The organism is Tistrella sp., assembly GCF_002684955.1.
Classification (GTDB): Bacteria; Pseudomonadota; Alphaproteobacteria; order Tistrellales; family Tistrellaceae; genus Tistrella; species Tistrella mobilis.
In genome coordinates, this window is the sequence record NZ_NYWI01000054.1 from 1 (window position 1) to 54515 (window position 54515).

The 54515-nt window shown below is 69.0% G+C and carries 59 protein-coding genes, 2 tRNA genes, 1 other RNA gene and 1 riboswitch (1 of these 63 running past the window's edge); of the genes, 40 read left to right on the forward strand and 22 right to left on the reverse strand.

The features are described from left to right. The first annotated feature begins 526 nt into the window (after positions 1–526). Complete coding sequence (locus CMO28_RS17525) at positions 527–961, forward strand: CBS domain-containing protein (RefSeq protein ID WP_062762513.1); 435 nt, start codon at positions 527–529, stop codon at positions 959–961. A gap of 27 nt (positions 962–988) precedes the next feature. Here the strand turns inward: CMO28_RS17525 and CMO28_RS17530 are convergent, their stop codons facing one another. Together CMO28_RS17530 and CMO28_RS17535 are read right to left on the reverse strand one after the other, a co-directional pair. Then, positions 989–1495 (reverse strand): GNAT family N-acetyltransferase, encoded by a 507-nt coding sequence (locus tag CMO28_RS17530; RefSeq protein ID WP_296715600.1) that lies wholly within the window; start codon positions 1493–1495, stop codon positions 989–991. After that, the gene (locus tag CMO28_RS17535; RefSeq protein WP_296715601.1) at positions 1492–2700 is read right to left on the reverse strand and encodes a diaminopropionate ammonia-lyase; all 1209 of its coding nucleotides are present in this window, start codon (positions 2698–2700) and stop codon (positions 1492–1494) included. The genes CMO28_RS17530 and CMO28_RS17535 overlap by 4 nt, the downstream gene beginning before the upstream one ends. Before the next feature lie 111 nt (positions 2701–2811). On the opposite strand from CMO28_RS17535, the gene CMO28_RS17540 reads away from it, so the two are divergent. Further along, the gene (locus CMO28_RS17540; protein ID WP_296715602.1) at positions 2812–3318 is read left to right on the forward strand and encodes an Lrp/AsnC family transcriptional regulator; all 507 of its coding nucleotides are present in this window, start codon (positions 2812–2814) and stop codon (positions 3316–3318) included. 21 nt (positions 3319–3339) lie between these two features. Here the strand turns inward: CMO28_RS17540 and CMO28_RS17545 are convergent, their stop codons facing one another. The 3 genes from CMO28_RS17545 to thyX all read right to left on the reverse strand — a co-directional run bounded on the left by CMO28_RS17545 (position 3340) and on the right by thyX (position 5943). After that, on the reverse strand, positions 3340–4644 hold the full coding sequence (locus CMO28_RS17545) for a hypothetical protein (protein ID WP_296715603.1): 1305 nt from the start codon (positions 4642–4644) through the stop codon (positions 3340–3342). Continuing rightward, a complete protein-coding gene (locus CMO28_RS17550; protein WP_062762504.1) occupies positions 4644–4931 on the reverse strand; it encodes a YciI family protein in 288 nt (95 codons plus the stop codon). The genes CMO28_RS17545 and CMO28_RS17550 overlap by 1 nt, the downstream gene beginning before the upstream one ends. A 73-nt stretch (positions 4932–5004) precedes the next feature. Continuing rightward, on the reverse strand, positions 5005–5943 hold the full coding sequence (thyX, locus tag CMO28_RS17555) for an FAD-dependent thymidylate synthase (RefSeq protein ID WP_296715604.1): 939 nt from the start codon (positions 5941–5943) through the stop codon (positions 5005–5007). Between the two features lie 103 nt (positions 5944–6046). Between thyX and ssrA the strand changes: the two genes are divergently transcribed. The 10 genes from ssrA to CMO28_RS17605 all read left to right on the forward strand — a co-directional run bounded on the left by ssrA (position 6047) and on the right by CMO28_RS17605 (position 11526). Further along, positions 6047–6370, forward strand: a transfer-messenger RNA (tmRNA) gene (gene ssrA / locus CMO28_RS17560). 130 nt (positions 6371–6500) lie between these two features. Then, entirely contained in the window at positions 6501–7016 is a 516-nt protein-coding gene (locus CMO28_RS17565) for an SspB family protein (RefSeq protein WP_062762500.1), read from the forward strand. Between the two features lie 6 nt (positions 7017–7022). Further along, on the forward strand, positions 7023–7541 hold the full coding sequence (locus CMO28_RS17570) for a YbaK/EbsC family protein (protein ID WP_062762498.1): 519 nt from the start codon (positions 7023–7025) through the stop codon (positions 7539–7541). Positions 7542–7551: 10 nt separating this feature from the next. Further along, positions 7552–7908 carry a ribbon-helix-helix domain-containing protein gene (locus CMO28_RS17575; RefSeq protein ID WP_296715605.1) on the forward strand — a complete coding sequence of 119 codons (357 nt, stop codon included), beginning with the start codon at positions 7552–7554 and terminating at the stop codon, positions 7906–7908. A 97-nt stretch (positions 7909–8005) separates the two neighbouring features. Beyond that, positions 8006–8082 (forward strand) — tRNA-Pro (locus tag CMO28_RS17580). Positions 8083–8210: 128 nt separating this feature from the next. Beyond that, complete coding sequence (locus tag CMO28_RS17585) at positions 8211–8504, forward strand: ETC complex I subunit (RefSeq protein WP_296715606.1); 294 nt, start codon at positions 8211–8213, stop codon at positions 8502–8504. A 20-nt stretch (positions 8505–8524) separates the two neighbouring features. Next, positions 8525–8601: transfer RNA gene (locus CMO28_RS17590), tRNA-Arg, on the forward strand. A 300-nt stretch (positions 8602–8901) separates the two neighbouring features. After that, positions 8902–9903: a hypothetical protein gene (locus CMO28_RS17595; RefSeq protein WP_296715607.1), complete on the forward strand. Its 1002-nt coding sequence runs from the start codon at positions 8902–8904 to the stop codon at positions 9901–9903. Positions 9904–9916: 13 nt separating this feature from the next. Then, a complete protein-coding gene (locus CMO28_RS17600) occupies positions 9917–10504 on the forward strand; it encodes a hypothetical protein (RefSeq protein ID WP_296715608.1) in 588 nt (195 codons plus the stop codon). Between the two features lie 413 nt (positions 10505–10917). Further along, positions 10918–11526 carry a DUF4893 domain-containing protein gene (locus CMO28_RS17605; RefSeq protein WP_296715609.1) on the forward strand — a complete coding sequence of 203 codons (609 nt, stop codon included), beginning with the start codon at positions 10918–10920 and terminating at the stop codon, positions 11524–11526. 7 nt (positions 11527–11533) lie between these two features. On the opposite strand, the gene ubiM is transcribed toward CMO28_RS17605, so the two are convergent. Then, on the reverse strand, positions 11534–12727 hold the full coding sequence (gene ubiM, locus CMO28_RS17610) for a 5-demethoxyubiquinol-8 5-hydroxylase UbiM (protein ID WP_296715610.1): 1194 nt from the start codon (positions 12725–12727) through the stop codon (positions 11534–11536). Between the two features lie 80 nt (positions 12728–12807). Next, the gene (locus CMO28_RS17615) at positions 12808–13839 is read right to left on the reverse strand and encodes a bile acid:sodium symporter family protein (protein ID WP_156503068.1); all 1032 of its coding nucleotides are present in this window, start codon (positions 13837–13839) and stop codon (positions 12808–12810) included. Between the two features lie 107 nt (positions 13840–13946). Between CMO28_RS17615 and CMO28_RS17620 the strand changes: the two genes are divergently transcribed. Next, the gene (locus CMO28_RS17620; protein ID WP_296715611.1) at positions 13947–14819 is read left to right on the forward strand and encodes a LysR substrate-binding domain-containing protein; all 873 of its coding nucleotides are present in this window, start codon (positions 13947–13949) and stop codon (positions 14817–14819) included. Positions 14820–14822: 3 nt separating this feature from the next. Here CMO28_RS17620 and CMO28_RS17625 read toward each other — a convergent pair whose 3' ends face one another. The 3 genes from CMO28_RS17625 to CMO28_RS17635 form a co-directional block, all read right to left on the reverse strand. Then, positions 14823–15245 (reverse strand): type II toxin-antitoxin system VapC family toxin, encoded by a 423-nt coding sequence (locus tag CMO28_RS17625; protein WP_296715612.1) that lies wholly within the window; start codon positions 15243–15245, stop codon positions 14823–14825. Continuing rightward, positions 15246–15533 (reverse strand): type II toxin-antitoxin system Phd/YefM family antitoxin, encoded by a 288-nt coding sequence (locus CMO28_RS17630; protein WP_296715613.1) that lies wholly within the window; start codon positions 15531–15533, stop codon positions 15246–15248. It lies immediately after the preceding gene. Positions 15534–15651: 118 nt separating this feature from the next. Beyond that, positions 15652–16596 carry a LysR family transcriptional regulator gene (locus CMO28_RS17635; protein ID WP_296715662.1) on the reverse strand — a complete coding sequence of 315 codons (945 nt, stop codon included), beginning with the start codon at positions 16594–16596 and terminating at the stop codon, positions 15652–15654. Positions 16597–16741: 145 nt separating this feature from the next. On the opposite strand from CMO28_RS17635, the gene CMO28_RS17640 reads away from it, so the two are divergent. After that, positions 16742–18217 (forward strand): MFS transporter, encoded by a 1476-nt coding sequence (locus tag CMO28_RS17640; protein ID WP_296715614.1) that lies wholly within the window; start codon positions 16742–16744, stop codon positions 18215–18217. Here CMO28_RS17640 and CMO28_RS17645 read toward each other — a convergent pair. Both CMO28_RS17645 and CMO28_RS17650 read right to left on the reverse strand, forming a co-directional pair. Then, the gene (locus tag CMO28_RS17645) at positions 18192–19091 is read right to left on the reverse strand and encodes a cation diffusion facilitator family transporter (protein WP_296715615.1); all 900 of its coding nucleotides are present in this window, start codon (positions 19089–19091) and stop codon (positions 18192–18194) included. The genes CMO28_RS17640 and CMO28_RS17645 overlap by 26 nt on opposite strands. Further along, positions 19088–20035, reverse strand: coding sequence for a LysR family transcriptional regulator (locus CMO28_RS17650; protein WP_296715616.1), 948 nt, complete (start codon positions 20033–20035; stop codon positions 19088–19090). The genes CMO28_RS17645 and CMO28_RS17650 overlap by 4 nt, the downstream gene beginning before the upstream one ends. 117 nt (positions 20036–20152) lie before the next feature. On the opposite strand from CMO28_RS17650, the gene CMO28_RS17655 reads away from it, so the two are divergent. After that, on the forward strand, positions 20153–21181 hold the full coding sequence (locus tag CMO28_RS17655; protein WP_296715617.1) for an aldo/keto reductase: 1029 nt from the start codon (positions 20153–20155) through the stop codon (positions 21179–21181). Here CMO28_RS17655 and CMO28_RS17660 read toward each other — a convergent pair. After that, positions 21178–21705 (reverse strand): DUF488 family protein, encoded by a 528-nt coding sequence (locus CMO28_RS17660; RefSeq protein ID WP_296715618.1) that lies wholly within the window; start codon positions 21703–21705, stop codon positions 21178–21180. The two genes, CMO28_RS17655 and CMO28_RS17660, sit on opposite strands and share 4 nt — an antisense overlap. Positions 21706–21837: 132 nt before the next feature. Here CMO28_RS17660 and CMO28_RS17665 point away from each other — a divergent pair, with 132 nt between their 5' ends. The 3 genes from CMO28_RS17665 to CMO28_RS17675 are packed head-to-tail and all read left to right on the forward strand — an operon-like array spanning position 21838 to position 24350. Beyond that, complete coding sequence (locus CMO28_RS17665; RefSeq protein WP_296715619.1) at positions 21838–22764, forward strand: SMP-30/gluconolactonase/LRE family protein; 927 nt, start codon at positions 21838–21840, stop codon at positions 22762–22764. 57 nt (positions 22765–22821) lie between these two features. Next, the gene (locus tag CMO28_RS17670; RefSeq protein ID WP_296715620.1) at positions 22822–23424 is read left to right on the forward strand and encodes a GNAT family N-acetyltransferase; all 603 of its coding nucleotides are present in this window, start codon (positions 22822–22824) and stop codon (positions 23422–23424) included. After that, positions 23421–24350 carry a carbon-nitrogen hydrolase family protein gene (locus CMO28_RS17675; RefSeq protein ID WP_296715621.1) on the forward strand — a complete coding sequence of 310 codons (930 nt, stop codon included), beginning with the start codon at positions 23421–23423 and terminating at the stop codon, positions 24348–24350. The genes CMO28_RS17670 and CMO28_RS17675 overlap by 4 nt, the downstream gene beginning before the upstream one ends. Position 24351: 1 nt before the next feature. Here CMO28_RS17675 and CMO28_RS17680 read toward each other — a convergent pair whose 3' ends face one another. The 3 genes from CMO28_RS17680 to CMO28_RS17690 all read right to left on the reverse strand — a co-directional run bounded on the left by CMO28_RS17680 (position 24352) and on the right by CMO28_RS17690 (position 25710). Beyond that, a complete protein-coding gene (locus CMO28_RS17680) occupies positions 24352–24633 on the reverse strand; it encodes a hypothetical protein (RefSeq protein ID WP_014745983.1) in 282 nt (93 codons plus the stop codon). A 159-nt stretch (positions 24634–24792) separates the two neighbouring features. Next, positions 24793–25119 carry an Hpt domain-containing protein gene (locus CMO28_RS17685; RefSeq protein WP_296715622.1) on the reverse strand — a complete coding sequence of 109 codons (327 nt, stop codon included), beginning with the start codon at positions 25117–25119 and terminating at the stop codon, positions 24793–24795. A gap of 39 nt (positions 25120–25158) precedes the next feature. After that, complete coding sequence (locus tag CMO28_RS17690; protein ID WP_296715623.1) at positions 25159–25710, reverse strand: DUF192 domain-containing protein; 552 nt, start codon at positions 25708–25710, stop codon at positions 25159–25161. 326 nt (positions 25711–26036) lie between these two features. Beyond that, positions 26037–26145, forward strand: a riboswitch (TPP riboswitch). Between CMO28_RS17690 and CMO28_RS17695 the strand changes: the two genes are divergently transcribed. From CMO28_RS17695 to CMO28_RS17765, 15 genes are all read left to right on the forward strand, one after another. Beyond that, positions 26143–26931, forward strand: coding sequence for an ABC transporter ATP-binding protein (locus CMO28_RS17695; protein WP_296715624.1), 789 nt, complete (start codon positions 26143–26145; stop codon positions 26929–26931). Its footprint overlaps the riboswitch before it by 3 nt. Next, positions 26928–27707 carry an ABC transporter permease gene (locus CMO28_RS17700; protein WP_062762474.1) on the forward strand — a complete coding sequence of 260 codons (780 nt, stop codon included), beginning with the start codon at positions 26928–26930 and terminating at the stop codon, positions 27705–27707. The genes CMO28_RS17695 and CMO28_RS17700 overlap by 4 nt, the downstream gene beginning before the upstream one ends. A 40-nt stretch (positions 27708–27747) precedes the next feature. Continuing rightward, positions 27748–28719, forward strand: a complete 972-nt coding sequence (locus CMO28_RS17705; RefSeq protein ID WP_197465078.1) for an ABC transporter substrate-binding protein — start codon at positions 27748–27750, stop codon at positions 28717–28719. Positions 28720–29038: 319 nt separating this feature from the next. Further along, positions 29039–29512, forward strand: a complete 474-nt coding sequence (locus tag CMO28_RS17710) for a Na+/H+ antiporter subunit E (RefSeq protein WP_296715625.1) — start codon at positions 29039–29041, stop codon at positions 29510–29512. Then, positions 29512–29835: a monovalent cation/H+ antiporter complex subunit F gene (locus CMO28_RS17715; protein ID WP_062762472.1), complete on the forward strand. Its 324-nt coding sequence runs from the start codon at positions 29512–29514 to the stop codon at positions 29833–29835. Before CMO28_RS17710 ends, CMO28_RS17715 begins: the two co-directional genes overlap by 1 nt. Then, entirely contained in the window at positions 29832–30188 is a 357-nt protein-coding gene (mnhG, locus tag CMO28_RS17720; protein WP_062762470.1) for a monovalent cation/H(+) antiporter subunit G, read from the forward strand. Before CMO28_RS17715 ends, mnhG begins: the two co-directional genes overlap by 4 nt. Then, positions 30185–30793: a DUF4040 domain-containing protein gene (locus tag CMO28_RS17725; protein WP_296715626.1), complete on the forward strand. Its 609-nt coding sequence runs from the start codon at positions 30185–30187 to the stop codon at positions 30791–30793. The genes mnhG and CMO28_RS17725 overlap by 4 nt, the downstream gene beginning before the upstream one ends. Further along, positions 30783–31208, forward strand: a complete 426-nt coding sequence (locus tag CMO28_RS17730; RefSeq protein ID WP_014745993.1) for a Na(+)/H(+) antiporter subunit B — start codon at positions 30783–30785, stop codon at positions 31206–31208. The genes CMO28_RS17725 and CMO28_RS17730 overlap by 11 nt, the downstream gene beginning before the upstream one ends. A 7-nt stretch (positions 31209–31215) precedes the next feature. Then, positions 31216–31779 (forward strand): cation:proton antiporter subunit C, encoded by a 564-nt coding sequence (locus CMO28_RS17735; RefSeq protein WP_228382222.1) that lies wholly within the window; start codon positions 31216–31218, stop codon positions 31777–31779. After that, a complete protein-coding gene (locus CMO28_RS17740) occupies positions 31776–33263 on the forward strand; it encodes a monovalent cation/H+ antiporter subunit D family protein (protein WP_296715627.1) in 1488 nt (495 codons plus the stop codon). The genes CMO28_RS17735 and CMO28_RS17740 overlap by 4 nt, the downstream gene beginning before the upstream one ends. A 4-nt stretch (positions 33264–33267) precedes the next feature. After that, positions 33268–34785 (forward strand): proton-conducting transporter membrane subunit, encoded by a 1518-nt coding sequence (locus CMO28_RS17745; RefSeq protein ID WP_296715628.1) that lies wholly within the window; start codon positions 33268–33270, stop codon positions 34783–34785. After that, entirely contained in the window at positions 34782–35021 is a 240-nt protein-coding gene (locus CMO28_RS17750; RefSeq protein WP_296715629.1) for a hypothetical protein, read from the forward strand. Before CMO28_RS17745 ends, CMO28_RS17750 begins: the two co-directional genes overlap by 4 nt. Next, entirely contained in the window at positions 35011–36735 is a 1725-nt protein-coding gene (locus CMO28_RS17755; RefSeq protein WP_296715630.1) for a proton-conducting transporter membrane subunit, read from the forward strand. Before CMO28_RS17750 ends, CMO28_RS17755 begins: the two co-directional genes overlap by 11 nt. A 197-nt stretch (positions 36736–36932) precedes the next feature. Then, positions 36933–37487 carry a GNAT family N-acetyltransferase gene (locus CMO28_RS17760; protein ID WP_296715631.1) on the forward strand — a complete coding sequence of 185 codons (555 nt, stop codon included), beginning with the start codon at positions 36933–36935 and terminating at the stop codon, positions 37485–37487. A 68-nt stretch (positions 37488–37555) separates the two neighbouring features. Next, complete coding sequence (locus tag CMO28_RS17765) at positions 37556–38929, forward strand: hypothetical protein (protein WP_296715632.1); 1374 nt, start codon at positions 37556–37558, stop codon at positions 38927–38929. Positions 38930–38956: 27 nt separating this feature from the next. Here the strand turns inward: CMO28_RS17765 and CMO28_RS17770 are convergent, their stop codons facing one another. Then, positions 38957–39325 (reverse strand): DUF4870 family protein, encoded by a 369-nt coding sequence (locus CMO28_RS17770; RefSeq protein ID WP_062761445.1) that lies wholly within the window; start codon positions 39323–39325, stop codon positions 38957–38959. Between the two features lie 155 nt (positions 39326–39480). Here CMO28_RS17770 and CMO28_RS17775 point away from each other — a divergent pair, with 155 nt between their 5' ends. After that, positions 39481–40404, forward strand: coding sequence for a ChaN family lipoprotein (locus tag CMO28_RS17775; RefSeq protein ID WP_296715633.1), 924 nt, complete (start codon positions 39481–39483; stop codon positions 40402–40404). Positions 40405–40408: 4 nt separating this feature from the next. Here CMO28_RS17775 and CMO28_RS17780 read toward each other — a convergent pair whose 3' ends face one another. From CMO28_RS17780 to CMO28_RS17790, 3 genes are all read right to left on the reverse strand, one after another. Continuing rightward, entirely contained in the window at positions 40409–41128 is a 720-nt protein-coding gene (locus tag CMO28_RS17780; protein WP_296715634.1) for a QsdR family transcriptional regulator, read from the reverse strand. A gap of 111 nt (positions 41129–41239) precedes the next feature. Next, positions 41240–41683 carry an alternative ribosome rescue aminoacyl-tRNA hydrolase ArfB gene (arfB, locus tag CMO28_RS17785; protein ID WP_014746008.1) on the reverse strand — a complete coding sequence of 148 codons (444 nt, stop codon included), beginning with the start codon at positions 41681–41683 and terminating at the stop codon, positions 41240–41242. A 79-nt stretch (positions 41684–41762) separates the two neighbouring features. Further along, positions 41763–43955 (reverse strand): methyl-accepting chemotaxis protein, encoded by a 2193-nt coding sequence (locus tag CMO28_RS17790; protein ID WP_296715635.1) that lies wholly within the window; start codon positions 43953–43955, stop codon positions 41763–41765. 311 nt (positions 43956–44266) lie between these two features. Here CMO28_RS17790 and CMO28_RS17795 point away from each other — a divergent pair, with 311 nt between their 5' ends. Then, the gene (locus tag CMO28_RS17795) at positions 44267–45931 is read left to right on the forward strand and encodes a methyl-accepting chemotaxis protein (protein ID WP_296715636.1); all 1665 of its coding nucleotides are present in this window, start codon (positions 44267–44269) and stop codon (positions 45929–45931) included. Here CMO28_RS17795 and CMO28_RS17800 read toward each other — a convergent pair. Both CMO28_RS17800 and CMO28_RS17805 read right to left on the reverse strand, forming a co-directional pair. After that, a complete protein-coding gene (locus CMO28_RS17800) occupies positions 45897–46760 on the reverse strand; it encodes a zinc metalloprotease HtpX (RefSeq protein WP_296715637.1) in 864 nt (287 codons plus the stop codon). The genes CMO28_RS17795 and CMO28_RS17800 overlap by 35 nt on opposite strands. Positions 46761–46838: 78 nt before the next feature. Beyond that, a complete protein-coding gene (locus tag CMO28_RS17805; protein ID WP_296715638.1) occupies positions 46839–47909 on the reverse strand; it encodes a hypothetical protein in 1071 nt (356 codons plus the stop codon). 317 nt (positions 47910–48226) lie between these two features. Here CMO28_RS17805 and CMO28_RS17810 point away from each other — a divergent pair, with 317 nt between their 5' ends. The 5 genes from CMO28_RS17810 to CMO28_RS17830 all read left to right on the forward strand — a co-directional run. Further along, positions 48227–48766, forward strand: a complete 540-nt coding sequence (locus CMO28_RS17810; RefSeq protein ID WP_014746013.1) for a peroxiredoxin — start codon at positions 48227–48229, stop codon at positions 48764–48766. Between the two features lie 273 nt (positions 48767–49039). Then, positions 49040–49573 (forward strand): carboxymuconolactone decarboxylase family protein, encoded by a 534-nt coding sequence (locus CMO28_RS17815; protein ID WP_014746014.1) that lies wholly within the window; start codon positions 49040–49042, stop codon positions 49571–49573. A 532-nt stretch (positions 49574–50105) separates the two neighbouring features. After that, a complete protein-coding gene (locus CMO28_RS17820; protein ID WP_296715663.1) occupies positions 50106–51917 on the forward strand; it encodes an N-acetylglutaminylglutamine amidotransferase in 1812 nt (603 codons plus the stop codon). Between the two features lie 82 nt (positions 51918–51999). Beyond that, positions 52000–53784: an N-acetylglutaminylglutamine synthetase gene (gene ngg / locus CMO28_RS17825; protein ID WP_323755109.1), complete on the forward strand. Its 1785-nt coding sequence runs from the start codon at positions 52000–52002 to the stop codon at positions 53782–53784. Next, positions 53781–54515, forward strand: partial view of an osmoprotectant NAGGN system M42 family peptidase gene (locus CMO28_RS17830; RefSeq protein WP_296715639.1) — the 5' portion only. 489 nt of this gene lie beyond the right edge of the window; 735 of the gene's 1224 nt are visible here — the first part of the coding sequence; it begins with the start codon at positions 53781–53783; its stop codon lies off the right edge, out of view. Before ngg ends, CMO28_RS17830 begins: the two co-directional genes overlap by 4 nt.

Here is a 54515-nt window from a genome sequence, read left to right on the forward strand (position 1 = left end):
AGCCCCGCCCGGCGCCGCGTCGTCCGCGGTGCCCGTCGGTGTGGGGCGGTTTATAAGGGCCACAGCCCACCCTGGCAACACCTTTTTTGACGGTTTTTTCGGACATCCGTCCGGCGACCGCACAACCCATTGGGACTCCGTGAAGAATCGCCTCCGGATTTTTTCGCGACGCAAAGACCGTTCCGGTCCGGGCAGCCATCACGCCCCCGTACCGGCCCGTCCACCTGCTTCGGCGGATCCCCGGTCACGGCATCTTGTACCGGCGCCCGGCTATGCCCATCCTACATGGTTAAGGAAATGCTGCGATCAAGCCCCCGCCCCACCCGCGGAGGCGGATCGTGGCGGCGACGCGGAGCCCATTCGCGCGCCATCCCGCCGCTTACGCGCGGGGACACCGATGCCGGGACCGGGGCCGGACCCCGTCTCCAGGCATCGCAGGAGGAACGTCACGGCCGGCGGGTCCGTTCAACGGACAGACCGTCCCCCTTTCTGCCCGGGGGCGGCCAGCTTGGAGGAGATCGGGCGCATGCTCGTCGAACACATCCTGCGGCGGAAAGGCCGCCGCATCGCCATCGTCGATCCGGAAGCCACCATTTCCCGCGCCCTCGAGATCCTGGCCCAGGACAATATCGGCGCCCTGCCGGTGGTCCGCGACGGCCGCATCGTCGGCATGCTGTCGGAGCGCGACGTCGCCCGCGGCCTGGTCGACCGGGGCGCCGCCCTGCTCGACACCCCGGTCACCGAGCTGATGACCACCCGGCTGACCACCTGCCGGCCCGAGACCACGATCGAAGAACTGATGACCATGATGACCATGCGCCGCATCCGCCATGTGCCGGTGCTGGGCGAGGATGGCGGCCTGACCGGCATGATCAGCATCGGCGACGTGGTGAAATGCCGCCTGGACGAGCTGGAGACCGAAGCCCAGGCGCTGCGCGACTACGTGGCCGGCGTTCAATGACCGGCTCTCCCCGGCCCTGACCGGCCGTCAGCCGGCCTCTGCGGCCAGCCGATCCAGCGCCACGCCGTCGATCATCTGCAACATCCCGCCCGTCGCCTCGAAGCCCATCCGGGCATAGAAGCGGCGGGCGCGATCGTTGTCGGCCTGGACATGCAGCTCCAGCCGGTCGGCGCCGAGCGCAGTCGCATGGCCTGCGACATGGGCAATCAGCCGCCGGGCGACCGCCCCGCCGCGGGCGGCCGGCACGACGTAGAGATTGTCGAGCAGCAGATAGTCCCGCGCCCGAAAGCTGGAATAGACCGGGAACCAGCTGGCGAAGCCCAGCGCCCGGCCGGCCGCATCTTCGGCCAGCGCCGCCTGAAAGCGCGGTGCCGGACCGAAACCGTGTGCGGCCACCAGCGCCTCGGTCGCGCGGAACCGGGCGCCGGCGCCGTCCTCCACCGCAAGATCGCGCAGCAGCGCCCAGAGCCGCCCGGCATCCGCCGCCACGGCCGCACGGATCACGATCCCGGCGCCATTACCAGATCCGGTCATCCTGCCCTCTTCAAGGCTCCCGCCCTCTTTACATCTTCGGGCACCAGCCCGGTCGACAGCGACCAGGCATCGACATCATTGGCGCCTTCGGTCGCGATCACCAGCACCCGCGCCGCAGGCCCGAGCCCGAGCGCGGCCTGAAGCCCCGGATCCGCCACCGCCTGGAGCAGACCCGCGAGCCCCGCGGCACCGCTTTCGCCCACCACAAGGGCAGGATCACCCGCAACCGGCCGGGCCAACCGGTTCACCGCCGCCCGTGCGGCCGTATCGGGCACCGCCATGAAATCGCGGGCGAGGCGCGAGAGGATACGCCAGCCGGTCGCCGAAGGCTCGCGGCATTCAAGCAGTGCCATCACGGTCGGCGCATGGCCGGCAAGCTGCAGGCGCTGCCCGGCCCGCACACTTTCCAGCAGGCAGGCGGCCCCATCCGGTTCCACCACCACCAGCCGGATGCCCAGGCCCGCCAGCGCCAGATGTGCCGCGACCGCGGCCGCCATGCCGCCGACACCGGCCTGCAGGAACAGATGGGTCGGCGGCCGGTCGCCGCATTGACGCAGGATCTCGGCCGCCATCACGGTATAGCCCTGCATCACCAGGGTCGGGATCCGTTCCTGCCCCGGCAGGGCCATGTCCGAGACGTTGATCCAGCCTTCGGCTGCGCAGCTCCGGGCGACCGCGGCCAGGCTGTCGTCGTAATCGCCCGCCACCCGCACGATCCGGGCCCCCTCGGCCCGGATGGCATCGGCGCGCACTTCGCGCACGCCCTGATGCAGGAAGACCACGGCCCGCGCGCCCACCAGCCGCGCCCCGGCGGCGACCGACCGGCCGTGATTGCCGTCGGTGGCGCAGGCCATGGTGAGGGTGCGGGTAACCGCGAGAAGGGCAGGCGTGCCGAGATCTTCCGGCCCGAAGCGGCGCCCCGTCCGCCGGCCGGCCTCGTCCAGCGCCAGACGGATCGCGGCATGGGCGCCGCCGAGCGCCTTGAAGCTGCCGAGCCCGTGGCGCCCGCTTTCATCCTTCACCAGCAGCGCCCCAAGGCCCGAGGCCGCGGCAAGCCCCGGCAGTTCGACCAGCGGTGTCGGCCCCTCGCCATGGGTGACGGCGAACAGAGCCTCCGCCGCGGCAGCGGCCCCGGCGCCGAAGGCGGCCGCATCGGCAGGATCGAGCGCGCCGCCGGCATCGGCGAGCATGTTGGGCAGATACATGGTCCATCCCCTGGCTGCTGTGAGAGGATGGAAGAATATTGCGTGTCGCCAGAGAAAGGCGCTTTGATCCCGGGGCGTCGACGCAAGTTTTTCTCGTCCGGAGGCCGCCAGATGACGATCGGATCCAACCGCGCCGAACTCGACGGCTTCGATCTGGCGATCCTGGCCCTGCTTCAGCAGGATGCGCGCCTGCCGCAGCGGCGGATCGCCGAGGCGGTGGCGCTGTCGACACCGGCGGTGCAGCGGCGGATCCGGCGGCTGGAAGAGATCGGCGTGATCCTGGCCAATGCCGCGATCGTCGATCCGGCCCGGCTCGGCCGACCGATCACCATCCTGGTGCTGGTGGAGGTGGAAAGCGAACAGGCGGCCCCGCTGGACGCGACCCGCGCCGCCTTTGCCGCCGCCCCCGAGGTCCAGCAATGCTATTACGTCACCGGCGAGGCCGATTTCGTGCTGGTGGTGACGGTGCCCGACATGGGGGCCTATCAGGCGCTGACCCGCCGGCTGTTCCTGGACGACCCCAATGTCCGGCGCTTCCGCACCTTCGTCGCCATGGAACGGGTGAAGGTCGGGCTGGCGGTGCCGGTCGATGCCGCGGCCGTCAACGGCTGGTCATGAGGTCCCGAGGCGGTCGTAAACTCAAGACGCCGTCGTGAAGGGATTGGCGCCGGTCGCGGCCAGCACCGCCCAGGCGGTGGCGCCCAGATGCGGCCAGCGGTGGTAGCGGAAATCATCGATCACGCTGTCGGGGCCGATGGCGAGGCCGGTGGTGATCGATGGCCGGCGCGTCGCCCAGAGCCAGCCCCCGGGCGAGACCTCGCCCAGCACCAGATCGAGCAGGCGCTGCGCCTCGCCCGTCTGGCCCAGATGGCCGGCAACCAGGGCCGCCTGGGCGGTGCCCTCGATCCAGATCCCGTCGCGGTCGTCGTTGAAATCGAAGCCGCCATCGATGCCATGGGCATCCCCTGCCCAGGCCCAGGCACTCCGCCAGGCCACGGGCGCCCCCTGCAACAGCAGAGGCCAGAGCTGGGCATCCAGCCCCGAGGTCCTGGTGTTGAGCGTGGCCCCGTCGGGCAGGGTGCCGGTCGGGAAGTGATCGCTGCCGGCCTGCCACATCCGGTCGAGGAACCGGCGCGCCCGATCTGCCGCAACGCCCCAGCCGGCCGTGCCGGGATCGGCGGCCGTCAGGCGCGTGAACAGCGCCACCAGATCGGCATGATGCTCGGTCGATTTCCAGCCGATCCGGCGCAGCCCCGCCCCGGCCCCGTCCACCCCGCCGGTATAGCCGCCGGGGCCGGCCTCGTCGGCGGTCTGGTCGATCACCCAGCCCCCGATCCGGCGGGCGGCATCGAGGGCCTGTCGGCGCAGATCGGTCGGGAAAGCCGGATCCTCGGGGCGTTCTACCACCGCAAGCAGGGCAAGGCCCACCCAGGCCGCATTGCCGGTGGCGGTGCCGGTCTGATAGGGATCCTCCACCCAGCGGCCTGCGGCGGCATCCCACCAGCCATTGGGGGGCGGCGGGCTTTCGGTCTGGGCACCGGCGCGATAGGCATTGCGCACGCGGCCGCGATCGGCACCCGCCTGGCGCGGATCTTCCGACAGCACGGCATCGGCGAAGGCGGTGGCGATCCTGGCTGCGGCATCGCTGCGGCCGCAGGCGATCAGCGCGCGGAGGGCCAGGGCATTGTCATAGGCGAAGGCGGCGCCGGCAAGCGCCGGGTCCGGATGCGGGCCCGACCCCGCCGGGGCATCCCAGCTGCGCAGGAAGACCGGACCGGCACCCCCGATCGCATCCACCCGCCCGGCCATGGCCTGACAGAGCGGCACCGCCCCCTCGGGCAGGATCGGCGCCGCGGCCGGGGCCCGCATGATGCCGAGCGCGGTGAGCGCCGCCACCAGGACAGGAAGGGTCGGGCGTCGAAGATGGGCCGGGCGTCGCGACATCAGAGATCGGCGACCCGGAACGGCCGGATCTCGAAACTCTGCCATACGCCCTGAACGGTATAGGGGTCGGCGGCCAGGGCGGCATCCAGCGCCGCCCGGTCGGGATATTCGGCCAGCATGGACGAACCGATCATGGTGCCGGCCTCGTCCAGCATCGCGCCGCCGATGATCAGATGGCCGTCGGCCTTCATCCTGCGCGCGTTCTCCAGATGGGCCGGGCGCGCCGCCGCACGGCGGGCCGGCGCTTCGGCATCGGTACCGTCGCGGGCGATGACCAGGAACTGCATGGGCGTCTCCTTGATACCTCGTCTCGGCCGGTCTGCCGCCGGCCCGGCGTGTCGCGTCTCTGTCGGGGCCGGATCAGGCGTCGCGGCCGAGCAGGGCCATCAGCTCGCGCCATTCGCGCGGGCTCATGCCGGTCTCCTCGCGCGTCGGCATCTCGCCGGCCAGCATGCGCCGGACGACATGCAGGGCGCTGCGCGACAGGTGTGCGCCGCCCAGCCGGTATTCCTCGAAGGCGGCGGCGACCAGCGGCACCCAGCGATGGGTGATGTCCATCATGGTCTCGGCATAGGCGCGGATTTCGTACTGGGCATGGGGATCGGCACGCAGCGACAGAAAATGCAGCAGGTTGTGCAGATCGGTCTTCCAATACCACTGCGTATAGTAGTTCAGGGTCAGGTTCATCCGCGCCAGCTCGCGCGCCAGGCGGTCGCGGGTCGGATCCTCGGCCTCGCCCTCGTCGGTCTCGTTCAGCATCCAGCGGTAGTTGTCGTACACCCGCCGGGCATCGTCGCGCAGGATGTCCATCACCCGGCCGGCCTGATCGGCCGGCAGCAGCGCCTCACGGCCCTGGCGGTTGCTGGTCGACTGCGCCGCCACCTGATCGGCCGCCGGCACGTAGAACTCCCGATCCAGGATCGAATAGCGCGCCGAGTATTCATTGACGTTGGCGGTGCGGTGGCGGATCCACTGCCGGGCCACGAAGATCGGCAGCTTCACATGCAGCTTGATCTCGCACATCTCGAACGGCGTGGTGTGCCGGTGGCGCATCAGATAATTGATCAGCCCGCGGTCCTCGTTGACCTTGCGGGTGCCGCGGCCATACGAGACCCGCGCCGCCTGAACCACCGCCGCATCGTCGCCCATATAGTCGACCACGCGCACGAAACCGTGGTCGAGCACCGGAAAGGCGGTGTGCAGCACGCTTTCCATGCCGGTCGAGACCGTGCGCAGGGTGGGCACCGCCTCGGCGCGCAGGGCGTCGATTTCGGCCTGCTGCTCGGGGGTTACGGTCATCGCGTCGGTCTCCTTCCGGCGTGGATCTGGTCGCCCCTGGATACAGGGGCCGCCCCCCGCAGGCAAGGGCGCGGCGTGCCCCTGCATCGCATGGCCGCAGCTTGGGCTTTGCATGTCACGGCCGAGGGCCTATATATGGGGTGCCGGTCGCAAGGCCGGCTATGGCGATACAGGGCCTCACGGAATAATCGTATCGGACCCGGGGGCAGTGCCCGGCGCCTCCACCAGTTCAGATCACCGGCCTTCGGGCCGGTGCTCCATGGGGGCGAGCCAGGATCGACGTGCGTGGTAAAGGTTTGGTCTTCGCCCGGCATGATACCGCCGTTATCGGGTCACTCAAACAGGTGCGAACGACAACCGTGTCGCCCTCGCTGCCTAACTAGGCAAGCGCGGTTCGGGGGGCACCGGGCAACAGAAGCCCCCCACTCTATCACCGGCCGCAGCCGGTCCGGATGCCGTGTCGCGGGATGCGGGGTCCGCCGTTGCAGCCGGGCCTCGGCCCTTCTTGACCAGCCGACGATCATCTTCAACCGACGATCATCGAGACCGGACGCCGCATGCCGCAGATCGCCTACGACCAGCTCATCGACACCGCTCTGCGTGGGGTGGTCCGCACCGTTCTCGAACAGGCTGCCGAAAGCGGCCTGAGCGACGGCCATCATTTCTACCTGACCTTCCGCACCCAGGCGCCGGGCGTCGAGGTGCCGGAATATCTTCGCGCCCGCTACCCGGAAGAGATGACCATCGTGCTGGAGCACGAGTTCTGGGGCCTGGACGTGAACCAGCACGGTTTTGCGGTGACGCTGGCCTTTGGTGGCCGCCACGAGCGCCTGGTTGTGCCCTTCGTCGCCATCACCGGCTTCGCCGATCCGAGCGTCAAGTTCGGCCTTCAGTTCCACGCCATCGACGAGGCAGACGACCTTTTCGACGACGAGGATGAAGAGGTCGACGAGGAGATGTTCGAGATCGAGGATCGGCTGTCCGAAGGCCAGGACAACGGCCGCGCGGCGCCGACCCCCGAGGCCGAGGCCGGCGACAACGTCGTGGCGCTCGACCGGTTCCGCAAGCGCTGACCCCCGATGGCGGAGGCAACCACCGCCGATGGTGCCGCCGGCCTGCCGGCGGCCGCCCGCCGCGTGGCCGCAGCGCTTGAAGCGGCTGGCCATCCGGCCGTGATCCGCATTTTCCCCGACAGCACCCGATCCGCCGCCGAGGCCGCCGCCGCCGTCGGCTGCCGGACGGAAGAGATCGTCAAATCGCTGATCTTCCGGCGCAGCAGCGACGATGCCGCGGTGCTGGTGCTGATCGGCGGTGCCGACCGGGTCGATACCGCAAAGCTAGCCCTGGTCGTGGGATCGAAGACCGGCCGGGCGGATGCGGATTTCGTGCGCCGGACCACCGGCTATGCCATCGGCGGCGTGCCGCCGCTCGGCCATGCGACAGCTGCGGTGGTTGTGATGGACGAAGGGCTGATGGCGCTCTCCACCGCCTGGGCGGCCGCCGGCACCCCGCATGCGGTGTTCGAGACCACGCCGGCCGATCTGGCCCGGATCACCGGTGCCGTGATCGCAGCCGTGGCCGCCACGCCTGCAGCCTGACCGGCCGGCCATGGCCGCTCCGCTCCCGCCCGCCCCCCTGGACGACGATCCCCCGCAGAACCTGATGCTGCCGCCCCTTGAGGCGGCGGTCGAAAAACGCTCGGTCTCCATCCAGGGCCACCGCACCAGCGTGTCGCTGGAAGCGCCGTTCTGGCGGGTGCTGAAGCGGGCGGCACGCGTGCGCGGCATCTCTCTGGGCGCGCTGGTCGCGGCGATCGATGCCGCCCGGCGGGTTGATCGGGTCAACCTGTCGAGCGCGCTGCGGCTCTTCGCCCTGGCCGAGGCGGAAAGCCGGGCCGCCGCTGCCCTTTCCGACCCGGAATCCACGCTGCGGGCCCCGCCGGAAGACGCCTCGGACCAGCTGTGACACCCCCGGCGCTTGCGCCGCAGCATCCGCGTGGTATATCTCTGGGCCGGGGATGAGAGCTAACGGCCCGTCCGTGACCACATTCCCGATTTTTTGGCGGGGCGTAGCGCAGCCTGGTAGCGCATCTGCTTTGGGAGCAGAGGGTCGCGTGTTCGAATCACGCCGCCCCGACCATATCTATATCTATCCTGTCCGGCCGCGCCGGCCCACCAGCCTCGCGGCCACGAACCGGACCACCCGAAACGGCCCGCCGGCCCGAAGCGACCGGTATCGAGGCCCGTCGACAAGGATCGTGTGAGGCGATGGACGCGCGCATCTACCTGCCGGCGAAGAACGCCATGCAGTCCGGCCGCGCCAACACCCGCAAATGGGTGCTGGAGATGGAACCCGCTGCGGCGAAGCGCCTGGACCCCCTGATGGGCTGGACCGGCTCTGCCGATACCGACCAGCAGGTCGTGCTGCGGTTCGAGACCCCGGACGAGGCCGTGGCCTTCGCCAAGCGCAAGGGCCTGACCTACGAGGTCTACGAGCCGCATATGCGCGACCTGAAGATCCAGGCCTATGCCGACAAGTTCCGCTGGGACCGCGTGCGCTGAGCACCGCCCCGGCCTGACATGTGCCCTTAGCTCAGTTGGATAGAGCATCGGCCTTCTAAGCCGGCGGTCGCAGGTTCGAATCCTGCAGGGCACGCCAGTCTTCCACGCCGCAGTCCGGTCCGCCGGGCTGCGGCGTGTCGTTTCGGGGGCGTGGCCGGCGAGCGCCCTTGTTCTTGCTGAGACATAGATCGCGGAGGGGGAGCGGCATTCTCTACGGGTGCTCTAGTCACAACGCTATCCACAAATGCGCTACTTGCGCATAACCTGTCAAAAGAGGTGCTCAAGCGCATCGCGGATCAACGAGATAGTTGACGTGCTCGTCATAGCGCCCTCGCAGAGATCCACACTTTTCTTCATCTTCACCGTCCAGTTCGCGGTTTGAAGGAGATCTTGGATAATGACGGATAGAAAATCTGCTACGGTTCATTACCGACGGATGGAAGATCCGGTGAATGCACTAAAGGGAGATACTTTAGAAGCACGAATTCGAAGTGCCCTCGCCGATCAGTTCAATGGCGGTGTTTTATCAGAACATTGGAGCAGGCGCGCATGGAACCGAGCCGAAAATTCTGATACTCTACTTATGAACATATACCATGATGATGGTGTTAGCTTTTTTGGCGATCTTACGGTATATACCCAGGGCTACATGCAAGCTCTGCTGCGTAATGAGCAAGATGTAGCAATGCTACCAGTCGAGCAGCAGCCTCCCCCAGCAGGACGAGAGTATATTCATTCGATGATGTTCTGGATGGTCATCGGCAATCATGTCATGACGATCCAGAGCCGATCGCTTTCAACTAAACATCTCGAACAATACTTAACTTGGCTACTCAAAGAGCGAACGGCCCAGATGGGGCAAAACGGTCATGTGCTGCTCACCGCGAAGTTCGATAGCGACGAAGTTGGGGGGCAGCTAGACGATATCCGCGAAATTGTCGTCGGTGGTACAGGCGTAGTTGAAGCCGCCTCGACGAGGTTACCTCAAGAGCCCGTAGCAGAACGAGAGGTGGGCCAGCACATAGATGTTGCTGCGCGTCGTTCATGGGGACAGCGCGCGGTCGCGGTGTTGCGCGCGATCATGAACAACGAGGCTGACTTGCAGGAGCTTCTGCAGAGCATCCCGGAGGACGCCGACTTGGATGTATCTGTGCACATCGGGTACAAAACGAAGAAACGTCGCGTGAGCCGTGCGCCGATGCAGCAGGCACTACGAAATTTGCCCGAAGGTGAAATCACCGCGGTCGGGAAGGACGGCAGGCTGACGGGAAAGGACATTCGCCTCAGTTATCCTGTACGCGTATTATCCAACGGTAGCTTACTCGATCCCACAGATGTTCGAGTCAAACTGAGAGCGGCCTACGACTACTTTATTGAGAATGGCAAAATCGAGGCCTAGAGGTACCAGAAAGATGCGTTGGCTGTTGCAGAAATGGGATTTCTTTCTGGCTGTCCTTTTGGCAGCCACGGGAGCCTATTTCCTGCCTCACGGCGCGGTGAAGAATATTACTACCGAATTAATTGCATTTTTCAGCATTCAGTCAGCGGTGATATTGCCCGCCATGATTTTTACAGCGGGCATCTTAAAACCAGATGGACTAGAACTCAAAGACGCCGAGCGCTACCATAAAGCCCTAAAATCTCAAATGCTGTTTTGGGTAACCTTGCTTGGCCTGGATTTTATTGCTGTCGTGGCTCTAATTGTTGGGAAAGCTTTAGAATGGACCCTTATCCTGCCAATGCCGTATGTCTTTCAGCCGGTGAACATTGGATGGTTTCTTCCGAGCGTTCTCTATTTCTCCGGCAGCCTTGCGGTGTTTCGTACCATTCCGTTCGTACGCGGTGTCCTCAGCCTGCTTGATTTAAACAGCGACATGACATTGAAGGCCATTACTCGTCGAAATAAGATCGAAAACACGGAAAGGAAAGCGCAAGCCAGCTCCCATCAAATGATTCTACCCGCAGAATACGGAAACATAATAAAATCCGAAAGAGAATAGTTAAGTCCATACGCAGATAGATGTATATATTCCGAAAATCGCCCCCCCTTTTCGCAACATTCATTCAAAATAGAAGTATAATATTGTGAGAAATTACATCGAAATGGAGTAGATTTTTTGACTCCTCGAGCGCACTACCTTATCTGTCGACACACCGATATTGTTAACAAATCGGGCCTAGTCGCTATGTTTCTCAATTTATTCTATCCCACGCCGGCATAGCCGCCGTTGGTCATGTTCAGAGCCCAGCTTCTGTCGAACTAGCTAGCTGAAGCGCTCGACAATCACGCCGTCTTCCACCGCTTCTGCAACTCAATCAACCAGTGCGAAAGCAGACCACTTCTGTCGGATATAGCTGTACGATCTTCCATCGCCTACGTTTGAGAAGCGAAGCCTGTAGTCCGGAGGACGTAATGCCCCTGAACGCCCGCAAGGCGGCGCCCGCCGCCCTGGCCGCGCTGCTCGCCATCATGGCCACAGGTACCATCCTGCCCGCCCATGCCGACGGCCCCTTCCCCACCAGCCTCGCCACCGAAGATCAGCAGCGGCTGGAGGCCTTCGAGACCGCCCGCGCCGAGGCGATCGCCGAGGCGCGGGCCGGCGGATCGCCCGAGGATGTGTCGGTGCTGGACGAGGTGCTGAGCGGCCGGCCGAGCAAGATGGAACCGGCCGAGATGGCCGGGATCTGGCGTTGCCGGACGATCAAGCTGGGCGGGCTGTTGCCGCTGACGATCTATCGCGACTTCAAGTGCCGGATCACCGATGACGGCGCCGGGCTGCGGCTCGAAAAGCTGACCGGCTCGCAGCGGACCGGCGGCACCTTCTATGATCTGGCCGACGAAACGCGCCTGGGCTATGCCGGCGCCGGCTGGGTGGCGGGCGAGGCTCCCATGCGCTACGGCACCGATCCCGAGCGCAACCAGGTCGGCTATCTGGTGGTGCTCGGCCCCGAGCGCATGCGGCTGGAACTGCCGCTGCCGCAGTTCGAGTCCAAATTCGACATTCTGGAACTCAGGCGCTGACGGGACTTCAGGCGCTGAGTTGCCGGGGCCGGCCACGATCCATCAGCAGCGCCGAAATCGCCCGGCGCACCGGTGCGGCCCCGCGGCCAAGATCCATCACCGCCCGCCGGGCGAGGCGTGCGGCGGGGTCGTCGCGGGTGTAGAGCCCGACGATGGCATTGGTCGCAGCCCAGAGCGGGGCCGCGGTCAGCTTGTGGCCGGCTTCGTAGCGGTGCAGCATCAGGGCCGAGGCGATGTCGCCATCGGTGCGGGCGGCGCGGGCGATGCCCTCGGCCAGGCGTTCGGCGCTCTTCAGGCCCAGATTGAAGCCATGGGCGGTGACCGGATGCATGCCGACCGCGGCATCGCCGATCAGCGCGAAGCGATGGCCGACGAAGCGGCGGGCCTGGACGGCGACCAGCGGCCAGCCATGGCGGGTGCTTTCAAGCTGCAGCCGGCCGAGCCGGCCGTCCAGCCGGACCATGATCTCATCCGCGAAGGCCGCGGGGTCGAGTGCGGTCAGCCGCGCGATCTCGGCATGGGGCAGCGTCAGCACCACCGAGGAGCGGCGGCCCTTGAGCGGCAGCAACGCCACCGTCTGGCCGTGACCGAACCATTCGGTCGCCACACCGCCATGATCGACCTGATCGTGGCTCATCCGGCAGACCAGCATCGTCTTGCCGAAATCCACCTGATCCGCGGCAATGCCGCGGGCCTCGCGCATCTTCGAGAACCGGGTATCGGCCGCGACCACCAGGCGGGCGGTCAACTCGCGGCCATCCTCCAGATCGACCGCCATGCCATGCGGGCGCACCCGGATGCCGGTCGCCTTCAGACCGTCCAGGATCGTCGCGGAAGTCTGCTCGCGCACCGCGTCATGAAGCGCCCGCCGGATCAGGTGATTGGGCACCAGACGGCCCAGCGGGCGGCCATCGGCGGCGCCGTCGAAGATCAGGCTGCGATGGCCGGCCCCGTTCAGCACCCGGGCGGCGCGGAGGGGGGCGGTCTCTCCGGCCGGGATCCGCGCCCAGGCGCCCAGCCGCTCCAGCACCGCCATGGAATGATGGGTGAGCGCGATCTCGCGGCCGTCGAAAGGCGGGTCGGCCAGAACGGCCGCCGGCTGCGGATCGATCAGGGTAACGTCGAACCCGGTGCCGTCCAGCGCCCGCGCGAAGGCAAGTCCCGCCGGGCCCGCGCCGATCACCGCCACATCCGTCTGCATGCGCCCCTCCTCCGTGACACCGGCCGCCGAGGCCGGGACGGCCTCGCGGGCGACAGGCTAGCAGCGGGCGCGGTGCGGTGCTATGCGGCGTTGTGTCCGGTGGCGGCACCCTTTGTCCTGGCGTCCGCTTCGGCCTCCGCCTCCGCTTCGGCAAGCCGGGCATAGCGGCGGGCCAGCACGGCGCAGACCATCAGCTGGATCTGGTGGAACAGCATCAGCGGCATCAGGATGGCGCCGGTATCGCGGCCGGCGAAGATCACATTGGCCATGGGCACGCCCGAAGCGAGGGTCTTCTTCGAGCCGCAGAACACGATGGTGATCCGGTCGGCCCGCGAGAAGCCGAGCCAGCGCGAGCCCAGCATGGTGATCGCCAGCACCAGGGCCAGCAGCAGGCAGTCGACCACCAGCATCACCGCCAGATCCAGCGCACCGACCCGGTTCCAGAAGCCCGAGACCACCGCGCCCGAAAAGGCGAGATACACGACCAGCACGATCGAGCCACGATCGACCAGCCCCAGTGGCTTGCGGTGCCGGCGCAGCCAGTCGCCGATCCAGCGTTCCAGCACCTGGCCGGCGATGAACGGTACCAGCAGCTGGAAGACGATCGCCTCCACCTGATCCAGCGACACCCCCTGGCCACTGGCGCCGAACAGCAGCGCCACCATGGCCGGGGTGATGAACATGCCGAGGATGTTCGAGGCCGAGGCCGAGCACACCGCCGCCGGGACATTGCCACCGGCGATGGCGGTGAAGGCGATCGAGGACTGAACGGTGGAGGGCAGCACGCAGAGGAACAGCAGCCCCATCGCGATCGCCGGCGACAGCACGCTTTCCGGCAGCAGATGGGTGATGGCAAGGCCCAGCACCGGGAAGATTACGAAGGTCGTGGCCAGCACCGCGATATGCAGACGCCAGTTGGTCATACCCTCGATCACGGTTGCGCGGGACAGCCGGCCGCCATGGAGGAAGAACACCGTCGCGATGGCGACGGTCGCGACATCGTGCAGGATCTCCGATGCCCGGCCGTCCACGGGCAGGATCGAGGCGGTCGCGACCGCCAGAATCAGCGCCAGCACGAAACGGTCCGGTAGAATGCGCGACAACAGGGCCATGGACGTCCTCCTTTCTGCTGTTCTGCGCCATCGCGGTTCAGGATGGAAGGAATAACAGGCATCATGTTTCACGATGACCGGATCCCCATCCCCGAGAGGCCGAGCCGATGCTCGATCCCGTTCAGCTGCGCAGCTTCATGGCCGTGGCCGAGGCCGGAAGTTACACCGCCGCCGCCCGCGGGCTGGGGCTCGGCCAGTCCACCGTCAGCCAGCATGTCGCCCGGCTGGAGGCGGCGGCCGGGCGGCGGTTGATCGATCGCGACACCCACCACCTGTCGCTGACGACGGATGGCGAGGCCATGCTCGGCTTCGCCCGCGCCATGCTGGCGGTGGAAGACCGGGCGCGGGTGCATTTCGCCGCCCGCGAACTCCATGGCCGGCTGCGCTTCGGCGCCTCGGAAGACTTCGTCACCAGCCGGCTCGGCCGGGTGCTGGAAAGCTTCGTGCGCGACCACCCGGCCATCGATCTGGAAATCACCGTCGCGCTCTCGGGCACGCTGCACCGCATGCTCGACGACGGATTGCTGGATCTGGTGCTGGCCAAGCGGCGTCTGGGCCGGCCCCGCGGCCGGCCGGTGCACCGCGAGCCGCTGATCTGGGCGGCGCGCAGCCCGGACATCGCCGATCCGGCCCGGCCGCTGCCGCTGATCGCCTTTCCGCCGCCCAGCATCACCCGGGCGGCGGCGATCGACGCGCTCGACCGTGCCGGCCGGGCCTGGCGGATCGTCTGCACCTCGGGCAGCCTGAGCGGGCTCAAGGCCGCGGCCGATGCCGGGCTGGGCGTGATGGTCCAGCCCCGCAGCATGCGTCCTCATGGCCTGGTGGAACTGGAGGGTGGCCCCGGCCTGCCGGCGCTGGAAGAGGTGGAGTTCATCATCGAGGACGTCTCGGTCCGCCGCCCGCCCGACAGCCCCGAAGCCCGCGCCGCCCGGATCCTGACCGAGGCGCTGGTGGTGGGGGGGATCTGGCGCAGCCCCTAGCGGCTAGGGAGAGATCACCGCCATGCCGAGCGCGCGACCTGCCGCCGCCATGCGCCGGTCCAGAGTGCACATCACCAGATCATGACGGCTGGCCACCGCCAGATGAAGCGCATCCCCGGCACGCAGGCCGAGAGCATGGTGTCTGGCATATCTTGCGGCCTTCAGAAAATCCTCCGCCGCGATCTGGAGAACGGATATTCCATCATCAAGCATGGTTGCGAAGGTGCTCTCGACATCTTCGCCAGTCGACGGGCTGATCTGCGCTGTCCGGATCTTGAGCGACAGTGCGGATGCAAATTCCGTGATCGTCCAGCGACTGATCCAGAGCCCCTGAAATTGATAGTTTTCCAGCCACAGAATCACACGCTCAGTGGCTGTCTCACGAGTCAGCCCCGAGACAAGAATGGAGGTGTCCAGGTAATACATTCAGAAGCGATCTTCGTCCCGCATCCGCCGGACGAAATCACCCGCCTCCTCCGGCTGCAGCGGCATGCGCGCGGTCAACGCCCTCAACCGGTTCAGATCGATGCCCTTGCCCGGCCTCCGCCCACGCCCCTCGTGCCCGGACGCTTCGGGATCGCCCCCGTCATCCCATCCGACCAGCCGTGCGACCGGCTGCCCATTGCGGATGATGACCACCGTATCACCCGCTTCGGCACGGTCGACCAGTTCGTCAAGCCGGACCCGGGCATCCTGAAGATTGACGCGGCTCATGATCACCCTCGGCTGACATCCACAGCCACATCCCTGACTGGGCGGCTGGACTAAATATGCGGCCGGCGGGCTGCGACCGCAACCCGGAACCCGTCTACAATCTTGAAATATATAAGATCTACTCCTGCGAGCGATGGTCCTGCAGGCCGGCATGGGCAGAGACCTGCCCCCGTTCCCCAACCACCTCCCGCACCACCCCGCGCAGCCAGCGATGGACCGGATCTGCGTCCATCCGCGGGTGCCAGAGCAGCGAGATGGTGATGTCGGGCACCGGCAGTGGCAGGGGGATGGTGACGAGGCCGTCGCGCAGCCGGCCGGTCGACCGCTCGGGCACGGTGGCGATCAGCCCGCCGTCGCGGACCAGGGAAAGGGCGGCCGGGAAGCTGGCGACGGTGGTGATCACCCGCCGCTCCAGCCCCAGCACCGCCAGCGCCTGATCGACGGCTTCGTGGCCCGTGGGCCGGCGCGCCACGCGGACATGGTCGCCCGCGGCATAAAGCGCCGGTGTCGGCTGCGGCGTGCCGGCCAGCGCATGATCGGCCCGCACCACCGCCACGAAGCGGTCGCGGAACAGGGCCTGGGCCCGCAATTCGGGCCCCGCGGTCCCGTCCGCCACCCCCGTTTCCAGATCCACCACCGCATCGCGCAGCGCCGTGCCGTCCTTGTCGGTGCGGGCGACGAAATGCAGCCGCACACCCGGCGCCTCCTGCGCGATCCGCGCGAGCAGGGCCAGACCGAAGGTTTCGACGAAGCCCTCGCGGGTTCTGAAGGTGAACGCGCGCGCGATCCGGGCCAGATCGGGCGGGGCTGCCGGCCGCAACAGGGCGGCCGCATCGCGCACCAGCCGCGCCGCCTCGTCCCGCAGCTCCAGCGCCCGCGGGGTCGGCACCAGGCCGCGGCCGGCCCGGACCAGCAGCGGATCGCCGGTGGTCTCGCGAAGTCGCGCCAGCACCCGGCTGGTCGCCGACGCGCTGAGCTGCAGCCGCGCCGCCGCCCGGGCGACACTGCATTCACTGAGCAGCGCATCGAGCGCGATGAGCAGGTTGAGATCCGGGATCGTCATGCCCTGATGATAGCACATGGCACGGCATCACATATGGCGCCCGATGCAGCCTTTGACTGCAAATGCTGCATCTTCCGCCATGTGAAGGCCGGGCGCAGGCTGTCTGCAGCTCCCGAGCGGGAGCAGGCGACCGACGGAGACCCCGATGACAGACATGCCTCCCTCCTCCTCCCCCATGCACGCCGATAGCACTCGGGCCGATGACACCCGGGCCGGCCGCACGGGTCTGGCCGGTCTGGCGCTTTCCATGCTGACCGCCTCGCTCGGCGTCAGCATCGCCAATGTCGCCCTGCCGACGCTCGCCCAGGCCCTCGACGTGCCGTTTCAGGCGGTGCAATGGGTGGTACTGGCCTATCTCCTGGCGGTGACGGTGGCGATCGTCGGCGCCGGCCGGCTGGGCGATGCGCTCGGGCGCCGGCGGGTGCTCTCGGCCGGGCTCGTGCTCTTTGCGCTTGCCTCGGCGGCCTCGGCACTGGCGCCCTCTTTCGACCTGCTGATCGCGGGCCGGGCACTCCAGGGGCTGGGGGCGGCCGTGTTGATGGCGCTGACCCTGGCACTGGTCCGCGAGACGGTGGCGGCAGAGCGCACCGGCGCCGCCATGGGCCTGCTCGGCACCACCTCGGCCATCGGCACCGCGCTCGGGCCTTCGATGGGCGGGCTGCTGATCGCCGCCGCCGGCTGGCGGGCGGTGTTCATCGTGCTGGTGCCGGCGGCGCTGGCCGCCCTGCTGCTGATCCGCCGCGGCCTGCCCGCCTCTCCTGCCCCCATCCCGGCCACAACGCTCCGGCAGGGACTCGACCTGCCCGGCACGCTGGTGCTCGCGCTCACCCTCGCCGCCTATGCCCTGGCCATGACCCGGCCTCACGGGCTGGATGCCATCGGCTTCGGCCTGCTCGGCCTCGCGGGCCTCGGTGTCACGATCTTCCTGGCCGTGGAGCAGCGTGCCGGGTCCCCCCTGATCCGGCCGGCGGCTCTCCGCGACCCTCTGCTCGCCAGCGGGCTGATCTGCAACCTGCTGATCGCGACCGTGATCATGACCACGCTGGTGGTCGCGCCCTTCTACCTCTCGCACACGCTCGGCCTCGATACCGCCCTGGTCGGGCTGGTGATGTCGGCGGGCCCCGTGCTCTCGGCCCTGACCGGCGTCCCGCTCGGCCGGCTGGTCGATCGTGTTGATGCCGGGCTGGTGGCGGTGGTGGGGCTCGGCGCCATGGCCACGGGGGCCACCCTGCTCGCGCTTCTGCCGGCCTGGTTCGGCCTGCCCGGCTATCTTGCCGGTATCGTGGTGCTCACACCCGGCTATCAGCTGTTCCAGGCCGCCAACAATACCCAGATCATGAGCGCGGTGCCGGCCGACCGGCGCGGCGTCACCTCGGGCATGCTGGGCCTTGCCCGCAATCTGGGGCTGGTGACCGGTGCGGCGGTGATGGGCGCGGTCTTTGCCGCAGCCGCGGGCGGGGATGTTGCCATCGCCGGTGCCGATGCGGTTGCCCGGGGGCTGCGCATCACCTTCGCCACTGCCGCCGCGCTGATGCTGGCCGGCATCGTCGTCGCGCTTCTGGGGCGCATGATGGCCGGCCGACGAGCTTCCGCCCTCAGATCCAGGCAGGATCGGTCGTGAACACGATGGTCAGCCAACGATGCGGGCCGGCCTCGCCCAGTGCCTCGCCGATCTCGCGGCGGATGCCGTCGAACCAGGCGGTCGTGCCCGGATGATCGGCGGGCACCACCACATGGATCTCGATGAACCGGCCGCGGCCGACCTTGGCGGCATAGCTGGAATAGGTGGTGAAGTCGTGCCGCGCCACCACCGCATCCATCACCCGCCGCACCCGGACATCCAGCGTGTCGGGGGTCATCAGGAAGATCTCGGTCGCCGCCCGCCACACGATCCGCGCCGGCACCGGCAGCAGACACAGCGTCAGCACCATCAGCACCGCCGGGTCGACATAGGGGGTGAGCCACACATGGGGCGTGCCGTCCAGAATGGCCCCCGCGACGAAGGCCGCCAGCAGAGCGCTGGTGATCAGCGCCGAGAGCAGCCAGCCCCGCGCATCCAGCGCCAGCAGGTCCGATCCGATCTGCCGGTTGGCGCGCCGGCCATAGGCGAACATGGTGAAGCCGATCGCGGCCACCACCACCGCATAGCCGGCCGCCCAGCCGAAGGCCAGCGGCCGGCCGCCGGCCAGCAGATCGGTCGCCGCGGTCACGAAGGCATAGCCGCAGAGCAGCAGGGTGATGCCGCCATTGACCGCGATCACCATCGGCTCGATATGCCAGAAACCGTGCTGGAAGCGCCGGCTGTCCTCGCGGGCCACCAGCCGGGTGACCATCAGCGACAGCAGCGACAGGGCGGCATCCAGCACCGAAAACACGCCGTCGAAGATGATCGACTGCGCGCCCGAGGCCAGACCGAAGCCGATCCCCAGCGCCGAGACCAGCAGGGTGGCGGCGATCGACCGGCGCAGAACCCGGGCTTCATGCGCGACGGTCATGCGCGGTCCTCCCGGCCGGAGGCGGGCAGCGCCACAGCCCGCTCGCGCAGCACCCGCCGCGCGACGTCGATGAAGGCCCGCAGCTTGGGCTGATTGCGGCTGCGGTCGGGGAAATAGAGCCGCAGCCCATCCGAGACCGGCAGCCAGTCCGCCAGCACCGTCTCCAGCCGGCCGGCCGCAAGATCATCGGCGATCTGCAGATCGGCGGCATAGATCAGCCCCAGCCCCGCCAGCGCCAGCTCGCGCATCAGGGCGGCATCGTTCACGATCGTCGCCCCCGGCGGGTCCAGCCGGAAGGCCTCGGTCGCGCGTTCGAATTCCCAGCGATAGATCATGCCCGATGTCGGGTAGCGATAGCGGATGCAGTCATGGCCATCCAGCAGCGCCCGCGGTTCCGACGGCCGGCCATGGGTGTCGAAATAGCCGGGCGTGCCCGCGACCACCCAATGGAAATCGCGGGTCAGCGCCAGGGTGATCATGTCGCGGGCGATGAATTCGCCGATCCGGATGCCGGCATCGAAGCCTTCATCGGCCAGATCCACCGCCGCATCCTGCACCGCCACCTCGACCGTCACCTCCGGATACAGCCGGCGCAGGACCGGCAGTACCGGCACCATCACCAGATCCACCGCCAGCCGCGGCACGGTCAGACGCAGATGACCCTGCGGCCGGCTGCGGAAATCGTCCAGCCGGTCGAAGGCGGCGGTCATGTCGGCCATGGCCGGGGCCAGCCTCGCCTTCAGCGCCTCCCCCGCCTCGGTCAGCCCCACCTTACGGGTGGTGCGGTGAAACAGCGCCACGCCGGTGCGCAGCTCCAGCGCCCGCACGGCCTGGCTGACGGCGGCCGGCGTCACCCCCAGCACACCCGCCCCGCGCCGGAAACTCGCCTGCTCGGCCACCGCCAGGAATTCGGCCACGCCCTGAAGGGCGTCGCTCCGCGACATCGGACACCTCGATTGGAAAGATGAACTTAACAGACTGGATATGACTACACGATTTTCATGACGCTTTCACCGGAGGAGGATCAGCTATCGGATCCGTTATCGGGAAAGGCCCCGCTCATGCAGTACACGACCCTCGGCCAGAGCGGCCTCGTCGTCTCGCGGCTCGCCTTCGGCACCATGACCTTCACCGCCGGCAATGCCGACATGCCCTCGGTCTACAAGACCGGCACGGCCGCGGCCGAGGCGATGATCGGGCGGGCGATCGATGCCGGCATCACCCTGTTCGACACCGCCGACGGCTATGCCGGCGGCGAGAGCGAGACCATGCTCGGCCGTGCGCTCGGGGCCCATCGCGACCAGGTCGCCATTGCGACCAAAGTCGGTTTCCGCAACGGCCCGGCCCTCGACCGTCAGGGCCTGTCGCGCCGCCACATCCTGCGGTCGATCGATGAAAGCCTCACCCGGCTCGGCATCGACCGGGTGGAGCTGTACATCGCCCACCGCGAAGACCCGCACACGCCGCTGGAAGAAACGCTGGACGCGCTCGATGCCGTGGTCCGTGCCGGCAAGGCGCTCTATCTCGGCGTCTCCAACTGGCAGCCCTGGAAGATCGCCGCGGCGCTGGAGATCCAGCGCGCCCGCGACCTTGCGCCGTTCACCCACGCCCAGATGCACTATTCACTGCTCGGCCGCGACATCGAGCGGGATTTTCTGCCGATGGCCGCCCGCTACGGCCTGGGTCTCACGGTCTGGAGCCCGCTGTCGGGCGGCTTCCTGACCGGCAAATACGATCAGGGCCGCCTGGACCGGGCCGATGGCCGGCTGTCGGGCTTCGACCTGCTGCCCTTCGACAAGGCGCGCGGCTTTGCCCTGCTGGAGGTGATGCGGCCGATCGCGGCAGCCCATGGGGCCAGCCTCGCACAGCTCGCCATCGCCTGGCTGCTGGCCCGGCCGGGCGTCTCCAGCGTCATCCTGGGGGCGAGCCGCCAGGACCAGCTGGACGACACCATCGCCGCCGCCGGCCTGCGCCTGTCCGCGGACGAGATCGCGGCGCTCGATACCGCCACGGCCCTTGCCCCGGTCTATCCGCACTGGTTCATCCAGGGCCTGGCCGATGCGCCGATGGCAGCGGCACTTGCAGGCTAGCTGCCGAAAAGATCGCCAATTGCGGCCGGGGCCGGACGGCTGCGGGCCAGGCGTTCCAGCGCCGCCCCGTCGCTCTCGGCCCCGCCATCGGGCGTCAGATGCACCAATTGCGCCCCCGCCGCCCTCAACAGCGGCGAGACCAGATGGAAGCGATGGCAGTCCAGCGGGTCGCGTTCGGCACACATCAGCGCGATGCGATGCTGGCGGGCGCCGTGGAGCAGGCGGGCGATGCCGCGCGCCCGCGCCTCGGCAAGCCGCTCCGGATCGGCATCGGCGGGCGGCCGGCCGCCCAGCTCGGCCCCCAGCGGCACATGGGCGATGCCGGCCGTCTTCAGCGCCGCCGCCAGCGGCCGGGCCCCGAATTGCGGATGACGCCGGGACCACGGAACCGAGCGCAGATCGGCCACGGCCGTGATCTCCGCCGCCCGAAGCAGGGCGACGAAGCGGTCGATCGGGTGGTCGGAATGGCCGATGGTCCAGAAGACCGGCCCGGCCACGCCAGTGTCATCGGTGGGCGTCTCCATCGGGCCATCATGATCCGCCCGGCCCACGGCTGCAATTCCGCAGACCGGCCATCGGACAGACCGGCCGCGCGGTGCAGTGCAGATCGCGCTAGGCTTCGCAAAACACACGAAGACCACCCAGGAGGATCGCCCATGTCCGAGACCCCCCCCGTCACCCTGCTCGCCGAAGGTCTGGCCTTCCCCGAGGGGCCGGTCGCCATGCCCGACGGCTCGGTGATCCTGGTCGAGATCGCCGCCGGCCGCATCACCCGGGTGATGCCCGATGGCCGCAAGCTGACCGTGGCGGAGCCCGGCGGCGGCCCCAATGGCGCCGCGATCGGCCCCGACGGCATGCTCTATATCTGCAACAATGGCGGCTTCGAATGGACGGTCGACAAGGGCTTCACCAAACCCGCCGGCACGCCCGCCGACTGGTCGGGCGGGCGGATCGAGCGGGTCGATCCCGAGACCGGCAAGGTCGAGGTGCTCTATACCGAAAGCGATGGCCGGGGCCTGCGCGGCCCCAACGACATCGTCTTTGACGATCAGGGCGGGTTCTGGTTCACCGATCTGGGCAAGACCTTCCACGACCGGACCGATCACGGCGCCATCCACTACGCCAGGGCCGACGGCTCGCTGATCCGCACCGCCGCCTGGCCGGTCAGCAACCCGAACGGCATCGGCCTCTCGCCCGACGGCCGCACGGTCTATGCCGCCGAGACCACCACCGGCCGGCTCTGGGCCTGGACCATCACCGGCCCGGGAGAACTGGCGCCGCAAAGCTGGCCCGAGGTCGAGCATCCGCGGCTGATGGGCCCGGCTCCCGGCTTCCGGCGCTATGACAGCCTGGCGGTGGAAGCCTGCGGCAATATCTGCGTCGCCTCGCTGCGCATCGGCGGCATCGAGGTCTATGCGCCCGACGGGCCGGTGATCGATTTCGTGCCCTTCGACGACCCCTACACCACCAATATCTGTTTCGGCGGCCCCGGGCTGAAGACCGCCTATGTCACCCTGTCGGGCACCGGGCGGCTGGTCAGCCTGCCCTGGCCGCGGGCGGGGCTGAAGCTCGCCTATGGTTGACGGGCGGGGTGCCGCAAGGCTATCGGGAGGGTGAGCCGAGCTGACGAAGGGGCCGCCATGTCCGCCGCGATCCATATCGAAAGTCTGACCGGCCGGGCGCTGCACGACCGGCTCGACGATCTGGCGGCCCTGCGCATCGCCGTGTTCCGCGACTGGCCCTATCTCTATGACGGCGACCTCGACTACGAGCGCCGCTATCTCGCCACCTATGCCGAGGCCCCGGGCAGCGTGATCGTGGCCGCGATCGAGGTGGCGACCGGCCGGGTGGTCGGCGCCGCCACCGGCCTGCCGATGCGCCACGAGCCCGAAACCCTGGCCGGCCCCATGCGGCAGGCGGGCTACGACATCGACCGGCTGTTCTATTTCGGCGAGTCGGTGCTGCTCGCCCCCTGGCGCGGCACCGGGATCGGCGTCGGCTTCTTCAACGCCCGGGAAGCCCATGCCCGGGCGCCAGGCAGGATGAGCCATGCCTGTTTCTGCGGCGTGGTCAGGCCCGACGACCACCCGCGCCGCCCGGCGGGCTTCGTGCCGCTCGACGGGTTCTGGCGCCGCCGGGGCTATGAACCCGTGGCCGGCGCGGTGGGGGAAATCTCGTGGCGCGACCTGGACGAGGCCGAAGAGACGGCCAAGCCCATGCAGTTCTGGGCGCGCGCGCTTTGACCGGCATCACCGCACGTCCCGCCCGCGGCCGCAGCGCCCCGGCACTCGGCCCCGAGCGGATCACCGTCGCCGTGGCCGCCTGGCCGGTTGCACGGCCCGACAGTCTTCAGGCGCTGGACGCACGTCTCGACCAATGGCTCGGCCAGGCCGTGGCCGGCGGCGCCGAGCTGGCGGTGTTCCCCGAATATGGCGGCATAGAGGCGGGGGTGCTCTCGCCCCGCTGGCGACCCGGCGACCTCGCGGCGGATATCGATGCCGCCTCGGACATGGCCGGGGTCTGGCTGGATCTGCACCGGCGGCTTGCCCGCCACCACCGCATTCATCTGCTGACCGGCAGCCTGCCGGTGCGCGATCCGGCCCATGGCCTGCCGGTCAACCGCTGCTGGCTGGTGGCCCCCGACGGCAGCGCCGCGCATCAGGACAAGCGGATGATGACCCGGTTCGAACGGGAAAGCTGGGGGATCGGCCCGGGCGATGCCCGGCGGGTCTTCGACACCGCCATCGGCACCATCGGCATCGCCATCTGCTATGACGCGGAATTCCCGCTGGAGGTGCGCGACATGGTCGCGGCCGGCGCCGAAATCGTGCTGGTGCCCAGCTGCACCGACAGCGCCGCCGGCTATCACCGGGTGCGGGTCGCAGCCCGGGCGCGGGCGCTGGAAGGCCAGTGCTTCGTGATCCAGTCCCCCACCGTCGGGGTGGCCGACTGGCCGGAAGCGGTGGATGTGAACCGGGGGGCGGCGGGCATCTTCGCGCCGCCCGATCGTGGCCTGCCCGATGACGGGGTGGTGGCGCAGGGCGGGCTCGATCAGCCGGGCTGGACCATCGCCACGCTCGATCTCGGCGCACTCAGGCGGGTGCGGGCCGACGGACAGGTGCTGCCGCTCCGCCATTGGGACGAGCAGGCATCCGCCGGCCGGGCATGATCTAGTCGGCTTCCGCCTCGATCCGCGCAACCACCGGGCTCGCGCGAAGCGCCTCCACCAGTTCGGCCGTGCAGGCGACCGGCACCATGCCGAAGGCGGTGGGCGGCCCGATCCAGACCAGATGATCGGCCAGGCCGAGACGCTCGGCCTCTGCCTGCAGGCCGCGGGCACGGCGGGCGGTATCGGCGGCGGCGGCGGCGAGCCCTCGTCCGGTCGACGGGGTTTCCGTCGCCGCCAGGGTGATCAGATAGCGTCGGGTTCCGGCCGGCTTGGGCGGCGGCATGGGCATGGGTCCTCGGGAGGGTCTTGGTCCGCAGGGAGGGCGGCAGGCTGGTGCCGCCGCGGACCAGCATATGGCATCTTCCGCGTCCGGGGGTAAGACCATGTCGGTGACATCGCGCCGTCACCGCGAGATTGGCGCGGCGAGTTTGGCGCGGCGGAATCAGGGCCGGTTGCGGAACACCGCCCGGCTGTGCTCGAACAGATGACGGATGGTGTGCAGCGCCGCCGCCCGGGCGGCGGCATCGGCTGTCGCCAGCGGCTCGGCCGCGGCCAGTTCTGCGGCAAGCGCCCTCGCCCCCAGATTGGCGGCAGACCCCTTGAAGCCATGGGCCGCGCGCCGCCAGGCCTCGCCGCCCGCGCCAAGGGCTGCCTCCAGCGCCGTCAGATAATCCAGCGCCCCGGCTTCGAACAGGCCGAAGACCTCGTCTTCGAGATCCCGGTCGCCGAGGGTATAGGATCTGAGCTGATCGAGGTCGAAGATCTCCACCGGCATCTCCTTCACCGGCATTCTCTCTGGGGCTGGCGATCAGTCGAGCGGGAATTCCGCATGCACCACCGTGTCGCCCGGGCGGATGCCGAGCAGCCGGGCGGTGCCGGCATTCAGCTCCAGCACCGCACGTGCGGCATGCTTGGAGCCGATCGGCGTGTCGGTCAGCGGCACGGTATCGGCCGCGATGTCGACCACCACGCCCTCGGCATCCAGGAACAGCATATCGAGCGGCACATAGGTGTTGCGCATCCACATGGTCGGCTGGCTGCCCTCGGGGAAGACGAACAGCATGCCGCGATCGGCGTCGAGATCGGAGCGGAACATCAGCCCCATGGTCCGCGCCTCGTGCGAGCGGGCGACCTCCACCCGGAACATGCGCGCCTTGCCGCCCTCGGCCGGCCGGATCGCCAGCGGCTCCAGCGGCTGTTCCGGCAGGGCCTGGGCCTGGATCACCGCGCTTGGCCAGGATCTCGCCGCCACCGCCGGCCAGGCCCAGGCGCAGTTGGCGGCCAGCATCATGGTTGCGATCAACAGACAGAGCGATGCCCGGTAGCCTCTGCGGCACCGGTTCAGGACCTGGTCCAGCATGCGCGTTCCTCGTCGGGGGCTCACGCGGCCGTTACCGTCGTCTGCCTTCCCAGGCATGCACCAGACATACCTCTGAAAGGCGGTCGTCGCGTCGGCCGTCGCGGCTTGGTGCGGTCGGGGGACGTGGCGGAGCCTGCACCGCAGCCCCCCTCGGGACGCAACGCCCGAAGGGCGCCCGGACCCTGGGATGACCGTGGTGCGTCTTCGGTCATACTCCTGCCCGGGCCTGCGCGCAACCGGAACGCTCAGGCCCTGCGAAAACACGCGCCTTACGCAAGGGATGCCATGGGATCTTGCACCCTGGATACCGCCGGTGCATAGTTCGGCCTTCACTTGGGGGGAGCCGCGGTGCGGCGGCTGAGAGGTTCCCGGTTCGGAACGACCCCTGAACCTGATCCGGTTCGCACCGGCGGAGGAACAAGTGCGCATGCCATGCCCGACGACATCCGTCCCCTCATCCATCCGCTGACCGCAGAGCCCGCGGCCCGGATGCAGGCGCCTGCCCTGCATCTCGCCGACGTCACCATCCGCCCGGGCGGGCGGCTTGTGACCGACGGGCTCTGCCTCGACATCGCCGCCGGCCGCATCACCGCCCTTCTGGGCGCCAGCGGCTCGGGCAAGACCACGCTGCTGCGCCTGATCGCGGGCCTCGATGTCGCGGGGCAGGAACGCGGCCGGGTTGCCGCCTCCGACGGCCGGCCGCTCGACGGCCGGATCGCCTGGATGGCCCAGCAGGACCTGCTGATGCCCTGGGCGCGGGTCATCGACAACGTCACGCTGGGCGACCGGCTGCGCGGCAGGAAAGCCGACCGTGTCCGCGCGCTCGACCTGCTCGACCGGCTGGGCCTGGCCGGCACCTCGGCGCTGCGCCCCGCGGCCCTGTCGGGCGGCATGCGCCAGCGCGTCGCCCTGGCCCGGACGCTGATGGAAGACCGGCCGGTGGTGCTGATGGACGAGCCCTTCGGCGCGCTCGATGCCGTCACCCGCCACGGGCTGCAGGATCTGGCCTGCCGCATGCTGCGCGGCCGCACCGTGCTGCTGGTGACCCATGATCCGCTGGAAGCGCTGCGCATGGGCGACGAGATCGTGGTGCTGACCGGCAACCCGGCCCGGCCGATGGCGGTCGCCGCCCCGCCCGGCCCGGTGCCGCGCCCGGTGGATGCCGCCGATCTGGGCGACCGGCTGGCCCGGCTGATGGCGGTGCTGGAGGTGCGCGCATGACCGGACAGGCTTCGGGCGCCTGGTGGCGCGGGCTGGTGGCGGTGGCCGGGCTGATCGCCGTCTGGTGGGCGGCCGTGCTCGCGACCGGGCTGCCGCCCTTCCTGCTGCCCGCCCCCGACCAGGTGGCGCAGGCGATCTGGACCAACCGGGCGCTGCTGGCCGATCACGCCGCGGTCACCGCGCTTGAAATCGCGCTCGGGCTTGGCGCCGGCACGGCCGTCGGCGTCACCTCGGCGCTGGCGATCGCCGGTGCGCCCAGGCTCGGCCGCTGGATGATGCCGGTGATGGTGGGCGCCCAGGCCCTGCCGGTCTTTGCGCTGGCGCCGCTGCTGACCCTCTGGTTCGGCTATGGCTATGCGCCCAAGATCGTGATGGCGGCGCTGATCATCTTCTTCCCCGTCGCCGTCGCCTTCCTGGACGGCCTCAGGCGGACCGAACCCGGCTGGCTCGACATGGCGCGGGTGATGGGCGCATCGCGGCGGCGCAGCCTGCTGCTGATCCGCCTGCCCGCCGCGCTGCCGGCCCTCGCCTCGGGGCTCAGGGTCGCGGCCGCGGTGGCGCCGATCGGGGCCGTGGTCGGCGAATGGGTCGGCTCGTCCGCCGGCCTCGGCTACCTGATGCTTCATGCCAACGGCCGGATGAAGACCGACCAGATGTTCGCGGCCCTCGCCGTGCTGGTCGTCCTGACCCTGGTTCTCTATCTCGTGGTCGACCGGGCGCTGCGCGCCGCCATGCCCTGGCAGGCGGATGCGCTCGACGGCGGCCAGCGCAGCTGACACCCCGCACCCATATCACCACTCCCGGAGGAGATGCCCCATGACGCAGCGTGTTGCCACGCGGCGCGGCATGCGCCGTCTGCTGGCCGCCACCCTGGTTGCCGCCACCGCCCTGGCGGCCCCGGCTGCCCAGGCGGCCGAAAAGCTGACCCTGCTGCTCGACTGGTATGTGAACCCCGACCATGCCCCCCTGCTGGTCGCCCAGGAAAAGGGCTATTTCGCCGAGGAAGGGCTGGAGGTGGAGATGATCGCCCCGGCCGATCCGTCGGATCCGCCCAAGCTGGTCGCCGCCGGCCGGGCCGATCTCGCCATCACCTATCAGCCGCAGCTGATCGCCATGGTGCACGAGGGTCTGCCGCTGAAGCGGGTCTCGACCCTGGTCGCCACCCCGCTCAACAGCATCATCACGCTGGCCGACGGCCCGGTGAAGACGCTCGCCGATCTGAAGGGCCGCAGGATCGGCTATTCGGTCGCGGGCTTCGAGGACGCGCTGCTCGGCCGCATGCTGGCCAGCGCCGGGCTCAGCGTCGACGACGTCACGCTGATCAACGTCAACTTCGCCCTCGCCCCCTCGGTGATGTCGGGGCAGGTGGATGCGGTGATCGGTGCCTATCGCAATGTCGAACTGGTGCAGATGGCGCTGGAAGGCCGCCCCGGGCGCGCCTTCCTGGTGGAAGAGCACGGCGTGCCGCCCTATGACGAGCTGGTCGTCGCCGCCCGCGCCGACAAGGCCGCCGATCCGCGCTTCGCCGCCTTCAACCGCGCGCTGGAAAAGGGCGTGCAGTTCCTGATCAACCACCCCGATCAGTCCTGGGAGCTGTACATCAAGGGCCGGCCCGAGATCGCGGACGAAGGCAACCGGAAGTCGCTGGAGGCGACGCTGCCGCGCTTCGCCCACAGCCCGGCCGCCCTCGATTACGGGCGCTGGCGCAATTTCGCCGCCTTCATGCACGAGGCCGGGCTGATCGACACCCCGAAGCCGGTCGAAGACTACGCCCAGGCCTGGCGTTGAGACGGTTCCCTTTCTCCTTTGATCAAGCCTGAAACGCCCGCTTGCGACCATGTGCCGCAAGCGGGCGTTGCCTTTACCACGCGCCGGGTCGGTCTCATGCTATGCCAAGGACTTATCGGACTTAATTCGTCCGGATTTCCTTGACCCGTCCCGGGTTTCCTGGGAAAAACGCGGGCCAGGGAGGACGCTGTTCGACGGGACGGACACGCGCTCTGCATGCGCCATCTCCGCTTTGCGTCCGGCTGAACACGACGTTCGGCCGCAGGCGCGCCGGCGCCTCCTTGCCGTCAAGGGGACCAACCACTCAGGGGAGACTGCGGTGGCGCGAGCCTTCGGCCTGTTTCTGGCACTGCTCACGACCTGGCTGCTGATGTCGGGCATTTACAAGCCGTTGATCATCGGCTTCGGCGTGCTGTCCTGCGCCTTTTCGGTGTGGATCGCACGCTGGCTTGGCATCCTGGACCGCGAAGGGGCGCCGCTCGGCATGCTGCCGCGTGCAATTCCCTACTGGTTCTGGCTGTCGGTCGAGATCATCAAATCGAACATCGACGTCTTCAAGCGCGTCTGGGGCCTGGCCCCGATCGATCCCGCCTGGGCCCGGGTGCCCACCAGCCAGACCACCGATCTGGGCCGGGTGATCTATGCCCAGTCGATCACGCTGACGCCCGGCACGGTCTCGGTCGACTTCGAAGGCGGTATGATCGTCGCCCACGCCCTGCATTCCAGCGCGCTGGAGGGGATGGGAGAAGGTGAGATGGACCGCCGCTGCACTGCGCTGGAGGGCCGTGTCTGATGTTCATCGCCGCCACCGCCGCTCTTGTCGTCGCCCTGGTGCTGGGCCTGGCCCGCGCCGTTCTGGGGCCCACCCTCTTCGACCGGGTGCTCGCCGCCAATGCCATCGGCACCAAGATCGTGCTGCTGCTGGCCGTGATCGGCTTCCTGACCGAACGCCCGCATTTCCTCGACCTGGCGCTGACCTATGCGCTGATCAACTTCATCGCCACCGTCGCGATCCTGAAGCTGCTGCGCCACCGCCATCTCCGCAGCCTGACCACCGAGGACGTGGCCGCCGACGAGATGGATGCCGCCGCAAAGCGCAAGGGAGGCCACGCATGACACTGGTCATCGACCTGATCTCGTGGGCCCTGATCCTGGGCGGGGCGCTGTTCGTGATCACCGGCGCCGTGGGCCTGGTGCGGATGCCCGATTTCTACACCCGGCTGCATCCGGCGGGCATGATCGACACCTTCGGCGCCTGGCTGATGCTGGCGGGCATGTGCGTCCAGGCCGGCTTCACCCTGGTCACCGTGAAGCTGATCATCATCGGCCTGTTCCTGTTCTTCACCTCGCCCACCGCCTCGCACATCGTCGCCAATGCGGCGCTGGTGTCGGGCATGAAGCCGACCGGCCGGCGTCTCGACACGCCCGAGCCGTCCTCTGCCGGTGCCCATCGGGAGACGCGCCCGTGATCGTCATCGGACCCTGGTCGATCCTGACCGCCGATCTGCTGAACATGGCCCTGCTGCTGATGCTGGCAGGTGTCGCGATCGCGATCGTGCGCACCCGCAGCCTGCTGACCGCGGTGCTGCTGCAAAGCGCCTATTCCCTGCTGATCGCCGCCCTCTGGATGGTGCTGGATGCCATGGACGTCGCCTTCACCGAGGCGGCGGTGGGTGCCGGCATCTCCACCGTGCTGTTCCTGGCCGCCCTGGTGCTGACCGGGCGGGAAGAGGATCGCGGCCACAACCCCGTGCTGCCGATGATCGCGGTGGTCGCAACCGGCGCCGCCCTGCTCTATGCCACGGCCGACATGCCGGCCTTCGGCGATCCCGAGGCGCCCGTCCAGACCCATACCGTGCCGCGCTATATCGAGGGCTCGGTCACTGAACACGGCATCCCCAACATCGTGACCAACGTGCTGGCCAGCTATCGCGGCTACGACACGATGGGCGAGACGGTGGTGGTGTTCACGGCCGCTCTTGCGGTGACCATGATCCTGGGCGGCGGCGTGGCGGTGGCCCGCCGGCGCCGCAGCGGCCGCTACGACGAGGAGGGCACCTCTGATGATGCGTGATCATTATCTGATCCTTCGGGTCGTCTCGAAGGTGCTGATCCCGTTCATCGTGATGTTCGGGCTCTATGTGCAGTTCCACGGCGAATACGGCCCCGGTGGCGGCTTCCAGGCCGGCGTGATCATCGCATCCGGGCTGATCCTCTATGCGCTGATCTTCGGCCTGACCGACCGTCAGCGCGAGGGCATGCTTTCGGTCTGCCGGCTGCTGGCACCGCTGGGCGCGCTCTTTTTCGTCGGCACCGGTTTCGCGACCCTGTTCTTCGGGGGCAACTTCCTGGAATACGCCGCCTTCGCGCCGGCCGAGCCCAAGCTCGGCCTGCTCATCGGCATCATCGTGGTCGAACTGGGCGTGGGCCTGGCCGTCGCCGCCTCGATGATCCTGATCTTCTTCACCTTCTCGGAACGGCGGAGCTGAGGTGGGCGTGTTCGAGCATTTCAACTACTGGGTCGCCGTCTTCCTGATGATGACCGGCTTCTACACCGTGATCGCGCGGACGAACATGGTGAAGAAGCTGATCGGCCTCGGCATGTTCCAGACCGCCGTCTTCCTGCTCTACATCAGCATGGGCAAGATCCGGGGCGCCACCGCGCCCTATCTGGTCGACGGCGTGCCCTTTTCCGAAAACACCTACACCAACCCGCTGACCAGCGTGCTGATCCTGACCGCGATCGTGGTCTCGATCGCGACCACCGCGGTCGGCCTCGCGATCGTGGTGCGCATCCGCGAGGCCTACGGCACCGTCGAAGAGGACAAGACCATCGCCATGGACATGGCCGACGAGCGTGCGGAAGACGCCATGCCGCCGACCATCCGCGAGGCCAAGCGCCGGCTGGGCTGGCTGCCCCGCAGCGGCGCCCCGCGCGTGACGCCGCCTGAGCCCGCCAGACAGCCCGCCCGCGAGGCGGCGCCCCGGCCGCCCGCGCCCAAGCGCGGGCCCATGAGCCGCCGCAAGAGCGCGCCCCGCAAAGGGAAGGGCCGTCCATGAGCCTGGTCACCCATCTGCCGGCGCTCCAGGTTGCCACACCCCTGGTCGCCGCCCTGTTCGTGGCCATCGTCGGCCGGCGTAGCTTCGCCTATGCCGTGCTCGTTCTGGTCAGCCTGGCGAGCTTCGCCAGCGCCGTCACCCTGACGATCGAGGTGCTGAACCAGGGGCCGATTTCCTACGAGATGGGCGGCTGGGCGCCGCCCTGGGGCATTGAATACCGCATCGATCTGCTGACCTGTCTGGCCCTGCTGCTGGTCTCGGGCATCGCCGCGATCTGCGCCCCCTACGCCCCCGCCTCGATCTCGGCCGAAATCCCCGACAAGCGCATCCCGTCTTTCGTCGCCATGTATCTGCTGGCGCTCGCCGGCCTGTCCGGCATGGTGGCGACGGGCGATGCCTTCAACATCTACGTCTTCATCGAAATCACGTCGCTGTCGACCTATGCGCTCGTCGCCATGGGGCCGGACCGGCGCGCCCTGTCGGCCGCCTTTCAGTATCTGATCATCGGCACCATCGGCGCGACCTTCATCCTGATCGGCATCGGCCTGATCTACATGATGACCGGCACGCTCAACATCGCCGATCTGGCCCAGCGCCTGCCGGCGGTCGAAGGCAGCCGGGTGGTGGTCGCGGGCTTCGCCTTCCTGGTCATCGGGCTTGCGATCAAGATCGCGCTCTTCCCGCTGCATGTCTGGCTGCCCAACGCCTATGCCTTCGCGCCCTCACTGGTCTCGGCCTTCCAGGCGGCGACGGCGACCAAGGTCGGCATCTATGTGCTGCTGCGCTTCGTGGTCTCGGTCTTCGGTGCGTCCTATGCCTTCGAGGCGATGCCGCTCGGCTGGACGCTGATCCCGTTTGCGGTGCTGGCGATGTTCGCGGGCTCGCTGGTCGCGATCTTCCAGGTCGACGTCAAGCGCCTGCTCGCCTATTCCAGCGTCGCTCAGATCGGCTACATCATGCTGGGTCTGGCACTGGGCAATCAGCACGGCATCTCTGCCGCGCTCATCCACCTGATCAATCACGGCGTGATGAAGGCCGCCCTGTTCCTGGCGCTGGGCCTGATCGCGGTCCGCCTGGGCGGCACGCGGCTTGAACATCTGCAGGGGCTGGGCCGGACCATGCCGGTCACCGCGGCCGCGATCGTGATCGGCGGGCTCAGCCTCGTCGGCGTGCCGCTGACCTCGGGCTTCATCAGCAAATGGTATCTGGTCTCGGCGACGCTCGATGCCGGCATGTGGCCGCTGGCCGTGCTGGTGATGGCAAGCTCGCTGCTCGCCGTGATCTATGTCTGGCGCCTGGTCGAGACGATGTATTTCCGCGCCCCGGTCGAAGGCGCCGCCGAGGCCTGCGCGGGCCCGTCCAACCCCTGGCTGGCCTGGCCTGCCTGGTTTGCGGCGGCGCTCTGCATCTATCTCGGCATCGACACCAGGGCAACGGCCGGGCTTGCCGAGCTTGCGACCCGCGCGCTGATCGGGGGGGCCTGACGCCATGACGCCTGAATTCCTGCTCGTCGCGTCGCTGCTCTCGCCGGTCGCGGGTGGCATCCTGATCCTTGCCGCCGGCCGCTCGCCGGGCGCGCGCGACATCCTGATGGTGGCGGCGGCGGTGGTTACCGCCGTCTTCACCCTGATGCTGGCGGCCCAGGTGCTGGACGGCGCCCGGCCCGTGCTCACCCTGCATCAGCTGATGCCCGGCCTGCCGATCGGCTTTGCGGTCGAACCGCTGGGCATGATCTTCGCCGCCGTCGCCGGCACGCTCTGGCCGATCACCGCGGTCTATTCGATCGGCTATATGCGCGGCAATCACGAGGCGCATCAGACCCGCTTCCATTTCTGCTTCGCGCTGGCGATCGTCAGCGCGCTGGCGCTCGCCTATTCCGACGGCCTGCTGTCGATGTTCATCGCCTACGAGGTGCTGACGCTGTCGACCTATCCGCTGGTCACCCATTCGGGCACCAAAGAGGCGATGAAGGCCGGCCGCACCTATCTGGGCATCCTGCTCGGCACCTCGATCGGCTTTCAGCTGACCGCGATCATCGGCGTCTATGTCCTGGCCGGCACCGTGGCCTTCACCGCCGGTGGCGTGCTGCCCGATGGCCTGTCTCCCGCGCTGCTCGGCCTGCTGCTCGGACTCTTCGCCTATGGCATCGGCAAGGTGGCGCTGATGCCGCTGCATGCCTGGCTGCCGGCGGCGATGGTGGCGCCCACCCCGGTCTCGGCCCTGCTGCATGCGGTGGCGGTGGTCAAGGGCGGCGCCTTCGCGGTGGTCAAGGTCGTGGCCTATACGCTGGGCGCCGACCGGCTGTCCGCCGCCGGTGCCAATGACTGGCTGGTCTGGGTGGCGTCGGCCTCGATCGTGATTGCCTCGTCCATCGCGCTCACCCAGGACCATCTGAAGCGCCGGCTCGCCTATTCGACCGTCAGCCAGCTGGCCTATGTGACGCTGGCGGCGGCCATCATGGCGCCGCTGTCGCTGGTGGGGGCCGCCATGCACATCGCGGCCCATGCCGTCGGCAAGATCACCCTGTTCTTCGCCGCGGGCTCCATCCACACCGCCGCTCACAAGGACTATGTCAGCCAGCTGGACGGCATCGGCCGGCGCATGCCATGGACCATGGGTGCCTTTGCCCTCGCCACCCTGTCGATGATCGGCCTGCCACCCGCGGTCGGCTTCACCAGCAAGTGGTTCATCCTGGAAGGCGCGGTCTCGCGCGATCAGTGGATCGCGGTCGCCGCCCTTGGCGCCTCCACCCTGCTGAACGCGGCCTATTTCCTGCCAATCGTCTGGCGCGCCTTTTTCCGGGCGCCGGTTGCGGCGAAATCGGTGGGGGCCGCCGCCCCCCATGGCGGCGATGGCCATCATGATCACGGCGAGGCGCCGCTGCCGATGGTGCTGGCGATCCTGACCACGGCAGGGCTCACCTTCCTGCTGTTCCTCTACCCCGATCCCGTGCTTGCGCTGGCAGAGGCCATGGCCGGCACCGTCACACAGGGAGGCCTGCGTTGACCGGTCCCATTTCCCCAAGGCTGCAGAAAACCGGGCTTGCGGTTGCGGGCGCGGTGCTGATCCTGGCCGCGCTCGCCGAACTCGCCATCCATCGTCACGGCTATCTGAGCTTCGACGGGATCTTCGCCTTCCATGCCTGGTTCGGCCTGATCGCCGGCGGCGTAGCGGTGGTGGGCGCCCGTGCGATAGCGCTCGCCCTCGGCCGCCCCGAGGCGACGGAGGCGGATGATGACTGAGCCCGGTCTCTTCGCCACCCTGCCGCCGGCCGGCCTTCTGCTGCTCGGCGCCCTGCTCACCGCCCTTCTGCCCCGCGGGCTGCGCGCCCTGCCGGTGATCGCAAGCCCCCTCGCCGTGCTGGCGGTGGCCTGGCTGCTGCCCGACGGTGCCGGTGCCGCCCATGCCTGGCTCGATCAGGTTCTGGTCCCGGTCACCGTCGATGCCACCGGCCGGGCCTTCGCCACCATCTTCGCGCTCGCGGCCCTGGCCGGCGGGCTTTATGCCCTGCCCCGGGCCTCGACCACCGAACTGGTCGCGGCCCAGACCTATGGCGCGGGCGCGGTCGGCCTCGCCTTCGCGGGCGATCTGCTGACGGTGCTGGTGTTCTGGGAAGTGCTCGCCATCGGCTCGACCGTGGTGATCTGGGCCGCCGGCACCGAACGCGCGCGCCGGGCGGCGATGCGCTATCTGCAGATCCATCTGGCCGGCGGCATGATCCTGATGATCGGCATCGTCGGCCATATCACCGGCGGCGGCGCCAATACCCTCGCCGCCCTGACCGCCGATGTCGATGCCGGCAGCTGGGCCGCATGGTTCATCCTGGCGGGGGTGGTGATCAATGCCGGCGCCCCGCCGTTCTGGGCCTGGGTGTCCGACGCCTATCCCGAAGCCTCGTCCACCGGCATGGTGTTCCTGTCGGCCTTCACCACCAAGGCCGCGGTGCTGGTGCTGATCCGGCTGTTTCCTGGCACCGAGATCCTGGTCTGGACCGGCATCGTCATGGCCGCCTATGGCGCGCTTTATGCCGTCATCGAAAACGATCTCCGCCGGGTGCTGGCCTTCTCGATCGTCAGCCAGGTGGGCTTCATGGTCACCGCGGTCGGCATCGGCACGCCCCTGGCGCTGGCCGGCGCCTCGGCCCAGGCCTTCGCCCATATCCTCTACAAATCGCTGATGGTGATGGCCGCGGGCCACATGATCGCCGCCACCGGCAGGCGCAGGCTCGCCGATCTGGCCGGCATCGGCCGGGCCATGCCGCTCACCTGGGCGGCGCTGCTGCTGGGCGGGCTCGGGCTTGCCGCCGTACCGCTCACCGCCGGTTTCGTCTCCAAGGGCGTGATCCTCTCGGCGCTGGGCAAGGACGGCGCCGGCATCGCCTGGGCTGCCCTGGTCGGCATCGCGGTGGTCTCCACCGTCTATGCCGCGCTGAAGCTGCCTATGGTGCTCTGGGGCACCCACCGCATCCAGGGTGTCGGCCGCGGCGTCGGCGATCCGGGCGTGATGCAGATGCTCGCCATGGGTTTCATGGCGGCGCTGGTGGTGGGGATCGGCGTGGTGCCGGGCACCCTGCTCGGCATGTTCCCGGCCTCGGCCGATTATGCCGTCTTCACCGCCGACCATCTGATCACCCAGATCCAGCTGCTGGCCGCGACCGCCGTGATCTGGTTCGCGGCCGCTCCGCGCCTGGCACCGGGCCGGGGCACCACCCGGGATTTCGACTGGGTCTATCGCAGCTTCCTGCCGCGGCTGGCGGCGGAATTCGCCATCCATGGCGACCCGCTGCGCAGCGGTCTGGTGCGGCGGATCCGCCATCGGATCGATTTCGTGATGGCCGGCATCTTCCGCATCCACGGGCCGGAGGCGCCGCTGGCCCGCGACTGGCCGACCGGCGGCACCGTGCTCGGGATCACCGTGATGCTGGGCCTCTGTCTGGTGGTCTATTACGCCGCCTGACCGTCCGGGTCTCGCTGTTCCCGACGCCCCGCCGATCCCGTCGGCGGGGCGTCGTCGTTTGGAAAACACCGTTTGCAAAGCCGCCATGCCGCCGCCGCGCTGGTCGAAGGTGGCCTCCGGGCGCTAAGGTTTGCGAAAGGGTCGGTGCCGTATCATCCGCAGGCCCCCCTCACATCGACATGCACAGAGCATCCGTCATGCTGCGTCCTGCACGCCCCACCGACGCCGCCGCAATCGCCGACCTCGTCGCCATGGCCGATCCCAAAAGCATCGGCGGGCTGACCGGGATCGAGGATCCGGTTCAGGCAATGGAAGCCTTCCGCGCCCTGATCCGCGGCCGGTCAGGCATCGCCTCGCATCTTTATGCCCGCGTCTTCGAAGAGGCCGGCCGCCCGATCGGGGTGGTGGTGGCCTATCCCGGCCGCCTTGTCGTCGGCCCCTCGGTCCCGGCAGAGGCACGGGTGACCGAGGCCGACGAGTTCTATATCGACAATGTCGCGGTGTTCCCAGAACACCGCGGTCGCGGCATCGCCCGGCGGCTGATCGTCTCGGCCGAAACGGCAGCCCGCGGCAACGGCTTTCCCGCAGTCTCGCTGATCGTCGACGAGCGCAACCTCGCCGCCCGCGGGCTTTATGAAAAGCTCGGCTACGCGGTCTCGGGCCGGGCGGTCGTGCGCGGGGAAAGCTTCCACCGCATGCGCAAGCCGCTCGTCGCCGAGCAGACCGCGCCGCGCGCCGCGGCCCTCGCCTGATGAAGCCAGGCCCGGCACCAGAGCCCGGCGGCACGCGCATCTGGCCCCGGCGGACCCGGGCTGCCGCCATGGTCATGCTGGCCGCCGTGCCGCTGGTGCTGCTCGCCTGGCTGTTCAAGACACCGGGCTGGGGGCTGGCCGCAGGCATCGCGCTCGCCGCCTATCTCGCCCTCACCTGGCAGGATCTGCGCCGCCCCACAAGGCGGGTGGTCGGCGCCATGCTGGCGATCGGCTGGGCAGCACAGCTCGCCACCGGTGCCGGTCCCGAGGCGCTGATCCGCACGCTCTCGGCCAATGCCGTGGTCGGCGTGCTGATCGTCGCCTGCGGCCTGCTGGCGGTGCCGGCGGCAAGCCCGCGCTATGTCGCCGAACTCACCCGGCTGGTCTCGGGCACCCGGGGGCGCCGACCGCCGCTCGGCCGGCTGGCGCTGGTGTTCTGGACCGGTCATGTGCTGGGGGCGCTGCTCAACATCTCGGCGCTGTCGGTGCTGCTGCCGGCGCTGGGCGGTGCCCGGGCGCGCGACGGCCGGCTGATGCGCAGCCTGCATCGCGGCTTCGGCCTGGCCGGGTTCTGGAGCCCGTTCTACGCCACGGTCGCGATCGTGCTGATCGCCTATCCGGGGGCCGGCTGGTCGGGCCTGCTGGCCGCCACTTTGCCGATCATCCCGGCCGCCTTCCTGCTCGACATGGGGGCGGCGCTGCGCCATGGCCGCACCGCCCTTGCCCGCTCGGTCGAAACCGCCGTGCCGGAAGACGAGGCGCCCTCGCCATCGGGGCCGCGCCGGCGCGGGCCCTCGCTCTGGCTGGCGGCGGGGGGGCTCGCCGCCCTCGGCATCGGCCTCGACATGGTCATGCCCGGCCCGACGCTGGTCTGGGTGATCGTGGCGGCGTTGGTCGCCGCCCTGATCTGGATGATCTGGGCCAACGGCACCGCCGCCACCTGGGACCGGCTGATCCGCCCGCGGCTGATCGGCCCGCCGGGCATGACGCTTCAGGCCAATGAAATCGCGGTCTTCGCGGCGGCGGGGCCGCTGGCCGCCGGCCTGGCGGCGATCCTGGCGCCGGCGGCCGGCAATATCGCCGCCATCGCCGATGCCATGCCGCTCTGGCTCGCCATCCTGGCGGTGGAGTTCGTGATCTTCGGCCTGTCGCATCTGGGCGTGCACCCGGTGGCCTCGATCCTGCTGGTCGCAGGCGCCCTGCCCCCCGAAGTGGTGGCCGGCCGCGAGGCGGTCTTCGCGGGGGCCAGCCTCGCCGGCTATACCCTCACCCTGCTCGCCTCGCCCTTCAGCGTCACCGGCCAGGTCTTCGCCAGCCTGACCGGCGCCAGCCCCTGGAACCAGACCGTCACCCGCAATATCGGCTATGCCCTGCTGCTGGCGCTGCTCGCCGCCTTCTGGCTGGATCTGGGCGCGATGGCGCTGATCGGGGCGATCGGCTGACGGCCCGCGTCCCTCAACGGACCCTCGTCAACGGGGCCGCTGGCCGTCGCGCATCCGCAGCCAGCCGCGCACGAAGCGCCAGACCATCCAGATCCAGGTGATCCCCAGCACCACGAAGCCGATGAAGATCACGGTCAGGGCGGCGCCGATGACATTGGCGATCACGCCGAACCAGAAGGTCTCCACCAGATAGCGGTAATGCGCCCGCTCGGTGGTTTCGGTGTCGAGCATGAAGAAGCGGACATGGGCGATGATGCTGGCCACCACCAGCGGCAGGGCGGTCAGCATGCCCAGCAGATGCAGGCCGTAGGTCACGGTCAGCATCACCTCGGCCTGATGGGCGGTGCGGTCGTCCGCGCCCGGCCTGAGTTCGAATTTCGGTGTGCTCTGGACCATGCTGATCCGGGCTCCCTGCGATCGGTGTGGCGGCATCACGCGAAGCGCTTGGCTTTGCGGCCGCTTCGGGCGAAATGTAGGCATGGTCGCGAGCCATCGCCAGCGTCCCGATGCGTCAGCCCCTCAAACATGCCTCCGAGGAGCCCTCTCCGGCCATGTTCCTGCATACCCTCACCGCCCTCACCCTTGCCATGCTGATCGCCCCTGCGGCGCAGGCCGATGTACCGCCCGCCCTGCTCGATGCCGCCCGCGACGCAAAGGTCGTGCTGCTGGGCGAACGCCACGACCATGCCGGCCATCATCTGATGCAGGAAGAAACCTACCGGGCGCTGATCGCCACTGGCCACCGGCCGGCGCTGGTGATGGAGATGTTCAGCCGCGACGCCCAGCCGGCGATCGATGCGCTGCTGGCGGGCCTCGGCACCGCCCCCGATCAGCGGGCGTTCGATCTGGCGCTGGAGCAGATGCCGCAGATCTCGGGATTCACCGCCGGCGGCTGGCAGGACTGGGCCGCCTATCGCCCGATCGTGGCCGTGGCGCTGGAACACGGCCTGCCGGTCCGGGCAGCGGACTGGCCGCGGCAGACGCTGCGGGCCCTGGCCCTGGAAGGCTGGCAGGCCCTGCCGTCGGGCTTCGTTCAGCACTTCGCACTGGACGAGCCGGCGGAACCCGATGTCGAGGATGGCCTGACCCGCGCGATCGTGGAAGGCCATTGCGGCCATGCCCCCGGCGATGCGCTGGAAGGCATGGTCCGGGTGCAGCGGGCCCGTGATGCCGGCATTGCCGGCACGGCGCTCGACGCCCTGGCCGCGGCCGGGGTCGATCAGGCGCTGGTGATCGCAGGCGCGGGCCATGTCCGCCGCGATCTGGGGGCGCCGCTCTATCTGAAGGCCGCCGCCCCGGAACTGCCGATACTGACGGTGGGCCTGGCCGAGACCGGCGAGAGCGATGCCGCCCCCGATCTGCGCCCGGCCCGCGACGAAGAGCCGTTCGATCTCGTCTGGGTGGCAGAGGCCCAGCCGCGCGAAGACCCGTGCAAGGCCTTTGCCGACCAGCTGCGCAACATGAAGCGCCCCTGAGCCGTCACCCTGCCCGAGCGGCCGCCTCGCGTGCGGCTGCCGGGTCGAGCAGCAGCGAGGTGACGTCGAGCGAGGTCCGCAGGTCCCGCCGCGGCCCGCCCAGCAGATGGGCGTACATGAAGGCATCGCCCAGACGCACGATCGCCTCGGCCAGCACGGGGATCGGCAGCCAGGGGGTGAAACGGCCGGCGGCCTGTTCGGTCGCCATCACCTCGCCCAGCAGCCGGGCGGAGCGGGTCTCGATCGGCCCCATCGAGGTCGCGAGCCGGATGAACAGCAGTGGTTCGCGCTGCACGAAGATCTTGAGCGGCTCGGCATCGAGCACATCGGTCATGAACCGGTTGAGCAGCGCCACGATACCGGGCACGCCGGTCTCCCGGATGTCGCGCTGGGCGCGGCGGAAGCTGTATTCGGTGCGATCGGCCAGCACCAGCCCCAGCAGCCGGTCGCGGTTGCCGACCCGGCGATAGAGCGTCGCCCGGCCCACACCCAGTTCGACCGCCAGATCCGACATGTCGATCGCCTCGCCGCGGGTATAGCGGCGTACGGCCGCCTTCACCACCTCGGCCTCGGCGGTGTTGCGCGGGCGATCGTCTTCCAGCCCGCCTTCGGCCAGGCCCGGGGTCTTCGCGGCAAGGCCCGGCGTCTTCGCGGCCCGGCTGCGTGCCGGGGCCGTCTGCGCCGCCGACATGCGGCGGGATCGTGTCGGGGATGCGTCGTTCATCTATCCTGCCTGTGGTGGCCGCCGAAACGGGTCGTGGCACGCTGACCGAAATCGCGGCCGGTGCTGAGACAATGTATCACGAAACCGGGCCCGGCTGAAAACCGGCGACACTCAGTCGGCAACCGGGCGGCCGCGATTGCGCTTGATCGCCCCGCGCTTCGTCTTCTCGTCCATCCGCCGCCGCTTCGCGCCCAGCGACGGCCGGGTCGGGCGGCGCAGCGGGTCGCGGTGGCGGGCCTCGGCGATCATCCGGCGCAGCCGGTCCCGCGCATCCTCGCGATTGCGCTCGCGGCTGCGAAACCGGTCGGCGAGCAGCACGATATCGCCCTCGGCCGTCGCCCGGCTGCCGGCCAGCGCCAGCAGGCGGCGCCGGGTCTCGTCATCGCCCACGAACCGCGCCCCGGCCACCCGGAAGCGCAGACGGACGGCGGTCGACACCTTGTTCACATTCTGCCCGCCGGGCCCCGAGGCCAGCAGATAGCTCTCCTCGATCGCCGCCTCGTCGAGGCGGACGTTCCGGGCGGCGCGATCGAGATCATCTTCCCTGAGGCTCATGCCCCCAAAATGGCCGCAGGGGGTGCGGCATGCAAGTGATGCCGCACCCCCGCCTGTCGTCCGGGACATGCCGATGTCGTCAGGCCCGCACCGTCTGCAGGAAGTCCTCCACCTGCCGGCGGAGATCCTCGCCGTTCCGCCCCAGATCGCCCGCGGCCGAGAGCACCTGATTGGCGGCGAGGTCGGTTTCCCGCGCCGCCGCGGTGACGCTGCCGATATTACCCGTGACCTCGACCGTGCCCTGGCTCGCTTCCTGGACATTGCGCGAGATTTCGCGGGTCGCGGCCCCCTGTTCCTGCATGGCGGCGGAGATGGCGGTCGAGATTTCGTTCACCCGATTGATGGTCGAGCCGATCTCTTCGATCGCATGGGCCGAGTCGCGGGTCGCGTCCTGGATCGACCGGATCTGGGCGGCAATCTCTTCGGTCGCCCGCGCGGTCTGCACCGCCAGCGTCTTCACTTCAGAAGCCACCACCGCGAAGCCCTTGCCTGCCTCGCCGGCGCGAGCCGCCTCGATGGTCGCATTCAGCGCCAGCAGATTGGTCTGAGAGGCGATGTCGTTGATCAGCTGCACGACATTGCCGACCTTCTGCGCCGCCTCGGACAGGTTCTTCACCCGCAGACCGGTGGCATCGGCCTGACGCACCGCCTCGCTGACGATGCCGCTCGACTGGTTGACCCGATCGCCGATCTCGCCGATCGCGGCCGAAAGCTGTTCGGCCGCCGCCGCCACGGTCTGGATGTTCTGGCTGGCCTGTTCGGTCGCACTCGCAGCCGCCGTGGACCGCCGGCTGGTCTCGTCGGCCGTGACCGTCATGGTCTCGGCGGTCGACCGCAACTCGGTCGCGGCCGAGGTGACCCCGTTCAGAACCCCGCCGACCGAGGCCTCGAAACGGTCGGCCATGTCGCGCATCGCCTGGCGCCGGGCGGCTTCGGCCGCCGCCTGATCCTCGGCACGCTGGGCGATGTTGCGCCGCAGATCCCCCTGCATGCGGGTCAGCGCGGTCGCCAGCCGGCCGACCTCGTCCTTCTGATCGACCGTCAGGCTCTGGTCGAAGCGTCCTTCGGCAATGCCGTCGGCAAAGCCGGCGCAGGCGCGGATCGGCCGGGCGATCCCCCGGGCGGCAAGCGCCACCACCAGGATCGCGCCAAGCACCACCGCAAGCCCGACCCCCAGCGAGACCAGCGTGTCGCGCGTCGACCGTTCGGCCATATCGCCGCTCAGCGCATTGACCGAGGCGAGCGCCACATCCCGCGGCACCGAGATCACCACCGACCAGGGCGTGGCGGTGTCGCCGAAGCGGATCGGCGAGAAGACGTCGATATCGGGATGCCCCCGACGGTCGAGCACCGTCGCCTCGCCGGCGCGGATCACCTCAAGCCCGTCGGTCCAGCTGTCGCCCGCTGCGGTCACCGGCTGGCCGATCGTCTCGGGCGCGCCGCTGTCGGCGACGATCAGCCCGGCATCGCTGATGATCGCAACCCGGCTCCGGCCGTCATAGAGCGCGTTCGACACCTTCACCGCCAGCGCCTGGATGAAATCCAGGTTGTAGTCGGTACCGGCCACACCGCGGAAACGGCCGTCGATCATGATCGGCACCGACAGCGTCGCCAGGAAGACCGGCTTGCCCTGCACGATATAGGGCAGCGGACCCAGAATGTTCTCGCGGCCGGTCTCGGCCGGGCCGATATACCAGCCGCCCTTGACCAGACCGTTGGGATGGCGGTCGCTGCTGTCATATTCGACCAGTGGCTGGATCGCGATCCGGCCGTCGGTGCCACGGGTCCAGTAGGGCAGGAAACGGCCGGTCGCATCCGATCCCTGCTCACGGTCGCCGCGGAAGGCGGCGTCGGCGCCATCCAGCGCATCCGGTTCCCAGGCCGAATAGGTGCCGTTCAGCGCCGGATCCTGCGCCAGCGCCTGGCGGAGCATCGTGTTCAGCTGGTCGCGCCGCTGCCCGGCCGGCGTGCCTGCCGGACCATCCGCGGCCAGCACCGCGAAGCTGCGCGCCAGCGTCCGGGCAGTATCCAGCCCGGCTTCCAGCTGGGCCTTGATCGCCGCCGCCTCGGTCGCCGCCCGGTTTTGCAGCGCCGCCTTGGTCTGGCCGTCGACGATTCCGAGCACGCTCTCGGTGACATAGTCATGCGTGTTGCGCGCCGATACCAGGCTGAAGCCCACCAGCACCGCCACCGTCGTCGCAAGGCACAGCCCCGCGGTCAGCGCGATCCTGGCCTGCACGCTGGTCAGCCGCCCCGACAGAACAGACACCATCTTTTCCCCTCCACACCGCACCTGAATCAAATCCTGACACACAAAGTATTCGACGCCCGGAAATCCGCCTTGATCGATGTCAAATGATCTTCATTAACAAACGGTTAGCTTAATTTCTAGCTCAACCGCACATGAATAAATGATTGCAAATGTCTTTGAAGATCATGTGATTTGATATGTGCAGCATGAATGCATGCCAATGGCGAAAATAGCAAGACAACGAAATGACATGACACTCTTTACGCCCTGGTAAGGTCGGAAGTCGCAGTCTGAAGCGCACGTTCTCATGAACCTCCCCGGGACGCCTTCAGATGAAGCTCGCACACAAGATCCTGGCGCCGGTCGCGATCCTTGCCGCCATCGCCATCCTGATCGCCCTCGCCGGCATGGTTGGCCTGAACCGGATGGGTGATGCCGCCCATCGCATGGCCGACGATTCCGACCTGGTGATCAAGACGTCGGAACTCAGAAGCGTCAGCCGGGCGCTGCAGCGCGATGCGCTGAACCTGATCTTCGAGCCCGAAGCCGGCCGTGCCTCGATCGCCAGCCGCTTCGATGGCCGCGTCCAGGCCATGGAGGCCCAGCTGGTGGCGATCGAGGCCGTCGTCGGCGACCGCGACCGCCGGTTCATCGGGCTGCAGCGCGAGGTGATCCGGGCCCTCATCCGCGTGCGGGAACTGGCGCTGGCGGGGAAGACCGATGCGGCGCATCAGGCCTTCATCAACGGCGTGCGTCAGGCCGAGCGTGCGGCATCGGAGCTGACCGACCCGATGATCGACGACGGCATCGCCGAGGTCGCGGCCCAGTCCACCGGCCTGGAAGACACCCGGACCTCGGTCATGGGAGTGATGCTGGCCACCGCCGTGATCGGCATCCTGGCCGGCGTCCTGCTCTCGAGCCTGGTCGCGCGCCGCGGGGTCATCGCCCCGCTTGGCCGGATGACCGGGGCGATGGCGCGGCTGAAGGCCCGGGATTACGGTTTCGATCTGGCCGATGCCGGCCGCAGCGACGAGATCGGCGCCATGGCCGCCGCGGTCGCGACCTTCCGCGATGCGATGCAGGAAACCGACCGGCTGCAGGCCGAACAGCGTGCCGCCGAAGAACGCACCCTCCGCCGCCTGGCCCGCCGGGCCGAGCTGGTGAAGGAGTTCGTCGACGGGATGAACGGCCTCTCCGCCCGCCTTGCCGACGAGGCCCGGCAGCTGGAAACCGATGCCGGCGCGCTTTCTGGCGCCGCCGCCGAGACCAGCCGGATGACCGCCAGCACCAGCACCGCCACCGACCGCACCACCGCCAATGTCCAGACGGTGGCGGCCGCGACCGAGGAACTCTCGGCTTCGATCGGCGAGATCAGCGCGCGGGCGAACGAAACCGCCTCCACCTCGGGCAGCAGTGCCAACGAGGCCCGGCGAACCGCCGATCAGGTCAGCCAGCTGCGCCGCACGGCCGAAGAGATCGGCCAGGTGGTGGCACTGATCACCGACATCGCCGCCCAGACCAATCTTCTGGCGCTCAACGCCACGATCGAGGCCGCGCGCGCCGGCGAGGCGGGCAAGGGCTTCGCGGTCGTCGCCGCCGAGGTGAAGACGCTCGCCACCCAGACCGGGCGGGCGACCGAAGAAATCCGCACCAAGGTCGCCGCGGTCCAGACCGCAACCGACGGCGCCGTCGCCTCGATCGAGCGCATCGTCGGGATGATCGGCGAGATCAGCAGCATGACCACCTCGATCGCGACCGCGGTGGAAGAACAGTCCGCCGCCACCGGCGAAATCACCCGCAACGTGCAGGAAGCGGCCAACGGCACCGAGCAGATCCGACAGGATGTGCAGGTGCTGGACCAGACCGCCACCCGCCCCCACGACATCGCCGGCCGGGTCGGCGGCTTCTCGACCGAGGTTTCGCGCCGGTCGGGCGAGCTGCGCGATCTGGTTGCGGGTTTCGTCAGCCGCCTGTCCGAATCGGAAGCGGCGGCCTGAGCGGCCGGGCCATTTCGGCCAGCCGCCGGACCCGCTCCGCCGTCGCGGGGTGGGTCCGCAGCAGGCCGGGCCCCTGGTGGCGCAGGCGGAAGATCGCCTCCCAGGGGCCCGAACGCTCCAGCGCCAGCAGGGCCCTGGCCAGGGCCGCCGGATCGCCGGTCAGCCGCGCCGCCTCCAGATCGGCCGCGAATTCACGGGTGCGGGAGAGCGCCAGCTGCATCAGCCCCACAAGCCCGGGGGCAGCGATCAGCAGCAGCACCGCCGCCAGGGGTACGGTCACGGCGCCCAGCAGGATCAGTGGCAGGTTCAGGGCCAGCAGGGCGATGCCGAGCCAGGCCATCAGCCCGGTGATCCGCCCCAGCCCGTCGGCCAGACGCATGATCTTCAGGTCGCCATTGGCGATATGCGCCAGTTCATGGGCCAGCACCGCCATCAGTTCCGGGGGCGTCAGGCGGCGCAGCAGCCCGTCGGTGATCACCACCACCGGCACGCCGGCATCGTCCAGCGCAAAGGCATTGGGCTGGCGCGCCGGGCACCAGCAGAGCCGCGGACGGGCATGGATCCCGGCACGGGCGGCCAGCGCCGCCAGGGCGTCGTGGATTTCCGGAAGGGCCGCATAGGGGATCGGGCGGGCGCGATGGGCACGCAGCACCAGACCGGCCGGCAGGCCCGGCAGCAGCAGGGCCGCGGCGACGGCACCGGCCAGCGCCCACGGAATGCCGTCGGGGCCCCAGACGATCCAGCTGGTCAGGCACAGAACCAGCGCCATGCCCGCGACCAGCAGAACCGACCAGGCAAGATTGCGCAGAACCTGGCGTGTGGTTGCCATCCGTCACCTCCGCCCGCGACGCCACCCCTGAGGGGCATGCCTCTCAGACAGGCGATCTGGGAGAAGGCGAGAGGCGGATCAAGAGGGGGAAGCCGGCGATCCGCGGCGGGGCGCGAAGACCCGGGTCTGCCGACGCGGCCTGGTCAGGCCGGGCAGGTCGGCCCCCAGCGCATCGGCAAGCGTCGGCCCGTCGGCGCTGATCAGGCGGCTGGCCTCTGCCTCGGCGCGGCCGATATGGCGCAGCCGTTCCGGATGCCAGGGGGTCGGTGCCACATCGGCGGCATGGCGGGGCGTCTCGGCGCGCCGCCGATCGCGCAGCAGGGCCCGGACCAGGGCGCGGGCCGCGCGGGGGTCCAGCCCGTCGGGCCCCGCCATCTGGGGGCGCGGCTGCGCCATCGGCTGGGGCAGCGGGCGCTTGCGCGCAGCCGCGGCGATTTCTGCCGCCAGCCCGTCCGGCCGCCGCGCCCTGGGTGCCTCGGCCGGGGCCGCCCCCGGCCGGCCGACGATGCGGTCGGCAACCTCGTCGCGCCGGACCCGGCGTGAGGGTTCCCACCGCGCCGGGCGCCCGGGGCTGCCCGCCGGCGGCACGTCGCCCGCCGAGGTCAGCCCCTGGGGCACCGGCGGCAGCTTCACCTGGGGCTGGGCGGGCGGCAGGGGCGGCGGCACCCGGTCGCGGGCGGCGCGCCGCTCGATCTCGGCCGCCGCCGCGGCCGACATGCCGCTGCGGGTGCGCTCCGACAGGCCGCGCAGCTCGCGTCCCAGCATGTCGAGTTCGATCTCGCTGCCGATGCCGCCGTCCCGGGCCAGGCGCCAGGTCTCCAGCCCGCCGATCAGCGCGTTCAACCGGTCCAGCTCCAGGCTGCCGAGCCCCGCCCAGACCGTTTCCATGAAGCGTTCCACCACCTGAGGCAGCGGCCGGAGCTTCAGGGTCGCGGCATCGACCCTGAGCAGGTCGGGCGCGCGCGGACCGACATCGGTGACGACGAAAACCGCCGGCATCAGCCGGCCGCGGCCGGCTGCGGCGAATTGTCCGAGGGCCAGGAACAGCAGGGCGTGAAGCTTGGCCGGGGCCAGGACACGGCCGTCATTGCGGGCCCTCTGCATCAGCCAGCCGGCGACGTCGTGGCTGCTCTCGACAGCGATCCGCATGGTCTCCCGCCCCTCTGCAGTTTCCGCAGGCATGCCCCCTTGCAGGGTCAGTATAGGGTGCCCAACTTAACCGCGACTTAAAATTCGCAGCGAAACGGGCTGACCCGGATGCCGGGGCTGCCACCCGCCCGGCGTGACAGTTTTTAGAATCCTTCTAAAAAGGCTCTTGCGCTGCCCCGCACCGACTGATATACCCGGTTCGACATCGATTGGAACCGTTCTAAAACGAACCGGGCGGTTCCGACGATCAAGACCCCGAGTTGCCGCCCCCGGGCCGGATGTCCGGGGGCATCCTCCAGAAACGAGAGGCAGGATCCATGCTGACCATCGGTGATAAGTTCCCGTCGTTCAAGGTCAAGGCGACCGTGTCGACCGACCTGAAGAGCGCCTTCTCTGAGATCGACGAGAACACCTATGGGGGCAAGTGGAAGGTCTACTTCTTCTGGCCGAAGGACTTCACCTTCATCTGCCCGACCGAGATCGCGGCCTTCGGCAAGCTGAACGGCGAGTTCGAGGATCGTGACGCGGTCGTCCTCGGCGGCAGCACCGACAGCGAGTTCGTGCACCATGCCTGGCGCGTCCACAAGGAAGAGCTGAACGACCTGCCCTTCCCGATGCTGGCCGATGTCAGCCATGCGCTTTGCAACGCCCTCGGCATCCTTCACAAGGAAGAGGGCGTGGCTCTCCGCGCCACCTTCATCGTCGACCCGGACAACATCATCCGTCACGTGTCGGTGAATGATCTCGACGTGGGCCGCAACCCGCAGGAGATCATCCGTATCCTCGACGCGCTGCAGACCGACGAGCTGTGCCCCTGCAACTGGCAGAAGGGCGAGGACACCCTCAAGGTGGCCTGATCCTGCGGATCCGGTCGGCGGTGCGGGATCCCGCACCGCCGACCCCCGTTTTCTACCTGCCTGCCCCGCCGTCCTTCGCCCCCGCCTTCCCCGAACTCTTTTCAATTCCGGACAGCCGCGTCGAGCCCCGGCCGGGTTGCGCATGCGCATAGATCGCGCGCAATCTGATCGTGATGCAGATATCTGGCTCCGCAGCTTTCCACCCGTCCCAAGAGCGCCGCGCCTCCGGCCGCGCTGAAGCCCCACCCATCTGAAATCCCCAGGAGAGTCGAGATGTCGATCGAGCAGCTGCGCGGCGCGCTTCCGGATTACGCCAAGGATCTGAAGCTCAACCTCGGCAACGTGCTGCAGTCGGAGAATCTGACCGCACAGCAGCTCTGGGGCACCGCCCTCGCCTCGGCGCTCGCCGCGCGCAACGCCACCGTGATCCGCGCGATCGCGGCCGATGCCGACGCCCAGCTCAGCCCCGAGGCGCAGAAGGCCGCCCGGGCCGCCGCGGCGATCATGGGCATGAACAACATCTACTACCGCTACACCCATCTGGTGTCGGACAAGGAATACGCCTCGATGCCGGCGAAGCTGCGCATGACCGTGATCGGCAAGCCCGGCGTCGACCATGCGGATTTCGAGCTGTGGTCGCTGGCGGTCTCGGCGATCAACGGCTGCGGCATGTGCATGGACAGCCACGAGAAGGTCGTCCGCGACAAGGGCATCAGCCGCGACGGCGTGCAGGATGCCATCCGCATCGCCTCGGTCGTCCATGCCGTGGCCGCCACCTTCGACGCCGAAGAGGCCCTGGCCGGCTGATCCCGGCCACCGCCCGCCCCGGTTTCAGACCCCCGCCCGCCGGTGCCGCCGCACCGGCGGGGGGGGGGTTTTTCGTCCCTGAAGGTTGACATTCGCGGCCAAAGCCCCAAGTCTGGGACACGTTTTTCGGACGAACCGCTCAAGGACAATCCGTGGCGCGACAATTCCGGCCGATCATTTCGGCCTGCATATGTCACGCTCATGACACGTGAACCTGCCATGATCTTCCACTAGTCTCTGTGGGGATCGGGCAGTGATCGTCTTTGATCAGCTCGCCCGAAGCTCTTTGACGCTTTGGACCGTCGGACCATTGCCGGACATCTTTGGCAGTGGCCGCGTTGCTACACGTCGGGTTCCTGGCAGACGCCCTGTCGCCGGACCGAACGTGCGGGGCCCGGCATGGCCCGGCTCACATTCTCGCGCACCGGTGCGCCCCGTCTTCCCTTCCCGTCCCCGACCACCGGCAACGGTCCCGCCCCCAGCGGGAACCGGTCCGTCCGCGTCTTCGGATCACAGGAGGATGGAGACAGACATGTGCGGCTTCAGCGGCGAGATCAGGTTCGACGGCACGACGGCGGATGTCGGGGCCGTGGCACGCATGACCGCCGCGATGGACAGGCGCGGCCCGGATGCGTCCGGGATCCACGCCCAGGGGCGGATTGCGGTCGGCCATCGCCGGCTCAAGATCTTCGACCTCAGCGAACAGGCCCAGCAGCCGATGATCGATGCCGGGCTGGGCCTCGGCCTGGTCTATAACGGCGCCATCTACAATTACCGCGAACTGCGCGCCGAGCTGGAGGCGATGGGCTTCGCCTTCTTCTCCACCGGCGACACCGAGGTCATCCTCAAGGGCTATCGCGCCTGGGGCCCGAAGGTCGTCGACCGGCTGGCCGGCATGTTCGCCTTCGTGCTGTGGGAGCGCGATACCGGCCGGGTGCTGATGGCCCGCGACCGCCTGGGCATCAAGCCGCTCTATATCGAAAACCGGGGCCGCACGCTGCGCTTCGCCAGCCCCCTGCCCGCCCTGCTTGCCGGCGGCGGTGTCGATACCAGCATCGACCCGGTGGCGCTGCAGTTCTATCTCCAGTTCCACGCCGTGGTTCCGGCGCCGATGACCATCCTGAAGGGCATCCGCAAGCTGCCGCCGGCCACCCGCCGGATCATCGAGCCCGACGGTACCGCCCGCGACGAGGTCTATTGGGCGCCCGATTACGGCCCGCGCGCCGATGAACGCGACCTCTCTTTCCAGGACTGGCAGGCGAAGGTGCTCGACAGCCTGCGCACCGCCGTGCGCCGCCGTCTGGTCGCCGACGTGCCGGTGGGCGTGCTGCTCTCGGGCGGGCTGGACAGCAGCCTGATCACCGGGCTGATCGCCGAGGCCGGGCAGAAAGACCTCAAGACCTATTCGATCGGCTTCGACGCCGCCGGCGGCGAAGAGGGCGACGAGTTCCGCTGGTCGGATGTCGTGGCCGCCCATTTCGGTACCGATCACCATCAGATCCGGGTCTCGGCCTCGGAAACGCTCGAAGCCCTGCCCGATTGCGTGGCGGCGATGAGCGAGCCGATGGTCAGCCATGACGCGGTCGGCTTCTATCTCCTGTCGCAGGCGGTGTCGCGCGATCTGAAGGTCGTGCAGTCGGGCCAGGGCGCCGACGAGGTCTTCGGCGGCTATCACTGGTATCCGCCGATGCTGGCCGCCGGTGACGACGCCGCGGTCGAGACCTATGCCCGCCATTTCTGCGACCGCCCCCATGACGAATATCTGGGGCTGGTGCGGCCGGAACACCGGGTCGACGAGGATCATGCCCGGCGTTTCATCGCCGAGCATTTCGCACGGCCCGGCGCCACCCGCCCGATCGACAAGGCGCTGCGCATCGACAGCAACATCATGCTGGTCGACGACCCCGTGAAGCGGGTCGACAACATGACCATGAGCTGGGGGCTGGAAGCGCGCGTGCCCTTCCTCGATCATGAACTGGTCGAACTGGCAGCCCGCGTGCCGGCCGAGATGAAGGTGAAGACCACCCCCGACGGCCGCCATCTGGCCCAGGGCAAATACGTGCTGGCAGAGGCCGCCCGCGCCGTGATCCCCCATGCGGTGATCGACCGGCCCAAGGGCTATTTCCCGGTGCCGGCGCTGAAGCATCTGGAAGGCCCCTATCTGGAGATGGTCCGCGCCAGCCTGGGCAGCGAGGGCGCCCGATCGCGCGGCCTGTTCGACCAGGCGGCGGTCGACCGGCTGCTGGCCGATCCCAAGGCGCATATCACGCCGCTCCGGGGCTCCAAGCTCTGGCAGCTGGCCCTGCTCGAACTCTGGCTCGACACCCACGGCATCCGCGGGTGACCCGACCATGGCCGACGCACCCGCATCCACCGGTCCCGGCCTCCCCCGCCGCTCCGAGATGACCAGAAAGGCTCCGGTCGACATGACGCGCCGCCAGAACCGCGACACCCGCCCCGCGCGGGATACCCGGCTGGATCGACGATCCGGCCCCTCGCTCGCCGGCCGCCAGGCCCATGGCACCGCCTTCAGCCGCCAGGAGGCGACCGTGGACATGGGCTGGGGCCGGCTGATCTTCGGCCAGACCTTCGACGACAACCGCCACCTCGCCGATGCCATCCGCATGGAAGAGGAAGGCAAGCGCGATGTGGCGCTCTATCTGGCCGAGCCCCATGTCCTGCTGTCGCTTGCCCCGCAGGAGCTGTTCCTCGACCCGTCGCACACCTACCGGCTGTGGATGGACCGCTATCGGCCGGCCCCGCCGCGGCGGCGCGGCTTCACCATCCGCCGGGTGCGCACGGCCGAAGAGGTCGCCGAGGTCAACCGGATCTACGCTGCCCGGCGCATGGTGCCGGTGCCCGAAGACATGGCCCTGGCCTTCCGCCGGTCCCGCACCGTCACCCAGCTGGTGGCGGTGGAGACGGCCTCCGGGGCGATCATCGGCACGGTGATGGGGGTCGATCACGTTCAGGCCTTCGGCGACCCGGAAGGCGGCGCCAGCCTCTGGGCGCTGGCGGTGGACCCGCAGGCCTCGCTGCCGGGGGTGGGCTCGGCGCTGACGCTGCATCTGGCCGGGCATTTCCTCGCCCGCGGCCGCGCCTATATGGATCTCTCGGTCATGCATGACAATGCCGAGGCGATCGCGCTTTACGAGAAGCTGGGCTTCCAGCGGGTGCCGGTGTTCTGCGTGAAGCGCAAGAACCCGATCAACGAGAAGCTGTTCATCGGCCCCTCGCCCTCGGACGCGCTCAACCCCTATGCCCGGATCCTGGTCGACGAGGCCCGGCGCCGCGGCATCGCGGTCGAGGTGCTGGATGCCGCCCGCGGCTATTTCACCCTCACCTTCGGCGGCCGCGCGATCACCTGCCGGGAAAGCCTGACCGAACTGACCAGCGCCATCGCCATGAGCCGCTGCCAGGACAAGCGCGTCACCCGCGACGTTCTGGCCGAGGCGGGGCTGTCGGTGCCCGAACAGGTCACCGCCGCCGACCTCGCCCGGGCCGAAACCTTCCTCGCCGCCCATGGCCGGGTGGTGGTGAAGCCGGTGGATGGCGAGCAGGGCCGCGGCGTGCAGGTGGATATTCGCGATGCCGACACCCTGGCCCGCGCCTGCCGCGCCCTGTCGGAACAGGGTGTGGCGGGCGTGGTCGAAACCTTCGTCGAGGGCGAGGATCTGAGAATCATCGTCATCGACGGCGAGGTGGTGGCGGCGGCGATCCGCAAGCCGGCCGAGATCACCGCCAACGGCACCGATACCGTGCGCGCGCTGATCGAGGCGCGATCGCGCCGCCGGGCCGCCGCGACCGGCGGCGAAAGCCGGATCCCCATGGATGCCGAAACCGAACGTGCGGTGACCGAGGCCGGCTGGACCATGGACGACGTGCCGCCGGCGGGCGAGGTGATCCGGGTGCGCAAGACCGCCAATCTGCACACCGGCGGCACCATTCACGACGTCACCGCCGAACTGCATCCGGCCCTGGCCGAGGCGGCCGTCCGCGCCGCCCGGGCGCTGGACATTCCGGTGGTCGGCCTGGACTTCATGGTCCCGGCCGCCGACCAGCCGGATTATTGGATCATCGAGGCGAACGAGCGCGCGGGCCTTGCCAATCACGAGCCCCAGCCGACCGCCGAACGTTTCATCGACTTCCTGTTCCCACAGACGGCCACCCGCCGGCGCAGCATGCCGGCCCAGGCCGAGGAGACGGCATGAACGACGCGACCCGACGCCATCGGGATGGAAATGGCCCCGAGGCCGGCATCCGCATCGATCGCGACTACCTGCTCGACACCCTGCTGGCCCTGCTGAACACGCCCAGCCCCTCCGGCTATACCGACGGCATCGTCCACATGGTCGGCCAGGAGCTGGAGCGGCTGGACATCGAATTCGATCTCACCCGCCGCGGAGCCATCCGCGCCGTGCTGCGCGGGCGCGAGCGCCATCCGGCCCGGGCACTGGTCGCCCATCTGGACACGCTGGGCGCCATCGTGAAGCGCCTGCAGCCCAATGGCCGGCTGTCGGTCGTGCCGATCGGCCACTGGTCGGCGCGGTTCTCGGAAGGCGCCCGCTGCACCATCTTCACCGATGACGGCCGCCATCGCGGCACCATCCTGCCGCTCAAGGCATCCGGCCACACTTTCGGCGGCGAGATCGACAAGCTGCCGGTCGGCTGGGACTATGTCGAGCTGCGCGTCGATGCGCTGGTGGACAACGAGCGCGATCTCGAAGCCCTCGGCATCCGGGTGGGCGACATCATCGCCGTCGATCCGAACCCCGAAATCGGCCCCAATGATTTCATCAACAGCCGCTATCTGGACGACAAGGCCGGTGTCGCCACCCTGCTGGCGGCGGCAGAGGCGGTGCAGCGCTCGGGCGTGAAGCCGCCGGTCGACACCTATCTGCTGTTCACCATCTCGGAGGAGGTCGGCTCCGGCGCCTCGTCG

Excerpts from the sequence above, each read along its gene's own strand:
- CMO28_RS17695 (WP_296715624.1), top strand. The coding sequence starts at position 26,143 with ATGCCCGACGACATCCGTCCCCTCATCCATCCGCTGACCGCAGAGCCC.
- CMO28_RS17755 (WP_296715630.1), top strand. The coding sequence starts at position 35,011 with ATGATGACTGAGCCCGGTCTCTTCGCCACCCTGCCGCCGGCCGGCCTT.
- CMO28_RS17535 (WP_296715601.1), bottom strand. The coding sequence starts at position 2,700 with ATGTATCTGCCCAACATGCTCGCCGATGCCGGCGGCGCGCTCGATCCT.
- CMO28_RS17660 (WP_296715618.1), bottom strand. The coding sequence starts at position 21,705 with ATGGAGACGCCCACCGATGACACTGGCGTGGCCGGGCCGGTCTTCTGG.
- CMO28_RS17620 (WP_296715611.1), top strand. The coding sequence starts at position 13,947 with ATGCTCGATCCCGTTCAGCTGCGCAGCTTCATGGCCGTGGCCGAGGCC.
- CMO28_RS17760 (WP_296715631.1), top strand. The coding sequence starts at position 36,933 with ATGCTGCGTCCTGCACGCCCCACCGACGCCGCCGCAATCGCCGACCTC.
- CMO28_RS17585 (WP_296715606.1), top strand. The coding sequence starts at position 8,211 with ATGGACGCGCGCATCTACCTGCCGGCGAAGAACGCCATGCAGTCCGGC.
- CMO28_RS17545 (WP_296715603.1), bottom strand. The coding sequence starts at position 4,644 with ATGTCGCGACGCCCGGCCCATCTTCGACGCCCGACCCTTCCTGTCCTG.
- CMO28_RS17770 (WP_062761445.1), bottom strand. The coding sequence starts at position 39,325 with ATGGTCCAGAGCACACCGAAATTCGAACTCAGGCCGGGCGCGGACGAC.
- CMO28_RS17595 (WP_296715607.1), top strand. The coding sequence starts at position 8,902 with ATGACGGATAGAAAATCTGCTACGGTTCATTACCGACGGATGGAAGAT.
- ngg (WP_323755109.1), top strand. The coding sequence starts at position 52,000 with ATGACGCGCCGCCAGAACCGCGACACCCGCCCCGCGCGGGATACCCGG.
- CMO28_RS17635 (WP_296715662.1), bottom strand. The coding sequence starts at position 16,596 with ATGACGATCCCGGATCTCAACCTGCTCATCGCGCTCGATGCGCTGCTC.
- CMO28_RS17605 (WP_296715609.1), top strand. The coding sequence starts at position 10,918 with ATGCCCCTGAACGCCCGCAAGGCGGCGCCCGCCGCCCTGGCCGCGCTG.
- CMO28_RS17550 (WP_062762504.1), bottom strand. The coding sequence starts at position 4,931 with ATGCAGTTCCTGGTCATCGCCCGCGACGGTACCGATGCCGAAGCGCCG.
- CMO28_RS17680 (WP_014745983.1), bottom strand. The coding sequence starts at position 24,633 with ATGCCGCCGCCCAAGCCGGCCGGAACCCGACGCTATCTGATCACCCTG.
- CMO28_RS17565 (WP_062762500.1), top strand. The coding sequence starts at position 6,501 with ATGCCGCAGATCGCCTACGACCAGCTCATCGACACCGCTCTGCGTGGG.
- CMO28_RS17805 (WP_296715638.1), bottom strand. The coding sequence starts at position 47,909 with ATGCGGATCGCTGTCGAGAGCAGCCACGACGTCGCCGGCTGGCTGATG.
- CMO28_RS17630 (WP_296715613.1), bottom strand. The coding sequence starts at position 15,533 with ATGAGCCGCGTCAATCTTCAGGATGCCCGGGTCCGGCTTGACGAACTG.
- CMO28_RS17800 (WP_296715637.1), bottom strand. The coding sequence starts at position 46,760 with ATGGCAACCACACGCCAGGTTCTGCGCAATCTTGCCTGGTCGGTTCTG.
- CMO28_RS17670 (WP_296715620.1), top strand. The coding sequence starts at position 22,822 with ATGTCCGCCGCGATCCATATCGAAAGTCTGACCGGCCGGGCGCTGCAC.
- CMO28_RS17650 (WP_296715616.1), bottom strand. The coding sequence starts at position 20,035 with ATGTCGCGGAGCGACGCCCTTCAGGGCGTGGCCGAATTCCTGGCGGTG.
- CMO28_RS17625 (WP_296715612.1), bottom strand. The coding sequence starts at position 15,245 with ATGTATTACCTGGACACCTCCATTCTTGTCTCGGGGCTGACTCGTGAG.
- CMO28_RS17775 (WP_296715633.1), top strand. The coding sequence starts at position 39,481 with ATGTTCCTGCATACCCTCACCGCCCTCACCCTTGCCATGCTGATCGCC.
- CMO28_RS17790 (WP_296715635.1), bottom strand. The coding sequence starts at position 43,955 with ATGGTGTCTGTTCTGTCGGGGCGGCTGACCAGCGTGCAGGCCAGGATC.
- CMO28_RS17645 (WP_296715615.1), bottom strand. The coding sequence starts at position 19,091 with ATGACCGTCGCGCATGAAGCCCGGGTTCTGCGCCGGTCGATCGCCGCC.
- CMO28_RS17810 (WP_014746013.1), top strand. The coding sequence starts at position 48,227 with ATGCTGACCATCGGTGATAAGTTCCCGTCGTTCAAGGTCAAGGCGACC.
- CMO28_RS17690 (WP_296715623.1), bottom strand. The coding sequence starts at position 25,710 with ATGCTGGACCAGGTCCTGAACCGGTGCCGCAGAGGCTACCGGGCATCG.
- CMO28_RS17820 (WP_296715663.1), top strand. The coding sequence starts at position 50,106 with ATGTGCGGCTTCAGCGGCGAGATCAGGTTCGACGGCACGACGGCGGAT.
- CMO28_RS17730 (WP_014745993.1), top strand. The coding sequence starts at position 30,783 with ATGATGCGTGATCATTATCTGATCCTTCGGGTCGTCTCGAAGGTGCTG.
- CMO28_RS17640 (WP_296715614.1), top strand. The coding sequence starts at position 16,742 with ATGACAGACATGCCTCCCTCCTCCTCCCCCATGCACGCCGATAGCACT.
- CMO28_RS17665 (WP_296715619.1), top strand. The coding sequence starts at position 21,838 with ATGTCCGAGACCCCCCCCGTCACCCTGCTCGCCGAAGGTCTGGCCTTC.
- CMO28_RS17570 (WP_062762498.1), top strand. The coding sequence starts at position 7,023 with ATGGCGGAGGCAACCACCGCCGATGGTGCCGCCGGCCTGCCGGCGGCC.
- CMO28_RS17575 (WP_296715605.1), top strand. The coding sequence starts at position 7,552 with ATGGCCGCTCCGCTCCCGCCCGCCCCCCTGGACGACGATCCCCCGCAG.
- arfB (WP_014746008.1), bottom strand. The coding sequence starts at position 41,683 with ATGAGCCTCAGGGAAGATGATCTCGATCGCGCCGCCCGGAACGTCCGC.
- CMO28_RS17780 (WP_296715634.1), bottom strand. The coding sequence starts at position 41,128 with ATGAACGACGCATCCCCGACACGATCCCGCCGCATGTCGGCGGCGCAG.
- CMO28_RS17655 (WP_296715617.1), top strand. The coding sequence starts at position 20,153 with ATGCAGTACACGACCCTCGGCCAGAGCGGCCTCGTCGTCTCGCGGCTC.
- thyX (WP_296715604.1), bottom strand. The coding sequence starts at position 5,943 with ATGACCGTAACCCCCGAGCAGCAGGCCGAAATCGACGCCCTGCGCGCC.
- CMO28_RS17715 (WP_062762472.1), top strand. The coding sequence starts at position 29,512 with ATGTTCATCGCCGCCACCGCCGCTCTTGTCGTCGCCCTGGTGCTGGGC.
- ubiM (WP_296715610.1), bottom strand. The coding sequence starts at position 12,727 with ATGCAGACGGATGTGGCGGTGATCGGCGCGGGCCCGGCGGGACTTGCC.
- CMO28_RS17600 (WP_296715608.1), top strand. The coding sequence starts at position 9,917 with ATGCGTTGGCTGTTGCAGAAATGGGATTTCTTTCTGGCTGTCCTTTTG.
- CMO28_RS17705 (WP_197465078.1), top strand. The coding sequence starts at position 27,748 with ATGACGCAGCGTGTTGCCACGCGGCGCGGCATGCGCCGTCTGCTGGCC.
- CMO28_RS17795 (WP_296715636.1), top strand. The coding sequence starts at position 44,267 with ATGAAGCTCGCACACAAGATCCTGGCGCCGGTCGCGATCCTTGCCGCC.
- CMO28_RS17615 (WP_156503068.1), bottom strand. The coding sequence starts at position 13,839 with ATGGCCCTGTTGTCGCGCATTCTACCGGACCGTTTCGTGCTGGCGCTG.
- CMO28_RS17765 (WP_296715632.1), top strand. The coding sequence starts at position 37,556 with ATGGTCATGCTGGCCGCCGTGCCGCTGGTGCTGCTCGCCTGGCTGTTC.
- CMO28_RS17700 (WP_062762474.1), top strand. The coding sequence starts at position 26,928 with ATGACCGGACAGGCTTCGGGCGCCTGGTGGCGCGGGCTGGTGGCGGTG.
- CMO28_RS17740 (WP_296715627.1), top strand. The coding sequence starts at position 31,776 with ATGAGCCTGGTCACCCATCTGCCGGCGCTCCAGGTTGCCACACCCCTG.
- CMO28_RS17815 (WP_014746014.1), top strand. The coding sequence starts at position 49,040 with ATGTCGATCGAGCAGCTGCGCGGCGCGCTTCCGGATTACGCCAAGGAT.
- CMO28_RS17540 (WP_296715602.1), top strand. The coding sequence starts at position 2,812 with ATGACGATCGGATCCAACCGCGCCGAACTCGACGGCTTCGATCTGGCG.
- CMO28_RS17530 (WP_296715600.1), bottom strand. The coding sequence starts at position 1,495 with ATGACCGGATCTGGTAATGGCGCCGGGATCGTGATCCGTGCGGCCGTG.
- mnhG (WP_062762470.1), top strand. The coding sequence starts at position 29,832 with ATGACACTGGTCATCGACCTGATCTCGTGGGCCCTGATCCTGGGCGGG.
- CMO28_RS17525 (WP_062762513.1), top strand. The coding sequence starts at position 527 with ATGCTCGTCGAACACATCCTGCGGCGGAAAGGCCGCCGCATCGCCATC.
- CMO28_RS17745 (WP_296715628.1), top strand. The coding sequence starts at position 33,268 with ATGACGCCTGAATTCCTGCTCGTCGCGTCGCTGCTCTCGCCGGTCGCG.